Source organism: Metabacillus kandeliae (assembly GCF_021166585.1).
Lineage (GTDB): Bacteria > Bacillota > Bacilli > Bacillales > Bacillaceae > Metabacillus_B > Metabacillus_B kandeliae.
Genome location: NZ_JAJOZE010000006.1, coordinates 1 through 57,671, shown reverse-complemented (window position 1 = coordinate 57,671; position 57,671 = coordinate 1). Strand labels below are relative to the sequence as shown.

The window sequence follows — 57,671 nt, the reverse complement described above, 5'->3', positions numbered from 1 at the left end:
ACTCATATATAAAGGAATTTAGATTTTGAATATTCTTTCGCAGTAAAGTCCTAATTGTTCTTTTCTTTCCATCAGTACTTGCTTCTTGTAAATCTATCTGTAATTTATTAATATCAATTGCGAATTTCTCTAGCTTTTCTCTTGTTTCATTTTCACTTTTTATTTTATCATAAGGAATTGGAACAGGAAGAACAAATTGCTTGTTCATCTTTCTATATCCATTAGCCTGTGGGTTTGAGTAATAAATGGCAATAACGCTAAATAATTTTGAGTTTAGCAACGAAGTAAGAGCTAAATGAAACTCTCTATCCTCTTCAGTGAATTTTAATCCCCACATATTAGCATTATCAGGATAAACTGGCACATCAGTATATGCAGCAATAATTTCTTTTGCTGTCATTGGGAATAATATTTTCCTTCCTGAAAAAAGGTGCAAGTTCGTAGTTCTTGAAAAATGATGCCAGTTATCACCTTCATAAACCTCTTTATTCTTTTCCCTAATATAAGATTCCTGGGTTGATAAATACTCGGCACACATTGGGTATTTCTCTTTTAAATCTTGAAAACCTATGGGTGTTGTTTCTTCCAATGTATAAGGTACAATTGCATAATAGGTAGGAGTTATAGATTTAAACTTATAGAAGTTTTTATTGGCAATTATCGGGCGACAAGCTTCTAGCTCTACTTTAACTTCCTTAATAGCTCCTTTATCTTTTCTGCGATTTACACCTGATACAGTACCCTCTTTTTCATCTATTTTTGCTTCATTAATATAATAGACGTCATTCCTTAAAACCTGGATACCACCATGGATGTCACATATTCCATGCTTCTTTAGTTCTCCTAAGGTGGTAAATTTGCTGGATAATGACGTTATTAAATTTTGCAAATCATCGTTATCAGTAAAATTCCAAGTATTTTGACTTAAAACACTGATATCCTTTTTCAGAAATTCACTATCTCCAATGTGCTTTAACCTATGCTTTAACAATAAGGCATCTTCAACGATTCTTAAATAGCTAAAATCTTCCTTCTCTGCTATTAGCTTATTAATAATCATCATCGCTATATAAGTAGTTCTATCTTTAAAGATATCAATTGCTTCGAACTCGACTATACTTTCAATAGCTGTGTTTTTTGACAAATATTTTCTAGTTTTTTCACCATAATGAGTTTTAAAGAATCTTCTTTGACAAAGGAATCCTAACTTTCCTTTTTCATTTAGAAGGTCTAAGCATTTCTCTATAAAATAGATAGACATATCAGCTTTCTCATCGTCTAAGTTATAGGTGATTTTAAAGTACTCTCTACAGTATGGTAAACCATCTATATACCTTTTAGTTTCCACATACGGAGGGTTACCAACTACGAAATCAAACCCCTTTAATTCACCTCTTGCTTCCCCAAACACATCTACAATTTCATCTTTAATATCAAAAGGAACTATCTTTCCTAAAACTTCTATATTCTCTTCAATTTCCTCAAACTTTTCTAAAATGTCAAAGCCAACCAAGGTGTTGCCATGATAAATATTTTGACCAATATTTTTTAGAAGCAATTCCTTATTAAGTCCAAACTCGTTATTGTAATTAGGCAATGAAAAATTTTCAATTAACTTAAGTGCTAAAGACATTTTTGCAACTTGTACAGCGGGGTAATCCATATCAATTGCATAGATGCAGTTATTAATTAATGACCTTCGCAATTCAACTGTTGGGAAGACATTGCCTTCCAATGTTATGAATAGCTTCTCTTGCTTGGAATTTATTGACCCTTGGTTGTAAAGCTCGATTGCTTTCTTTTCTAAAGTTTCTAAAATTCCGAGTAAAAAAGTTCCACTTCCACATGCTGGTTCTAAAATCTTTAATTTAAATAACTCGTCTAAGTTTTTGATTTCCTTTAGTCCGTTAAAGGTTTTGTTAAGTAGGTAGTCAACCATATATTTAGGACTACTAATAGCACCTTGTTGCTTCACATAAAACTCTTTATCTTGTTCAATAACCTCATCGCCTTGTAACGCGATTTCTACACTTAAGAATCGTTCATACATTTCTGCAATTAGTTCCACCGGAATTACATCAAACTTATAAGGTGATGGTTCATACATGTTTTGAATAAAATTATCAAATGTATCATTATTAAAATTCAACATCTTTAACTCATCTATGTCGCTAAATATCGGACCATCATAACCTGTTTCATAATCCTTTATTGCTTTTTCAATAAAACTATCCCAGAAATCACCTTCTAAAAAACTCAGTAGTAAGCCTTCTTCTTCAAGAGACCTTCCTTCACAAATTCTAATAAAAAGGATTTTATTTGTGATACTTTGTACAATTGAGTTTAATCTATCTGTACTATCCTTAATAATTTCAGGATTTGCTTTATATAAGTCTCTAGCTAGAGTAAGCCTAAAATCGGATAACAATTGAGCAAAGGAAAGGTCTAAATCTTTCTTGTCAGCTTTTCTTATTGAAAATTTCTCAGCTAGAACAAGGGATTGTGTACCATTTAGTACATTGTCTCTTGCTAACAAATCAAAAATAACATCAAAATTATCAAGATATTCATCAAACTTAAAATAAAGCCTTTCATTTTCTACATAGTCATCTTGTTTTGGTTCTTGGGAGCAGCCATAAAAAACTAATTCTTCAATATTAGTTACAATTGAACATTCCATCCCCGCAGACCAGCCGTAAGACCTTGCCTGGAATGCAATATCCTGACTGTCCTTTAAGTTATCTTGAAGGTCCTTAGCATCTAAAAAGTTCACTCTAACTCTTCCGTTTTTTAATGTATAGTCTGGTTTAGAATGTGTTGACCCGATTTTCCTTAATTTTTCTCTTTCTTCTTTAGACACCATTTTTTCTTGTTGTACTTGATTAATATCTTGGCAGTTCCAATCAAAAATCGATAAAAATCTATCTATCCATGTCCTCATAGTTTGTTCAGAGGCGGTTTTTAACGCATCTTTATGGTTTTCATATTCTTCAATAAATACCCTTAGTAAATCTTTTGCTTCTGTATTCATAAAAAATCCCCCTATGATACAATCTCTTATAAGATAATTGTACCATAGAGGAAATATATAGAAGTTAAACTTTTAACAAATCTTAGTGCAAAAAACCTCATTTACTTATGGTACGGTTCCCCCCGATTAATCCGAAAACTCCGATAAACCTGCTCAACCAGTATCAGCCTCATCAACTGATGCGGAAACGTCATCCTACTAAACGAAAGCGTATCATTCGCCCGCTTCATAACCGCCTCACTCAACCCAAGCGATCCTCCAATAACAAACGCCACCTTGCTCTTCCCATAAGTCGCCAATCTATCCAAATCCGCTGCAAGCTGCTCCGATGATTTCATTTTCCCTTCAATCGCCAGGGCAATCACATGCATATCATCAGAAATCTTCGCCAAGATCCGTTCGCCTTCTTTATCCTTCACGATCAGCATGTCCTGCTCGCTTAAATTCTCCGGTGCTTTTTCGTCTGCCAGTTCGATTATTTCCACTTTGGCATATGGGGTCAGCCGCTTCAAGTATTCATCTATTCCTTGCTTTAAATATTTCTCTTTTAGTTTGCCTACTGTGCAAATGGTGATATTCACAGGTACTCCCCACCTTTAAAACAAATTATTAGCATTTATTATCCACAGCTGTGGATAGTTTTCTGTATGTTGGGGGCGAATATTAGTTCCCAACTATATATACAGCAGGGTTTTCGCAGTATTCACAGGTTGTGGGTAACTCTGCATTTTGGTCAATTTTTATTATTTCCGGAGCCAGTTCGTTTTCATCTACATAGATGTCAATTGCCAGTTCCACGTGTTCATCACAGCATTTCATGGTGTTGTCCTCCTTTATCCACATGGGGATATCTTTATCTTTTCTACTTCTATCGTATCCACATTTAAGAAAAGCGCAAGCGCGTTATTAGATATTCTTATTTCCTTTCTGAAGTTGGGAAAGAATCTTTATTTCTTCACTCCTGTTGATTGGAGCAGCAGGCGGGAGACTCCTGCGGGAGTGCAAGTGACGGGAGACCCCGCAGGAGCAAAGCGACGAGGAGGCTCCCGCACTGCCCGCGGAAAGCGGACGACTGCAGCGGAAATCAACAGCCTTTTTATAAAGAGCGATACTCACAAGAAAAAGAGAGCTATTCCTAGCTCCCTTGTGTTCTCTGCTCCACCAGCTTCACAGACGCCGATTGCTTTTTCCCATTCCGGTAATAATCAATCTTCGCCGTATCACCTGGCCGCTTCGTATAAAGAACTTTTCTCAAACCGAAAATGTCTTCTATCTTCTTACCGTCCATGCCCACGATCACATCAAATTGCTGAAAGCCTGCTCTTGCCGCTGGGGAAGAAGGGCTGACATCATATACCACAACACCATTCTTAATGCTGTCAGGCAGTTTAAGGGTTTCCTGCTGGTGATAAGCAGATACGTCGCTGAGCGATCTCATGCTTAATCCCAGGAATGGCCGGCGCACTTCGCCGAAGCGCTCCAAGTCGCTGACAACGGGCTTAACAAGGTTGGCCGGAATGGAAAGACCAATGCCTTCTACCTCTGATTGGGCAATTTTCATGGAGTTGATGCCGATGACATTTCCGTCAATGTCCATTAGGGCACCGCCGGAGTTGCCGGGGTTGATAGCAGCATCCGTCTGCAGCACTTCTGCGTTCCAGTCTGGCTGACCGTCTCCGTCTGAGTCAACTGGGATGGCGCGCTCTGTACCAGAGATGATGCCTTGTGTGACAGATCCGGCAAATTGTTCGCCGAGCGGATTGCCGATAGCAATGACCGGTTCGCCTGGTTTGACTTCATCAGAATTGCCGAATGTGGCTGCTTCCTTGATCTTGTCGCCTTTTACCTTTAACACAGCAAGGTCTGTCAGGTTATCGCTGCCGAGAATTTCAGCCTGCAGCCTGGTGCCGTCGTGGAGGCTGATTTCGACTTGGTTGGCGCCTTGAATGACGTGGTGATTGGTGACGATAAAGGCATTGCCGCCGTCTTTTTTATAAATGACGCCGGAACCGGAACCCGCTTCCTGGCCATTTCCTTTGCCGCTGTCCCAAAATCCGCCGGAGTCCTGGATATTGATGACCCCCACAACAGAAGAGGATACTTTATTAACGATGTTTGTGACATTCGTGTTCACGTTGACGTTGACATTTTTTTCAGGGCCTGCAGGCTTTGTTTCGCCTAAGTAGGGCTGAACGTCAGTTTGTCCCGGTATAAGGCCGAGGCCGCTGAGAAAGGGTAGGGCAATAATGACAATAAGAGCACCTAGCAAAGCACCTGTTAATCCTGCCAGAAACCAGCCGCCGCGATTGCCTCTTGGCCGGCGGCTCTGGTCATAATCCTGATCATAGTATCCCATCTGCTACCTGTCCTTTCGCTATAGCTTCGCATTTTAGAATATGGTTTATTTTATCCATAATTATACGGAAGCAAACGCTAAAAGACGAATTGCACGCTTACACTGTGAAGAGAGGGGTTGGTGTTTTCGGATCGGTATCATACAGGTCAAACTGCTCGCCCGTGACAAAGCCTTTGCCTTCAAGCGTCTGCTGCACGGCCATTCTGGCAAGGTCTTTCATATTGTTATCAAGACTTAAATGGGCGAGGTAAATGCGCTTTGTGTCATCGCCGATCACATCTGTCATCGCAAGGGCTGCATCTTCATTTGACACGTGGCCGACATCGCTCAGTATTCTTCGTTTAATGTTCCATGGATACCGCCCCATGCGGAGCATGTCGACATCATGGTTGCTTTCAAACACAAAGGCATTGGAATTGCGGATGATTCCTTTCATCCGGTCGCTTACATAGCCGGTGTCTGTGATCAGGGTCAGCTTTTTGCCCTCATGGTGAAACACGTAGAACATCGGCTCTGCGGCATCATGGGAAACGCCGAATGATTCGACATCAAGCGAACCGAATGTTTTTACCTGTTCCATCGGAAAGACAAATTTCTGCTCTGTCGGCACTTCGCCGATCAGGTTCTCCATGGCTTTCCACGTTTTTTCGTTTGCATATACCGGCAGCTGGTGCTTCCTGGCCATGACGCCGAGCCCTTTAATATGGTCGCTGTGCTCGTGTGTTACAAGGATCCCGCTCAGCTGCTTCGGTGTCCGGCTGATTTCCTTCAGCAGCCCTTCCAGCTGCTTGCCGCTCAAGCCGGCATCCACTAACAGTGATTCATTTTCCGTCTCGACAAAAATGGCATTTCCCGTACTTCCGCTGGCAAGTACGCTAAATTGCATGCTCATTGCTTTCACTCCAAGGTTTGTTTCGGTTGGTTTGCCTTAATGACTTCGCCTCTGAATGCATTGACAAAGTAATCGTCTTTTTCGTTTACAACAAGGTGCCAGGCAGGGGCAAGCGCTTGTTTGCCTTTAAAGGGATATTGTGTGTAATACCCTAATTCGGCTTTTGTTACTTTATTTTTTTTCGACAAATCAAAGGAATTGTTGTAGAGAAGATCCTCGACCGCTTTCAAGGCAGAAACGAGTGTATCCCCGTCGCCTTCATTTTTTTGCAGATTTTCAAGCATGGACTGCTGATAGGCGTAAATTTGATTATCATCGTTTATTTTGAGGACAAGCATGCCGAGGCTGTTCGCTGACAAGTCATCCTGGAAGATGGTTTTGCCGTTGTACTGCTGAAAATAAATGAGGCGTTTTCCTGCTTTGTCATAGCGCCAGAACGTATATTGGCTGCCTGACAGGATATTGCTTTCAATAAACGGCTTCATTTTTTCCTGCAGATTGTCATCAGGCAAAGGAATCGGCTTATCAAATTTCATTGATAAAAGCGTTTCGCTTTTGTCCGCTTCAGGCTTCTGGCCAGTCAGCTTTCTTATATCTCTGTCCGTAAATTTTTTGCTGTTTCCTGTAATATAGGAGCCTTTATCATCGCCTTCAGGCAAATCAACGTAGGAAATGTCGTTCGTTGACAGGTTCTGCTCTGTGGTCGCCATTTGCAGCACATCATACTTGCTGTTGTTCCGCTTGTCCAGATACGCAAAAATAAGGAAAATATCCAAAATCAGAAAAGCGATGATAAAGATCGTTTTCGTTCTACTCCAATCCATTGGCTTTCCCCCTTATGACACGATTATCGAAGTGGATAGCCTTGATGCGGCCGTCTTTGGTTTCGATAAACCAGGCGGGATCAATATTCACCATTTGAGAGCGGTCGCTCGCACTCATTTCATAGCCAGGAAAGATATTTTTCACCGTCTTTGGATTGTAGAGATCAGGCCGTTTTTTCAAATTCTTCATCAGTTCACTGCCGGACATAATGCTTTGGTCAGAATTGTTGACCTCTGACTTCAGGCGGTATGTCGGTCTGACATATCTCGCAATATCGCTGCTGCCCCATTCTTCTACAATATCTGTAGGCCCAAAAGGATTTTCATCGCTTGGAAAAACCGGGACACCGTTTTTCAGCTTCAGCCGGAACGATACAGCTGAATTTGCTGCATTGTTCATTCGGAAAAACATGTAGTTATCTGTCCAGCCGCGGTGATTGTTTAAAAAATCGATACTTTGCTGAATAAGCTGCGGCGCATCAGGAGAAAGGGCAGGAGCGGCCGTTCTGCGAAATGTCATTTTCTTTTCATTAGGAGAGACTTCAAGGAAATGGGATGTATCTGTGTATTCAATCATCCCAGATTCCTTCTGCTGGCTGATGACAGGGGTGTTTGGGCTGTTAGGGTTGTCAAACATCACCTGCTTGAATGTGTCAGGCTGATACGATGCTGTATCATACGTGTAATGCTTTAAGTTCAGGCTTTGCTTCGGAAGCATCAGCATAAGGGAGGGAGAAATCTCCTCCGCCTCGTAAGGCTCAAAGCTGAAAAGCGGCCCGAAAACCTGCTTGTCGAGCTGCTGAATCTCTGACTCGCTGACCTCTGCTTCCACTACTAGCTGGTTTTGATAGGAGACGAAATAGATCGGACTTTGCCGCTTTGAATTGTAGCTGTCTTTCAGCGGAATCATAATCCGGTCAAACGATGAGGGATATTTCTGCTGCTTCCACTTGGAGAAAATCGCCTGAAGCGTATCTGTATGGATTTCATCCGGCAGAACAAATTCGGCTTTCTTTTCCCCGTCTTCGCCCTGCAGCCAGTTAAGAAAATTCCCCTTGTGCTCATCTGTCACCACTCTGGAGCCTTCAATGTTCCAGCCCATCATTAAAGACCATGCTTTATTGATGGTGATCGGATTGAAGGTTCCAAGATGCTTTTTGTCATTATGGTAAAAAATCTGCTGCGGCCTGATGACATCAGAAATCAGCTTCGTTTTGCCAGGTTCAGAGAGTCCCTGTGTTTCAAGGTATTCACTGCGCTGAATATAATCATAGTTTGGCTGAAACGTCCAAATGTTCCATGTCAGAATAATGCTGATCACGGTTAATAGAGTCAGCGTTATTGTTTTAGCCTGTTCACGCTTCATCCCACTCATCCTCTTGATCTGGACTGAACGGCAGCGTGAAGGAGACAACAGTCCCTTTTCCTTCTTTGCTTTCAGCCCAAATTTCCCCGTCATGCGCATTGACGACTTCTTTGGCTATCGCAAGGCCAAGTCCTGTACCTCCGAGCCTTCTCGTTCGGGCTTTATCCACACGGTAAAAGCGCTCAAAGATTTTCTTCAGACTGTCCTTCGGTATGCCGACACCTTCATCTTTAATGCTGATGACGATTTCTTCCTCTTCTTCAATGACCCTGAAGGTGATGAGGCCTCCCTCAGGAGAATATTTCATAGCATTTGAAATAATATTGTCGAGCACCTGTGTAATTTTATCTGTATCAATGTCTACAAAGAGTTCTTTATCAGGAAGCAGGCGTCTGAAAGAGACGTGCTGTGATTTGGTCATTTCAAACCGGTCAATGATTTTATTGAAAAAGTCCGTGAAATTCACCCAGTCTTTGGACAGGCGGTAATCCTTGCTGTCGAGCTTTGAGAGATTCAGAAGGTCATTAACAAGACGGATCATCCGCTCTGTTTCATTTTGAGTCACCTGCAGAAAATGAGGGGCAATTTCTTTATCTTCCCAAGCTCCTTCGGCAAGCGCCTCAAGATAGCTTCTCATCGTTGTCAGAGGAGTGCGCAGTTCATGTGAGACGTTTGCGACAAACTCCCGTCTTTCCTGGTCGATTTTCTCCTGCTCGGTAATGTCGTAGATAACCGCGATGAGGCCGTCAATCCTGCTCTCCTGCTGAATAATGGAGAAGTTAACTCGCAGGATGTAGGGCTTGTCCTCTGAGCTCACATCAAGGATCATCGAATCAGGATTTTCAATCAGCTGATCAAACGTGACCTCTTCTTCAATTTCAAGAAGCTTTGTGATCGGAGTATGAATAGCTGTTCCACGTGAAACATTCAGCATTTGCAGCGCAATTTCATTGATGAGGATAATCTCGCCAAGCCTGTTTGTGGCAAGGACGCCGTCTGTCATATTGGTAATCACAGAGTCGAGTTTTTTCCGTTCGCCTTCTGTCTGGGCGTGCGCCTCATCGAGCTCCTCAGTCAAATGGTTAAAGGTAGAGGCAAGCTGGCCGATTTCGTCGTGGCCGTATACCCGAACCTTCCGCTTAAAATTCCCTTTCGCCAGCTCCATCGCATGCTTCCGCATATCAGAGAGCGGCCTTGTGATCGTTCTCGCCAGGATAATACCAAGGATCGCTGTAATGAACAGGGAAATAACCGTGCCTGTTGCCAAAATGTTGTTGATGACTTTCATTTGATCAAAAACAGCCTTCATGGATGCTTCTACATAAATAGCGCCGGTAGTTCCTTTTCGAAGAACAATCGGCGTTGCGGAGACCATGAGGCGGTTATTTGTGGCCGGGTCCACTTTTATTTCTTCATCTGCTGTATTAAACTCAAGCGCATTCCTGACCGTCGGCTTATTGGCTGTTTTTTTGCCAACATCCACCTGGTCATTTGGCTCAGATGTCGCAAGCACCCGGTAATTGCTGTCGATAATCTGCACCTGCCTGATTTCATCACTTTTAAAATCAAGCAGGATCGAGGTAAGATCCTCTCTTGTTTGTTCCGAATCCAGCTTTTTGTTTGCCGTGTCTTTATCAAGCTCCTGCTGTACATTGGAGGATAATAGCGTGATTCTTTGAACCAGCGAGCTTTTAAAGTTTTGGCTCAGAGAGGTTTCAAGCTGCCTGACAAAATAAACACCGATAATCTGCATGGCGATAATAATCAGCAGCACATAGATCATCGTGAATTTAAAGTGGATGGAACGAAAAAAGCTTACTTTTCCCATTCTGTCTTACTCCTGTTCCGGATTTCGCAAATAGTAGCCGACTCCTCTTCGTGTCACAATCCATGTCGGATGGCTTGGATTGTCTTCAATCTTTTCGCGAAGCCTGCGGACCGTCACGTCCACAGTCCGGACGTCGCCGAAGTAGTCATAGCCCCAAACTGTCTGAAGCAAATGCTCCCTTGTCATGACCTGGCCGATATGCTTTGCCAGATAATGAAGCAATTCAAATTCCCTGTGCGTCAATTCAATCGTCTCGCCGCGCTTTGTCACAACATAGGCATCAGGATGAATAACAAGCGAGCCGATATTAATCTCATTTGATTCTCCCTGCTGTTCTTCCGCCGTTCCAATCGCATGCTGCCTTCTCAGGTTGGCTTTAACCCGCGCCAAAAGCTCTCTTGTGCTGAATGGCTTTGTGACATAATCATCAGCACCAAGCTCAAGCCCAAGGACCTTATCGATCTCTGAATCCTTCGCTGTCAGCATGATAATCGGCATCTCATATTTCTTGCGGACCTCGCGGCACACTTCCATGCCGTCGCGGTTCGGGAGCATGATATCAAGCATTAAAAGATCCGGCTGCAGCTCTTCCACCTTTTCAAGGGCTTCATTCCCGTCATAGGCGCAATGAACATCATAGCCTTCTTTTTTTAAATTAAATTCCAATATATCTGCAATCGGTTTTTCGTCATCCACAACTAAAATACGTTTCTTTTCCATGTATTTCGCCCCTTTAGCAAAAGGTTTCAGACCTATTATTAATGTAACAAATTCCTTTCAAACAAGCACTCGTTTATTACAGGTAAATGATAATATCTTGAAGATGTAAAGCAGTACCTTTTAGTATACCCCTCTTTGGCAAATAGGTCATCTTGCAGGCTGTATTAAAATGGGGGAAAACGCAAGAATTTTACTTAATGGCTCTATTAAATTTGGCTGTTGATTTCCGTTTCAGGCGTCCGCTTTCCGCGGGGCGGGCGGTGAGCCTCCTCTGCGCTTTAGCGCATGCGGGGTCTCACCTGTCCCGCTGCTCCCGTAGGAGTCTCCCGCCTGGAACGTAGATCAACAGGTGTGGAAAAATCAACATTCTTCTTTAACATAGTCTAATTAATAAGAAAAACCTCTAGCAGTGCTAGAGGCTATTTATTCACATAGTTTAACGGATTTTTAAGTTTTCCATTTTTATAAACTTCAAAGTGCAGATGAAGTCCTGTTGAATGGCCTGTGGAACCCATTACACCAATCTTCTCGCCTTTTTCCACTGTCTCACCCTCTGAGACAGAAATGGAATTCAAGTGGCCATAAAGAGTTTTAAACCCGTTGCCATGATCAATTTCGACTTTATTGCCGTAGCCGTTTGATTTGCCGGCAAAAATCACTTTGCCGCCGTCAGCCGCTTTAATGGTCTTGTTGCTGACACCGGAAATATCAATGCCTTTATGCAATTTCCCCCAGCGCGTGCCGAGCTTGCTTGTAATCACGCCGCCCATTGCCGGCCACTCCAGTGAGCCGTCTCCGACAGAGGACACTTTCTTCGTTCCTTTCATTACAATCTCTTTCACAGGTTCTTTTACCTGATGATCAGAAACTATTTCCCGAGAAATTAAGCGGCCGTTTTCAATTTTGAAAACATAGCTGCGCTGAGCCTGCCCGTCTTCTCCTTTTTGCTTCACGATCGTTTTGCCTTTTTCCATAGAAGCATCTTTCACCGTTTCTGTCTGGAAGGGAAGAGCCTCCTGCTTGGAAACATCCTCTTGAATCACCACATCAAAGTATGGCTGATTTACTAAGACCTTCACTTTTGAACCCGCTTCAAGGCTGCCGTCCTCCTTGAGGCCTGGATTAAGCTTTTTCAGCTCATCCGTACTCATAGAATAGGAGGAAGCAATGCCGCTCTTTGTATCATCTTCCTGCACCTTGTAAAGAGACTCTCTCACTGTGCCCTTCTCAAGTTTCTTTAAGCCATCTTTGACGTTTGTTATCGCGTTTGGAGCTGCCTTGACCTCGCCGATGTGAACACCGTTAGTCAGCTCAAGCTTTGTAATCCTGGATTGTCCTTCTTTAAGAGGAGGAAGCTTTTCTCCATCCTGCAATTTTTTATATTCCCTGAGTTTCCGTTCAGAAGTATATTTCAGCTGATACTGCTTCAGCGCCTCTTCCGCCTCTTTCTTTGATTTAAAGAAAGCAGCCGGCTTGCCATCCGCAAAAATAGCCGTTGACTCAATCGCCACAGTCATTTCCTTTTTCATCCGTTCAGCAGTTTTCTCATTGTCGGCAGCAGGTCTGAATACCTGCTCAGGGACCACTTTAAGATTGCTGATCATTAAAGGCATGTCCTTAAATTTCGGCTGTTCCTTTTGAATAGCTTCCTCAGAAACCTTTTCTATGATGGATTTATCATCAACAGTCCCTGCATTTTTCCCATTTATATAAATGTGATAAACCTCTGGCAGCTCAGAATCGGCTGATGCACCGCTTGTACCAAACAGCAATGCAGCTGCGCAAACGCTTCCAGTCAGGCTTCTTTTCCAAAAAGAAGAACGGCTCTTATAGCCATTGTGCTTACTTCCATAATCCAAAAATATTCCTCCTCTATCCTTCTAGTGCTCTATGTATTTGCTGTACCAAGCAGCCTAATCATTAAGTACGAAAAACAGACCTTACTAGAGTACCATATTCCTAAAAAGGAACCAGGAAGTTTGAAGAAATGTAATCTTTTTGTATTTCGCATGTCATATTGCACGGATTGTTGTAATAAGATGGGTAATTCATGCCAGTATTGCCCTAATTTGCGAAGGGAATGGAGGAAGAATGTGGGTCATTTTCTTTAAAAAAAGAAAAAGGCCTGGAAAATTCCAGACCTTTTTCTTGGGCAACCCCGGACAATCTTTGGATGGCTCGGGACGGAATCGAACCGCCGACACACGGATTTTCAGTCCGTTGCTCTACCGACTGAGCTACCGAGCCACGTAGTTACGGCTTCCACTAAGCTTCGAATCTCTTCGTCAGCTCCTTCGATCGCATCCTCACGTATAATCCATACGCTCCGGTACTCACTCAGTCGCTTCCTCGACCTTCTCGCTTATTGAAACCCTTATTCATTGAACATAAATTCAAAAACACTAGGTAAGTAAAATGGCGGTCCGGACGGGACTCGAACCCGCGACCTCCTGCGTGACAGGCAGGCATTCTAACCAACTGAACTACCGGACCAATTATGTATGTAATGGTGACCCCTACGGGATTCGAACCCGTGTTACCGCCGTGAAAGGGCGGTGTCTTAACCGCTTGACCAAGGGGCCATGAGAAGTGAGCCATGAAGGACTCGAACCTTCGACCCTCTGATTAAAAGTCAGATGCTCTACCGACTGAGCTAATGGCTCATGATTTCTGTTTTGTTCAATATGTCGAACAGAACTTTTTAATAGTATCATAGAATAAAAAGGCAAGACAAGCATTTTTTTCACATATTTTGAAAAAAGATTTTTCAGGATAAAAAAATGCAGCCGTATTTTTAAGAAATTGCAGTGCCTTGAGTAATAGGAAATGGAGTATAATTCTATTAATTAAGCTATTGGGAGCAAAATATGAAACTCATCAAAAGGAAAAAGAGACGGACGAATTACTTTAAAGAATTCCTATCTGAAGTTCGTGATTCAATTCTTTCAGAAATTATATGGAACGTGTTGATGTTCATACCCAAAATGCTGTTTCGGTTAATCAGGAGCAGCTGGTGAAAAAAAAGCAGAGGATTTCACACACGAAATCCTCTGCTTTTTATTTTTCTAAAAAGAAATCAAATCGTACTGTATACACTCCGCACCACATTTGTCTGTGAACGGTCAGGCCCAACAGAGAAAATAGAGAGAGGGATCCCTGTGAGCTGAGAGATGCGCTCTAAATAGTGGCGGGCATTGGCAGGCAGCTCGCTGAGATTTTTGACGCCTGTAATGTCTTCTGTCCAGCCTGGAAGCTCTTCATAGACAGGCTCACACTTTGCAAGATCTTTAAGGCTTGCCGGGAACTCTTCAATGATTGCGCCTTTGTATTTGTAGGCAACGCAAATTTTCAGCGTTTCAATGCCTGTCAGAACGTCAATGGAGTTGAGGGAAAGATCCGTCAATCCGCTCACACGGCGGGCATGGCGGACAACGACGCTGTCGAACCAGCCGACGCGTCTCGGGCGTCCGGTTGTTGTACCGTACTCGCGGCCGACCTCGCGGATTGTGTCCCCAGTCTCATCCATCAGTTCTGTAGGGAATGGGCCGTCACCGACACGGGTAGTATAGGCCTTGGACACACCGACAACATGGTTGATTTTCGTTGGGCCGACGCCTGAACCGATCGTTACGCCTCCTGCGACTGGATTGGAAGAGGTGACAAACGGATAGGTTCCCTGGTCGATATCAAGCATAACACCTTGTGCACCTTCGAAAAGAACGCGGCGGCCTTCATCAAGGGCATCATTCAGTACGACGGATGTGTCGCACACATAGTGCTTGATCTGCTGGCCGTACTCATAGTATTCATCAAGAATGTCGCTGATCTCAAAGCCTTCTGTTTCATACATTTTTTCAAACAGGCGGTTCTTTTCTTCCAGGTTGCGCTCCAGTTTTTCCTGGAAGGCTTCTCGGTCAAGAAGGTCTGCCATGCGGATGCCGATCCGGGCTGCTTTATCCATGTAAGCAGGGCCGATGCCTTTTTTTGTTGTACCGATTTTGTTGGCACCTTTGCGTTCTTCCTCAACCGCATCCAATTTCAAGTGGTATGGAAGAATCACATGAGCTCTGTTAGAGATTCTCAGGTTGTCTGTGCTTACGCCTCTTTCATGAAGATAAGCAAGCTCCTGAACGATCGCTTTTGGGTCAACAACCATACCGTTACCGATTACGCATATTTTATCTTTGTAGAAAATTCCTGATGGAATTAAATGCAGCTTGTACGTTACTCCGTCAAATTTAATCGTGTGGCCGGCATTATTTCCGCCTTGGTAGCGTGCAATCACCTCGGCGTTTTCAGAAAGAAAGTCAGTAATCTTGCCTTTCCCTTCATCGCCCCATTGTGTACCTACTACGACAACTGAAGACATTGTTCCTGCACCTCCGTATGTAATTAAGCTTTGTATTTCAACTTATCTTATTTTAACCAAATCCATCCAACATTTTATCAATCGAAAAAAGAATTGTCAATCCATTTTCCGAACATTAAAAGGATCCATTGTGGTTTTTATTCGTAATTTACTGTTAAATAGTAACATGCAGCACTAGATTTATAGGTATTTAATCAGATTAAATGCTTATTTTTAAAAATAAAGGCCAAAATTTCCTTTTTTATTTGCCTGTTATTAAACCGAAAGAATTTCTTTTTTCAGAAAATTCTTCTTGCTAATTTAGTCATCAGCCACTTATAATACAACTTAACGAAAGCGCTTTCGATGCAAGGAGAATAGGAATGACCACGATCTATGATGTAGCAAAAAAGGCTGGAGTATCCAGCACCACTGTTTCCAAAGCTTTGAATAATTATCCGGATGTCAGCGAGAAAACGAAGAATATTATTTTAACAGTTGCGGCTGAAATGGGTTATCTGCCGAATTCGCATGCCCAGTCTCTTACTACCAAGAAAACTTGGTCCATTGGTGTCATGTTTACCGAAGGAAATGGGGTGGGAATGAAGCATCCCTTCTTCAATGCTGTCATTGAGAGTTTTCGCAAGCATGCAGAAAATGAAGGCTATGATCTCATTTTCCCTTCAAAAAACCTGCGAAATCGAAATACCAGCTACCTAGAGCATTTTCAATACAGAGGAGTCGATGGAATTATCATCATCTGCTCAGCACAAGATGATCCTCAGGTTGTTGAAATTCTTGATAGCGACATACCAATCGTTGTGATTGATATGAGTGAGGTAAACAGCAGTGTAGTTTATTCTGATAATATAGCAGGCGGAGAAGCAGCCGTTGATTATCTGGTCTCCTTAGGCCACCAAAAAATTGCTCATATATCCGGTGCCGCCGAATCATTTACAGGAGCAGAAAGAATTAAAGGGTATAAAAGAGCGATGAAGAAAAACAAGCTTCCCATACCTGAGGGTTACTTGATAGATGGAGGATTGTTCTCTATTGAAGATGGACGGTTGGCTGTGAAAAAGCTGTTAACCCATCCCGATCGCCCAACGGCAATCTTTATTGCAGGAGACCAGATGGCCATTGGCGCCATGGAAGAATTGAAAAAATCAGGATTAAGCATCCCTGAAGACATTTCAATTATCGGCTTTGATGATATTGAAATGGCAAGCTACATATGCCCTAAACTGACAACAATTAAACAGGATACCGAAGCGCTTGGAAAACAGGCTTCCCAGCTGCTGGTAAGTCAAATCCTCCAAAAGAAAAAGTCGCTAAAAAACGAAATGATCCCCATTAAATTAATTGAGCGGGAATCTTGCAAGGCAATCACCTGACTTTGTTAGCGGCTTTAAAAAGTCGCTTTCACTTCCCATTTTATTTTTTTATTTAAAATCGAAACCGCTTTCGATTGGATTATTTTTTTTAGATAAAATCGAAACCGCTTTCGTAACGCCATAATCCAAATATTAATCCAATGGAAAAGGAGCATTATGATGAAAAAAGCAGGTAGCATACTTTTATCACTCGTTTTATTAATTGGAGTCCTTGCCGGCTGTTCAGATTCTAAGAGTGCGAGTGGCGCAAAAGGCGGTAAAACTGCCGACTTGCGAATATGGTCTTTTACGGATGAATTGAAGAAACCAATTACAAAGTTTGAGGAAAAGAACGGCGTAAAGGTGGAGCTGACAATCGTTCCGATCGCTGACTATCCTACAAAGCTGAAGCCTGTCCTTGAAAGCGGAGTAGGTGCTCCAGATGTTTTTACAGGCGAGCTTGCCTTCATTAAACAATGGGTAGATGCCGGATATTGGGAAAATCTCTCTGCAAAGCCGTACAATGCTGAGAAGCTGTCTAAAGATTACATTCCTTATGTATTTGACATGGGCAAGGACAAAGACGGCAATGTAAGAGCTCTGTCATGGCAGACAACGCCGGGTGGAATTTACTACAAACGCAGCATAGCCAAAGAAGTTCTTGGAACAGATGATCCTGCAAAAATAGGCAGCATGATGTCCTCTATGGACGGACTTTTTAGCACAGCTGAAAAAATGAAAGCAAAAGGATACCGCATGTTTCCTGACGAGGGAGCTATCCGCTGGTTTGCACAAGGGGACTCCCCAGAGCCATGGGTAAACGATAAAAAAGAATTGAATCTTACTGATCGAAAAATTGAGTTTATGGATTATGCAAAGAAATTGAAAGAAAAGGGCTACACAGCAAATGCGCCGGAATGGTCCCCATCCTGGTTTGGCTCCATGGATAAACCGGTACAGGTAAAAGAAAATGGAAAAACCGTTGAAACAAAGGTCTTCTCCTATGTTCTCCCTACTTGGGGCTTACATAGTGTGCTGAAAGCAAATGTTAAAAAATCAGCTGGCGATTGGGCAGTAACAAGCGGTCCAAGTCCATACTTCTGGGGCGGTACATGGCTTGGTGTATACAGCAAATCTAAGAACAAAGAGCTTGCGTACAAGTTCGTTAAGATGATGACACAAGATAAAGACTTTCTTAAGGGATGGGCCAAGGATACCGGAGATGTTCTCTCCTTCCTTCCTGTAACAAATGAAATCAAAGGTGATTTCAAAGAAAAGTTCCTGGACGGCCAAAACAACTATACATTCTTCCTCGATCAGGCTCAAAGCATTAAACCGGGCATTGTAACAAAATATGATCAGCAGCTTGATACCCTTTATGGAAATGCAGTGAAGGAGTATACAGATGGCAAAAAATCCAAAGAGGATGCGATTAAAGAGTTTTATCTTAAGGCAAAAAATGCGTATCCGGATTTAGTTGTACCAAATTAAAGGAACTAGGCAAGCGGCGTAACAGATTATGCCGCTTGCTATTTGAAAGAGAGGGAATAAGGTGAAAAAACTGCACCGTTACGGATATTTTTTTATCGCACCTTTTTGGCTGGTTTTCTTGATTTTCAGTATCTACCCGGTTGCTTTAACGTTCTATTACAGCTTCACCAATTATACAGGCAGCGGTATAGCAGAGACAGTCGGTTTTTCAAATTACACACGCCTTTTAACAGACTCTTTCTTCGTTCAAGCCTTTGTTAATACACTGAAGATTTGGGGAGTCAACTTTGCTTTGCAGCTCGGCCTTGCACTGATTCTTGCGGCGATCTTTTCTGATATGAGGTTGAAAATGAAAGGGCAATCGTTTTTCAGAGCCATTTTTTATCTTCCAAACCTCATAACAGTCAGCTCTGTTGCCTTATTGTTTGGCATATTGCTCGATTGGCAGCATGGTTCACTGAATATCGTGCTGATGAATCTTGGATTGATCAAAGATCCGATTAACTGGCTGAATGAACCTGCCACTGCACAAATCTCTGTGTCCCTCATCTTAACGTGGATGTGGTTTGGGCATTCTTTTATCGTCATCATGGCCGGCATTTCCGGAATTTCTAAGGATTATTTCGAAGCTGCCCTGATTGATGGCGCCAACAGATGGCAAACACTTGTCAGCATTACTCTTCCCCTTTTAAAGCCGATTCTTTTGTATATTATGATCACTTCCCTTATTGGCGGACTTCAATTATTTGATTTGCCAATGCTGATCACCGATGGAATAGGATCGCCTGATGGGTCGCTGAACACGATGGTTTTATACCTGTACAACCAGGCATTCAAATATAACAATTATGGATACGCTTCTGCTGTTGCCTATGGGCTATTCCTTATCACTGTCATCTTCTCTGCCATCGTCTTTAAATCGATGTACAGCAGCGGACGAAAACAAGCAAGGCAGGTGTGAAAAAGATGATTGAAACAGAGAAAACATTAAGTGCTAATTTTAAACCTGAGAAAACCGCCATTGAGCCAAAAAAAGGAAATGACCAGCTTGTGAAAGGATTGCTGTACACTGGTATGGCCGTGCTGGCCATTGTTTGTCTTGTTCCTTTTTTAATGATGCTCGTCAACGCGACACGGTCTAACGATGATATTTTAACAGGATTCACCCTCGTCCCCGGTGCTTCTCTGATCGAGAATTACAAAACGATGATGGATTATGTCAATGTGTGGACCGGCTTTAAAAACAGTCTATTCATATCAGTCACCGTAACCATTCTAAGCGGATATTTTTCTGCCCTCACTGCTTACGGATTCGCCTTCTATACGTTTAAAGGGAAAAATTTCCTGTTTGTAATTATGCTCGTTATGATGATGGTTCCTGGGCAGCTTGGACTGATCGGCTTTTACGAGTTATCTAAAACACTTGGTATCCTGGATACTTATATTCCCCTTATTGTGCCGGCAGTCGCCAGTCCCTTTGTTGTTTTTTTCCTGAGGCAGTATATTCTTACCACTCTTCACCCAAGTCTCATTGAGGCAGCAAGAATTGACGGGGCAAGTGAATTTAAAATTTTTCACATCGTTGCTTTGCCGATCATGATGCCCGCTGTTGCTACCATGTCGATCTTTACCTTCATTGGGTCCTGGAACAACTACATTATGCCTTTAGTTCTGATTTTTTCACCTGAAAAGTATACACTGCCTGTTTTGATGGGCTTTTTAAAAGGATCTCAGGTCGCTCAGAATCTTGGTTCCATGTATCTGGGCATTGCCATCTCGGTCGTCCCTATTATGGTTGCATTCTTTTTCTTATCTAAATACATCATCAATAGCATCTCTGCTGGAGCAATCAAAGAGTAAAGGAGCAAAAAAGAATGAACTTTTCTAAAGACTTTGTATTCGGTACGGCAACATCTTCCTATCAGATTGAGGGAGCACATAATGAAGGAGGAAGGTCACCTTCCATCTGGGATGTATTTTGTAATACTCCCGGAAAGGTTCATGAGCAGCATAACGGCAATATTGCTTGTGATCACTATCATCGATTTGAAGAAGATATCCAGATATTAAAAAGCCTGGGAGTGGACGCTTATCGATTTTCTATTTCCTGGAGCAGGATCTTCCCTTATAAAGGACAATACAATCCGGAAGGGATGGCCTTTTATAAAAACATTGCCAAACGTCTCCGGGAGGAAGGAATCATGCCTGCTGTTACCCTTTACCATTGGGATTTGCCAGTTTGGGCTTACGAAGAAGGCGGCTGGATTAACCGGGATATTGTTCAATGGTTTCTTGACTATGCAGAAGTGTGTTTTACAGAGCTTGATGGACTTGTTGATTCTTGGATTACCCATAACGAACCATGGTGTGCAGGATTCCTTGGGTATCATCAGGGGGTTCATGCGCCAGGGCATACGAATTTAGAAGAAGCTGTGAAAGCGGTTCATCACATCCTTCTTTCACATGGGGAAGCCGTGAAAATGCTTAAAAACATGTTTTCAAGCAGCACTCCAATAGGAATTACACTAAATTTATCCCCTATTTATGCGAAAACGGATTCCGCAAATGATCAGCTTGCTGCAAATAATGCAGACGGATACTCCAACCGCTGGTTCCTTGATCCTATATTCAAAGGGCATTATCCGGCAGATATGATGAATCTATTCTCTAAATATGTTCATTCATACGACTTTATTAAACAAGGAGACTTAGAAACCATTTCTGTTCCTTGCGACTTTTTCGGGATTAATTATTACAGCCGAGGAATTGTCGAATTCAGTGCAGCAAATGACTTTTTGCATAAAGCAGCCTACTCCGATTATGAAAAAACGGGAATGGGCTGGGACATCGCTCCTGAAGAATTTAAAGAACTTATCATCAGACTGCGAAAGGAGTATACAGATCTTCCAATCTACATTACAGAGAATGGCGCATCTTATGACGACAAGGTTGAAGAAGGAAAAGTGCACGATACACTTAGAATCTCTTATCTTGAAAAGCATCTTCAGGCAGTATCAGATTTAAATCACCTCGGTATGAATATTCAAGGCTATTTTTTATGGTCTCTGCTCGATAACTTTGAATGGAGCTTTGGCTATGATAAGCGCTTCGGAATCATTTATGTTGATTTTGAAACACAGGACCGCATTTGGAAGGACAGCGCGCACAGATATAAATCCATCATTAAGCAGAGAGAAACGGCGGTGCCATTAGGGTCATAATTGCAGCAGGAAGCGGCTAAAATCAATTTTTCAAAACAAAATCAGGGAGGTAAGAAGAGAATGCTCAAATTCTCCAGTATAGTCTTTTCCTTTATCCTGGCAATAGGATTAGCAGCCCCTGCACAAGCTGCATTCAGCAAACAGAAAATTATATTTCATCCCGCTGCAATGAAAGGAAAGTTTCATGGGTCAACGAAACTGATTGCTCCTGTTCCAGCTTCTTATCATCTTGCTGTAAAGGTATCAAGCGAACCTTTCAATAAAGTCAGCGCCGGTGACCCCGTTCCTGCTGACAGAACCGTTACCAATCCTTATCAATCTGGCTCTGATCTGACAGGTGTTGATTCAAAGATTAATAAATATGCGGGTGTATACCTTCTTGATTCAGCTAATCGGGTAGTAGACTTTGAACAAATGATCCTAAAGGAACACCAGATTCAAAAGGAAGACTGGAGACTTCTTTGGCAAGACGAATTTGATGGGTCTTCTATCAATGAGAACAAGTGGAACTTTGTTCAGGGTGGGGGCGGCTATGGGAATAATGAGCTCCAAAACTATACAAACCGTGCCAAGAATGCCCGCGTTGAAGATGGTTCGCTTGTCATTGAAGCGCATAAAGAAACCTTTGAAGGAAACGATTATACTTCTGCCAAATTAACCACACAAAATAAAGGAGACTGGACATACGGACGCTATGAAATTCGGGCAAAGCTTCCTAAAGGGCAAGGGATGTGGCCGGCGATCTGGATGATGCCGACTGACTATCAGCTATACTCCGGATGGCCTGCCTGCGGTGAGCTGGACATAATGGAGATGCTTGGCCATCAGCCAAATGAAGTGCATGGAACTCTTCATTATGGAATGCCATGGAAATATACAGGGGAAGCCTATCAGCTTCCGAAAGGGACACAAGACTTCTCTGAAGATTTCCATACCTTCTCAATTGACTGGGAGCCTGGAGAAATTAGATGGTATGTAGACGGCGTTCTCTATTCAAAGCAAAATGATTGGTACAGCAAAAATGAAAACGAGGCAGCCCCTTATACTTATCCTGCTCCATTTGACCGTGATTTTTACTTGCAGCTGAATCTTGCTGTTGGAGGGAACTGGCCGGGCAACCCTGACCAAACGACTGTTTTTCCAAGTGAAATGCTTGTAGATTATGTACGGGTATATGAGTTGAACGGCAAATACCGAGAGGCTGGAGAAAGGCCTGTTACGAAAGAAACCCCTGCCGATTTGAGGCCCCCGCTTAATGATGGCAACTATATTTACAATGGTGAATTCACTTCAGACCTCAGCAATTGGGGCTTTCAGCCTTTTGAACCTGCCAATCTGTTTGGCGGTGAAGGAACAGCTGCTGCTGTAAATGGAGAAGCGAAAATCAGTATCACGAAACCAGGTGATGCCGTCCACGCCATCCAATTTGTTCAGCCGAATCTCCCAATTGAAAAAGATGAAAAATACCGTTTGACGTTTGCTGCCAGATCAGAAGGACCACGATCTGCTGTTATCAATATCTCAGGGCCTGAACGGAACTTTTCAAGGTATTTATCAGATAAAAGCCTTTCTTTAACGAATACTATGCAGACGTTCCGTTATGAATTTACAATGGAAGGCGAAACCGATCCTCATGCCAGATTGGAGTTTAATCTGGGGCAAGCATCTACCCTTCCTGTTTGGATCGATCATGTAAAACTCGAAAAACTCCCTAAGGACCCAAACGAGCCAAAAAAGGTTCTTCCTAACGGAAATTATATTTACAACGGAACCTTTGATCAGGGTCCAAATAGAATGGAGTTTTGGGATCTCACTGCCGAAAAGCACTCTAAAACTGCTGCTGCAGTTGGGGAGGCCATTCAGGATAGGCAGCTTTATGTAAAAATTATAAGAGCCGCCAACGAAACGGAGGCCATTCGTTTAAGCCAAAATAATCTGAACCTGGATAAAGAATCAGCCTATCTCCTGTCTTTTAACGCAAAAGCAAATTCGAAGCGCACTATTGGATTTGATGTAACAAATGAGGATCGCTCTAAGCAGTATTTTAAAAAAGAGCAAATCCCTCTTACAGAGGAAATGAAAACATATCAGCTGCTGATCCATCCATCTGAAAGTGATACTCATAGTAAGATTGAATTTCTCCTTGGAGGGAACCGCAATGGCATTATACTGGACAATGTACAAATGAGACGCATTGCCAAGCCTGTTCTGCTTGATCAAACCAATACTCGGATTGAAGCAGAAAATTACCAGGATATGTACGGTGTGCAAAGCGGCGGAAGCAGTGTCGGATGGATCGATGAAGGCGATTGGATGCAGTATGCTGCTGACGTAAAAGAAGCAGGAGAATATACTGTCACTTACCTTGCAGCCTCAGGGAGGGACGGAGGAAAAATCACGCTTCTCAGCAAAGCAGGAAATCAGTATACAGGAGATCTCCCAAAGGGAGAAATTAATCTCAAAGAAGCAGACCATCTATCAACAATTGCCGTACCGCAAACTGGCGGGTGGGATACATGGAAAATCTTTCAGAATAAAATCCATCTCGAAAAAGGAATTCAAACGCTTCAAGTCTATGCTCCGAATGCCAACCTTGATTGGATGGAATTTATAATGGATGAAAAATAAAGAAGAGGAAACCTCTATTTCTAAAAAGAAATAGGGGTTTTTTCAACATTCCAGCAGATGAAAGAAACTACAGGTGAGGGATCCTGAAGGAATAGTTATTTCTTGCAACGAATCATTAAGTTAAGAAAATAATCTCCGTTTAGGAAGATTTAATGACTAAAACTATTCTTAAATTGACACCGTTTGTTTTCCCTCTATTAGCCGTTATCTGCTTATTAAAAGGACTTGCAGGTAAATACACCATTCAAGCGGGTTTATGCTTGCTGTTCATCGGATTCATTCTATCAATGTATGGAATTATAACAAATAAATCCATCCTATTTGGTTTGCTGAACATGGCGCTTACTGTCCTGCTGCTGATTATGGGAATTTTTATGTATTTTGTTTTAGTTTCTTCTTGAGTCTAAAAGATTCAATTCATAAGGTTTATCCTCTTTTCGTAAAACCCTCCAGCAGAAAAAACGGCTGCACTTATTAAGTGCAGCCGTTTAGGCACCAGGAGGCATGCCGGCGTCATCCAACCGCCGTTCCAAGTTCACAAACTTATTATATTCTTTTACAAATGCAAGGGAAACGGTGCCTACAGGTCCGTTACGCTGCTTGGCGATGATGATTTCAATAATGTTTTTGTTTTCGGATTCTTTGTCATAATAGTCATCACGGTACAGGAAGGCGACGATGTCGGCGTCCTGCTCAATGCTTCCAGATTCCCTTATATCTGACATCATCGGGCGCTTGTCCTGGCGCTGCTCCACACCGCGTGAAAGCTGGGAGAGCGCGATAACCGGCACCTGAAGTTCCCTTGCAAGGGATTTGAGTGTCCGGGAAATTTCGGAAACTTCCTGCTGGCGGTTGTCTTTTGAGCGGCCGCTTCCCTGGATGAGCTGCAGGTAGTCAATCAGGATCATGCCGAGGCCTGTTTCCTGCTTCAACCGGCGGCATTTGGCCCTGATTTCACTGACCCTGATGCCTGGGGTGTCATCAATGTAGATTCCTGCATTGGACAGGCTTCCCATGGCCATCGTCAGCTTGCTCCAGTCATCGCTTGTGAGATTCCCCGTCCTTAGTGCCTGTGCATTAATGTTTCCTTCTGCACACAGCATCCTCATGACAAGCTGGTCGGCACCCATCTCTAGACTGAAGATCGCCACGTTTTCCTCTGTTTTTGTTGCGACGTTCTGGGCAATGTTCAGAGCGAACGCCGTTTTACCGACAGATGGACGTGCTGCAACGATAATCAGGTCATTCCGCTGAAAGCCTGCGGTCATTCGGTCAAGCTCTGTAAAGCCAGTCGGAATGCCTGTGATATCGCCTTTCCTTGTATGCAGCAGTTCAATATTGTCATAGGTTTGAACCAATACGTCTTTAATGTTTTGGAAAGCGCCTGCGTTTTTCCGCTGGGCAACTTCCATAATATTCTTCTCTGCTTCACTTAGCAGATCTTCAACCTCATCCTCGCGAGTATACCCGTCCTGGGCGATGGAGCTTGCCGTCCTTATGAGCCTCCGCAGAATCGACTTTTCCTCGACAATTCGTGCATAATACTCAATGTTGGCGGCTGTCGGAACAGAGTCGGCAAGATCGGTCAAATACGAAACGCCGCCGATCTCCTCCAGCAGATTAGCATCTGCTAGCTCTGATGTAACAGTCACCAGATCCACCGGCTCGCCCTTATCAGCAAGCTGGAGCATCGCATTAAAAATCTTCTGGTGAGCAGCCCTGTACAAATCTTCGGGTATTAATACTTCTGTAGCTAAAGTAAGTGCCTGGGGCTCTAAGAAAATCGCACCAAGCACGGCCTGTTCAGCTTCAATATTCTGAGGGGGTATCCGATCACCGAAAAGTTCATTCATGATCAACACCGTCCTTCTATTCATAATCCATAGACTAACTCTATTTTACTCTTTTTATGGGCAAATGAAATAAGAGTTTACAATAAAAAAAGAGATCGTGCGCTAAATGAATTTTATCATTCCCGCACGATCTCTTTCATTGGTAGTTATTTCTCTTCTGTTACATGAACCTTCAGAACCGCGCTCACTTCTGTATGAAGCTTTACTGGTACGTTTGTGTAGCCGAGTGCCCGAATCGCATCCGGAAGGTCGATTTTCCGCTTATCAAGCTTAATGCCGTGGTTCTTTTTCAGCTCATCGGCAATCTGCTTGCTCGTAATGGAACCGAAAAGGCGTCCGCCTTCGCCTGATTTTGCTTTTAATTCAACAGTCAGGTTTTCAAGCGTGCCTTTCAGATCCTGGGCCTGCTTCAGGTCTTCCGCTGCATTTTTTTCTTCTTTTTTCTTTTGGCCCTGCAGTGTTGCCACATTGGCATTTGTCGCTTCAATCGCAAGGTTCTGCTTCAGCAGAAAGTTTTGCGCATAGCCGTCAGCTACATTTTTAACTTCGCCTTTTTTGCCTTTTCCTTTAACGTCCTGTAAAAAGATTACTTTCATATTAACTTCCTCCTTCTAAGTACTCCGAAATGGCCTGTTTCAGCTTTTCTTCCGCTTCTTCAAGCGTAACTCCTGAAAGCTGGGTAGCCGCATTCGTCAAATGCCCGCCGCCTTCAAGCTCTTCCATAATGAGCTGAACATTCACTTCACCGAGAGATCTGGCACTGATGCCGATGGAGCCGTCATCACGCCTTCCCATGGCAAAGGAAGCAGAAACTCCGCTCATCGTAAGAAGCGCATCAGCTGCCTGTGCCAGAATAACCTGATCATAGGCATCCGGATCGGATTCGCTCTGCTTTGCAATCGCCATGCCGTTTGGAAGCAGCTGGGTGTTTTGCACAAGCCTTGAGCGCTGAATCATGCTGTCATAGTTTTCACGCAGAAATTTTTGGACAAGAACGGTGTCAGCCCCTTTAGAGCGCAAGTAAGAGGCAGCATCAAAGGTTCTGGATCCGGTTCTTAATGTAAAGCTTTTTGTATCCACGATAATGCCTGCAAGAAGGGCGGTTGCTTCCACCATTGTCATTTTCAAAAGCTTTGGCTGGTATTCCAAAAGCTCTGTAACGAGTTCAGCGGTGGAAGAGGCATAAGGCTCCATGTAAACAAGAAGCGGATCGCGGATAAATTCTTCTCCTCTTCGGTGATGGTCGATCACAACGACATCGTCCACTTTATCAAGCAGCTTTTCCACCATCACAAGGGAAGGCTTATGGGTATCAACCACAACGAGAAGGGTGTTGCTCGTAGCGGCCTCAAGTGCTGTTTCTGGCGAAATAAAATGCTCCCAAAGATCTGCATTCAGCTTAACCTCTTGAATGAGACGCTGCAGGCTTGCATTCGCTTCACTCTCATCAAGAACGATATATCCTTCTTTGCCATTTACCTGGGCAACCTTCAGAATGCCGATGGCTGCCCCGATGGCGTCCATATCAGGGTTTTTATGGCCCATTATGATAACTTTATCGCTTGCCGCCACAATATCCTTCAGCGCATGGGAAATCACCCTTGCCCTGACTCGCGTCCGTTTCTCCATCGGATTTGTACGGCCGCCGTAGAATTTGATTTTTCCATTTTGCTGCTTGATGGCCACCTGGTCACCGCCGCGGCCAAGGGCAAGATCAAGACTCGACTGAGCGAGATCGCCAAGCTCCTGCAGGCTTTGAACCCCGGCGCCTATACCGATGCTGAGAGTAAGGGAAACGCTCTGAACAGCTGTTTTTTCCCTGACCTCATCCAGAATGGAAAATTTCGATCGTTCAATTCGTGTCAATATATCTTCATTTAATACAGCCAAAAACCGTTCGGAGGATACCCGTTTTAAAAAGAGACCGTAATCATTGGCCCATTTATTCAAAAGAGACGTTACCCCGCTGTTGATGCTGCTTCTTGTCTGGTCATCCAATCCCTGTGTTACTTCATCATAATTATCCAAATAAATAAGGGCAAGTACTGTGCGTTCATTTTCATACTGCTTTTCAATTTCGCTTTGTGCAGTGACATCAAAGAAGTAGAGAAGACGTTCTTCTCTTTTAATAATGACTCTAAAATTGCGGCCGTTAAGCGCAATCGTTTCAAACTCTGCTTCTTCCTTAATCATGGGAACGAGCTCTTCCGCCACATCATAAAGCGTGCGTCCGATCAGGGTTCCTTCTTTAAAGCAGGAAGCGAGATAAGGATTTGTCCACTCAATATAGTATTGCTCGTTAATCAGCATGATCCCGATCGGCATTTCCATCAATGCTTCTTCCCCGACCTTCTTCAAACGGTAGGAAAGGGTTGAAATATACTCTTCCATTTCTGATTTAATCTTCAGATCAGCCTGCTTTAAAAAATACAAAACAAGCCCAAGCAGCAGAGTACAAGCAATGCCAAGCATCCAGCTGTAAAAGAAAACAACAAGTATTGCAGCTGCAGCCACACCAATTAACGCATAAATCGGATAGCGGAATAAAGGTTTTTCATAAAAGCTTGGCAAGATGTTTCAGCTCCTTGTAACAATAAAACCTATAAATTTCCAGGGCAATAATCACTTTGAGCTGTTTTGAATCCTTGCTCTCAGGTTGAAGCCTAAATCAATTATACCCAAGATTCTAACGAGTTGGAGCAAAATTGGCACAAACAGGGAAAAAACAGTCAAAGCAACCGGAAACCCGATTGACAAGCCTTTTTTATGAAAATAGTAATAAATGAAGGAAAGCCCCTGGATTGTCAGCAGCAGCTGAAGAATGACGGTCAGATTCATCACCGCAAGATAAGGAAAACCGCCTTTTTCTAGCTGAAGCATGCCAAGAACAATCACAATAAAGTAATACCAAACGATGCTTTGCGGCAATTTCCATTCCCTGAACGGAAGGAGAGGGCTAGGTCCCATTTTCAGCCTTTTTAATACTGCCGATCCGATCAGGTGAGTGATCAGTGTAAAAAAGGCACTGGACAAAGCAAGAGATGCAGGCAGAGTATACACCATGGTCATAACCATGTCTTTAAACTGGCTTATTTGCTTATCGCTTAGTTCAAGGCCGAATTGCTCCCATGTCATTTTCGCCTGCTGTATGGCCTGGTCTGCCCACGTTCCTGGATCGCCGGACGGCAAAAGGCCAAGAACAAAAGCATAAATCAGGTAAGTAATGACCGTACCAATCAGGAAAACGACGCCTCCTGATGCGATGGCAGAGCCTGTTTTTTTCTTACCATAAAAATATCCCATTACAAAACCGCTCAAACTGAAAGTGATCGTTACAGGGAGCAGGGCAAACTGTCCAATCACCACTGTCAATAGAATGGACGCAAAGAAAAACAGCAAAGCCTGCTTTAGCGGATGTCTCAATATGTATACCATGAAAATAATTGGAACAATAAAAAGGGCAATCCCCCCGATAAGAGGAATGTATGCCATCATGAGTGCAAGAACTGCAAATAGGGCGAGCAGCATGGCTCCCTCAACTGTAGAATTGGCGCGCTTCAATTTTCCACCTCTTTAAATAGGCTGTGTGATTTCATCTGGCTGCTTCATGGCCGAAGCCCATTTGGCAGAAGGCCTGTTAGGCTTATTGTATGATACTTTCCGCATGATAAGCAAATAACCTGAAGCATCGGATGATTTTTTTCCATGAAAAAAAGACAGCAAGGATCCCTCACTGCCTTTTTGATTCATGAATTATTCACCTGTTACGTAAGGAAGCAATGCCATTTGGCGTGAGCGTTTAATAGCAACAGTCAATTTGCGTTGGTATTTAGCGCTAGTTCCAGTTACGCGACGAGGTAAGATTTTTCCGCGCTCGGAAACGAATTTCTTAAGAAGATCTACATCTTTGTAGTCGATATGAGTGATTCCGTTCGCTGTGAAGTAACACACTTTACGGCGCTTTGCGCGTCCGCCTCTGCGTCCACCTGCCATCGTAAAATCCCCCTTTCATTATTAATTTTAACGTTTAATCAGAATGGCAAATCATCATCTGAAATATCAATCGGTTGTCCATCATTAGCAAACGGGTCATCATTAAAGCTTGTACGTCCCTGATTTCCACGCTGCTGATCTGAACCATAAGGGTTTTGATCTTGACCGCCGGATCCGCTGCCATATTGATTATTGTTGTTATTACCGCCGCCGGAGCTGCCCTTCGGCTCAAGGAATTGCACACTGTCTGCCACAATCTCTGTCACATACACGCGCTTTCCTGTTTGATCCTCATAGCTTCTTGATTGCAGGCGTCCTTCGACACCGGTCAGGCTGCCCTTCTTAAGGAAGTTGGCAACATTCTCGGCTTGACGGCGCCACACGACGCAATTCAAAAAGTCCGCTTCTCTTTCTCCTGACTGGTTGGTAAACGTACGGTTTACCGCAAGAGTAAAAGTAGCAACTGCAGCACCACTTGGTGTATAACGAAGCTCAGGATCTTTTGTAAGTCTTCCGACAAGAACGACACGATTGATCATGAAGACCATCCTTTATTTATAATTTATGGTTTCTGCTTATTCTTCTTCTTTAATGACCATATGACGGATAATATCTTCGTTGATTTTAGCAAGACGGTCAAATTCTTGAACCGCAGCTGCATCAGAAGAAATTTTAAGAAGCATGTAGTATCCATCGCGGAAATCGTTGATTTCATAAGCAAGGCGGCGTTTGCCCCACTCTTTCGCTTCGGATAGCTCTGCACCATTATCAGTAAGGATTGTGTTGAAACGTTCAACAACTGCTTTCTTCGCATCTTCCTCAATGTTTGGGCGAACGATGTACATGATTTCATAATTTTTCATACTTTACACCTCCTTTTGGACTAGCGGCCCTAATAAAAGGGCAAGGAGCAATATTCATTACTCACAAGGTAAAAGTATACCAGTTTAATAAGAAAAGCGCAAGCGGCTGTTCAGCCCCGACAAGCATAAGACGATCAGCCGGGGAAAGGCGATTTTCCTTTCCCTGGATGAGCGGCTTATGACCTCGAGGGGCTAGCCGCTGGAGCTGGACAATGAGAAAAGCGCAAGCGGCTCGTTCAGCCCCGACAAGCGCTGGAGGAAAATCCCGAAAAGTCCGGTCTTAGACTTTTTGGGATTTTTCGAAGCGACTCGAGGGGCTAGCCGCTGGAGCTGGACAATTTAGAAAAGCGCAAGCGGCTGTTCAGCCCCGACAAGCGCTGGAGGAAAAAAAATATTGAGCGCTAACGTCACTCATTGCAGCAAACAAAAAAGCACGCAGCGCGAAACTGCATGCTTTTCATCTTATACGTTAAAACGGAAGTGGATAACGTCTCCGTCTTTTACTTCATATTCTTTACCTTCAAGCCTTACTCTTCCGGCTTCGCGGGCGCCGCCCATGGAGCCTGCGTTCATCAAGTCATCATAGGAAACTGTTTCTGCACGGATAAATCCGCGTTCGAAATCAGTGTGGATGATGCCTGCGCATTGAGGAGCCTTCATGCCTTTCCGGAATGTCCAGGCGCGCACTTCCTGCTCGCCGGCAGTAAAGTAAGTAGCAAGTCCAAGCAGGCTGTATGAAGCTTTAATAAGCTGATCCAGTCCTGATTCTTCGATGCCGAGTTCTTCCAGGAACATCGCTTTTTCTTCGCCGTCAAGCTCGGCAATTTCAGATTCGATTTTGGCACAGATGACGATAACTTCTGCATCTTCGCCTGATGCAAACTCTCTTACCTTTTGAACGTAAGGATTGCCGTCAGCGTCAGCCACTTCGTCCTCTGAAACGTTGGCTACATAAAGCACAGGCTTGCTTGTTAAGAGGTGAAGCTGTTTCACCGTTTTTAGCTGCTCTTCTGAAAATTCAACAGAGCGGGCAGGCTTTTCATTTTCAAACGCTTCTTTAAGAGCGACCAGAATTTCGTGCTCTGCTGCTGCGTCCTTGTCCTTTTGCTTGGCAAGCTTTTCAACGCGGCTGATGCGCTTGTCGACTGATTCAAGGTCAGCGAGAATCAGTTCAAGGTTGATGGTCTCAATGTCAGAAATCGGGTCTACCTTTCCAGCAACATGTGTAATGTTATCATCTGCAAAGCAGCGGACAACGTGGCAGATCGCGTCTACCTGGCGGATATGGGATAGAAATTTATTTCCAAGACCCTCACCTTTGCTTGCCCCTTTAACGATACCGGCAATATCGGTAAATTCAAATGCAGTGGGTACTGTCTTTTTCGGCTTCACAAGCTCAGTGAGAGCCTGAAGGCGCTGATCTGGCACCTCTACAATTCCGACGTTCGGATCGATTGTGCAGAACGGGTAGTTGGCTGACTCAGCGCCAGCCTGGGTAATCGCGTTAAACAGGGTGGACTTTCCAACGTTCGGAAGGCCTACAATTCCAGCAGTTAATGCCATTTTGTTCTTCCACTCCTCTATAGCAAAGCAATCAGTCTGATTGCAGCAAATTTCAATTCAATCTTCACCAATTATAGTTAGGAACCGTTGAAAACACAAGATTTATTGCAACACAGAAAAAAGCATGAAGCCCTGTGTTCCATGCTTTTACTCTGCCGTCTCTTCGTGTTTGACTAAAACCTTTTTCATTTTTTTGGAAAAATCTTTTCTTGGAATGAGCACGCTGTGGGCGCATCCTTCACATTTAATCCGGATATCCATCCCTAAGCGAATGATTTTCCAGCGATTGGTTCCGCACGGATGGGCCTTCTTCATTTCCACTACATCGTTCAGCCCGAATTCCTTATCCGCCACTTCTTTCACCCTCCCCAGACTCCTCTGGCTGCTCTTTACTTTTATCATACATGACAACCCTCGGGAAGGGAATTTCGATGCCATGGCCATCCAGCATCAGTTTGATTTCCTTCCGGATCATTCTCCCGACATACCAATGCCTCATCGGAGCTGTCTCGCACACTACTCTCATCACGATTTCCGAAGCGCCGAAATTCTGAACGCCGAGCAGCTCCGGCATGCTTACCATGTCTTCGTATTTTGCGGGAAGGACCCTTAAAAGGTCTTCAACGAGCCTCTCTACCTCTGTGACATCAGATTCATAGGAAACATTGAAATCAACGACTGCCGTGCTGTTATGAAGGGAGAAATTCGTTACTTCTGATATGCTTCCGTTCGGCAGAATATGCAGCTCGCCTGTCCAGCTTTTGATTTTCGTTGTTCTGAGACCAATTTCTTCCACTGTTCCCTCGAAAGCATTTACTTTTATGTAATCTCCGACAGAGAACTGGTCCTCAAATATAATAAAAAACCCTGTAATGATATCACGCACAAGGTTCTGTGCCCCAAACCCGATGGCAAGACCGACAATACCAGCTCCTGCAACCAAGGAGGTGACATTAATTGTAAGTGTTTCAAGAATCATCATTAAAGCGACAAAATACACAACATATGTCAAAATATTCTCCAAGAGCTTCACCATCGTCAGCTCTCTTCTTTCCGAAACCCGAAGCGGTGACTTATCCCTGAATACGAAGAATTTTTGGACAGCGAGCTTGCCGATCCTGATAAAAAGACTGGAGATGACGAGAATGAGGAAGATTTTTAACAGGCCCTCTCCCATTCCGATCCAAAAGGCTTCCTCTGTCAGCTTGTCTAAAATATTGCCTTTCATGTTTCTCACACTCCCATCTGCTGAGAAATCTCGTTTAGCTCTAGCTTTTATATTAACAATTTTTTTCATAGCGGTGAAGCATTTGACCCATCGGCCCTTTTCTCTTAGTTTATGGAAAATGCCCAATCTTCAAGTATAGAAACAGTTGGAAATCCGTATACTGTTACTACCATGCTGAAGGAGTTGGAAACTATGAATCTGAAAACCGGCCTTTTTTCACCTTTTAATAATGAACCTGAAAAAATTTCTTATGAAGATGAGAATGCGCTTGAGCTGCTTTCAGCCGGTATTCACCAGCTTCTTCCGAAAATCCTCCACCGGCCGATTGTGATTCTTTGCATCGGAACAGACCGGTCAACAGGCGACAGCCTGGGCCCGCTTGTCGGCTCAAAGCTGCTTGAACTGATGCCTGAAACCTTTCATATTTACGGAACCTTAAAAAATCCGGTGCACGCAGTCAATCTTGAGGCAAGCATTGAGGAAATCCACCGCACCCATAGACACCCTTTTATTATCGCAATCGACGCATGCCTCGGCAGGCTGAAAAGCGTCGGCACCTTTCAGCTCGCAGCAGGGCCCGTTAAGCCGGGGGCAGGGGTCAATAAAGAGCTACCGGCTGTAGGAGACATGCACATTACAGGCATTGTCAACGTGAGCGGGTTTATGGAATTTTTCGTCCTGCAGAATACCCGTCTGCACCTCGTGTTTTCCATGGCCAACCTGATTGCGGCAGGCTTGATGGAGGCAGAAAAGAAGTACCTGGAAACAAGCACACCTCAAATGAAAAGCTGGATGAACAGAAGCATCAGGCCGAGCGAATCAAATATTTAATTTGTTGCTATTTAAAAAACAAGAGATTTTAAGCTTATTAAGATAATGATGATCAGGAGGCTTGGCAGCATATTCGCCACCCGGATCGCCTTCAGGTTCAGCATATTAATGCCGATTGCAAAAATCAGCACACCGCCCGTCGCCGTAATTTCCGAAATCAGCATCTTCAGCAGGCTTTCATCGACATATTGATGTATCAAGTTGGCAAACAGAGCGATGCAGCCTTCATAAAGAAACACAGGAATGGCTGAAATCATCACACCGACACCGAGGGTGCTCGCCAGGATAATGCTTGTGAACCCGTCAATCATCGACTTTGTCATCAGAACAGCATGATCTCCCCTGAGACCGCTGTCGAGCGCCCCGACAATGGACATGGCTCCAATAACAAAAATAAGGGTAGCTGTCACGAATCCTTCTGCTACATTGCCTGTCTTAAAACGGCGAAGCTTTCTCTCAAGATAATGTCCGACACCAAGCAGCTTTCCTTCAAGGTTCATCCATTCACCGAGAATAGATCCCAGGACAAGACTCACAATGACATAAAAAATATCAGCTGTTTTCAGCGCCATGCTGATCCCAAGAATCATCACGGCAAGACCGATGCCCATCATAACGGTTTCTTTCATCCGTTCCGGGATTTTTGTCAGCAAAAGGCCGGTCAGCGTTCCTGCGATGATGGCTGCACCATTTACAATACTCCCAAGTAAAACCATTGCCTTCCTCTTTTCTGTCAAAACCATTGGAGCTAACAGTCAAACTGCTTCAAGAAAAAAACCACCTCATAAAAGATGGCGTCAAGAAGGCTGTTTTACCTCTAAAAGATTTAGAATCCGGTCTAAATCATCTTTGCTGAAAAACTCTATTTCAATGGTTCCCTTATCTTTTTTCTGATTAATGCTGACAGGTGTTCCGAAGTAATGAGCAAAGTAATTTTCCCGCTCTTTCAGAAAAACATCCTTTTCAGGCACTTGTTTTTTCTTCTCCTTTGCCTGCCCTTCATTCAGCTCATGCACAAGCTGCTCAACCTGGCGGACATTCAGTGATTCTTTTAAAATTTTATCAACAAGCGGCTGTAGCTTGTCCTTTTTTTTCAACCCAAGCAGTGTTCTGCCATGTCCCATTGACAGGTTCCCATCCATCATTAAATTCTGAATAAAAGAGGGCAGGGAAAGCAGCCTGACATGGTTGGCAATGTGCGAACGGCTTTTTCCAAGCCTTTTCGCCAGCTCTTCCTGTGTTAAACTCAGCTTCTCCATTAACGAGTGATAGGCTCTCGCTTCTTCAATCGTCGTTAAATCCTCCCGCTGCAGGTTCTCAAGAAGGGCAATTTCCATCATCTGCTGTTCAGTCAGCTCTCTGATCACAGCCGGCACTGTCTCTAAACCAGCTGCCTTCGCCGCCCTGAATCTTCTTTCACCTGCTACGATGTCATAGCCTTTAATGGTTTTTCGGATAATCAGCGGCTGCAGGATGCCATGCTGAAGAATGGATTCCTTTAATTCTTCGATGGCGCTCTCCTGGAAAGCTTTCCGCGGCTGATAGGGATTCGGCTTCAAATCATTTACCTTTACATCAATTATCGCTTCGCCCTTGCCGGCTTCTATTTCCCGAAACAGGGCATTAATCCCTTTTCCAAGACCTTTAGCCATTGACAACCACTTCCTTTGCCAAGTCTAGATACACTTCTGCGCCCCTTGAGCGGGCATCATACTTAATAATCGGCTGTCCATGACTCGGTGCTTCACTGAGACGCACATTTCTCGGAATAATGGTTTTGTAGACTCTTTCCCGGAAATACTTCTTCACCTCTTCAATAACCTGAATGCCTAAATTGGTTCTGGCATCAAGCATTGTCAGCAGCACTCCTTCAATCATCAAATCAGTATTCAGATGTTTCTGAACAAGCCTTACTGTATTCAAGAGCTGGCTCAGCCCTTCAAGTGCGTAATACTCGCACTGAACAGGTATAATCACAGAATCCGAGGCAGTAAGTGCATTTATCGTCAGCAGCCCAAGTGACGGCGGGCAATCAATAATAATATAGTCATAATTCTGCTTAACTTTCTCCAGCGCCCGCTTGAGGCGGACCTCCCGCGAGATCGTCGGAACAAGCTCAATCTCAGCTCCTGCCAGCTGTATGGTGGCCGGAATGGCATCAAGGTATTCAACGGTTGTCGGCCTGATCACTTCAGTTACATGAATATCGTCTACCAAAATATCATAAATACAATGTTCTACATCAGCTTTCTCAATTCCAACCCCGCTCGTGGCATTGCCCTGCGGATCTGTATCGACAAGCAAAACCCGCTTTCCGATATGGGCAAGACATGCTCCAAGATTAACGGAAGTCGTCGTCTTTCCGACCCCGCCTTTTTGATTGGCAACTGCAATAATTTTACCCAAGAAGCCACCTGCTTTCGACATTCAATAAAACCATTCTGTCATCTTTCTATTTTAACAAAAAAGCGCAGGAAATTTGTGGTTTACGTCTACAAAATTTTCGTTGAAATGGCAGATTTTCTGTCGGTCGGTGGGTGGAGGAGATTTAGGAGGGATTGGTATAAAAGAGCCTAGGCTCTCACTCCATACAGAGAGCGGCAAAATCCACTTTTGCAGAGGGAAAAGACATTTTATGAACTCTTCACCACGCCATATTCCCGAAACCAAGCTTCATATTCCCGAATAGAGCGCACAATTTCACGAAACCGGCTCTTATATTCTCAAAAAAGGCTTCTATTTTCCCGAATAGCCGGTTACAAAGAGCCAGCCACAGTTTTGAGCCATACTGAGAATCTTCCGCACTATATAAATCCGTAAAATTCACTTTCACAAAGGGAAAAGGTATTTTCCGAACTCTGCACCGCGCCATATTCCCGAAACCAAGCTTCATATTCCCGAATAGAGCGCACAATTTCACGAAACCGGCTCTTATATTCTCAAAAAAAGCTTCTATTTTCCCGAATGGCCGGTTACAAAGAGCCAGCTACAGTTTTGGGCCATACTGAGAATCTTCCGCAGTAAATAATTCCGTAAAATTCACTTTCACAAAGGGAAAAGGTATTTTCCGAACTCTGCACCGCGCCATATTCCCGAAACCAAGCTTCATATTCCCGAATAGAGCGCACAATTTCACGAAACCGGCTCTTATATTCTCAAAAAAGGAAGCACGAGAACCGTCCCCATGCTTCCAAAAAGAAAAACTCTCCGCAAAAAGGGGAGAGTTACTTCGGAATGCGGATCGTGAATTGAATAAATTCTTCAAATTCTTCTTCTTCCGCGTTTATTTTGACGCCGGTGTCCGCAACCATTGTGAGGGATTGACGGATGGTGTTCATGGCTATGCGGGTATCACGGGAAAAGGCTTTTCGCTTTGGCTTGGGCTTAGGCTGGTCCTTTTCGAGCATTTTTACGACACGGTCTTCTGTTTGCTTCACGTTGAGCTGCTTTTCAACTATTTCTTCCAATAGCTTGATCTGGAGATCAGGCAGCTTTAATGGAATAAGCGCTCTTGCATGCCGTTCTGTCAATTTTTTCTGAAGAAGCGCATCCTGCACCTCCTGAGGCAGCTTCAGCAAGCGAAGCTTGTTGGCTACAGTGGACTGTCCTTTTCCAAGGCGCTGCGCCAGTGCTTCCTGTGTTAGCTGATGAAGCTCAAGCAGCTTTGCATAAGCAAGGGCTTCTTCTATGGCAGAAAGCTCCTCCCGCTGAAGGTTTTCAATCAGGGCCACGGACGCTGTTTCTGTATCACTGAAATCCTTTACAAGGGCAGGAATGGTTTCCCATTCTAATTTTTGGACGGCGCGCCAGCGGCGTTCGCCGGCAATCAGTTCGAATTGGCCGTCAGCTTCTCTGACAACGATTGGCTGGATGATGCCGTGTGTTCTGATTGTCATGGCCAGCTCTTCTATTTTTTCATCCGCAAAAATAGTCCGCGGCTGGAAACGGTTTGGGATTATGTCATGAACGGGTATTTGCTTCACTTCGTCTCTATCTGATACAGCTTCTGCAACTTCTTCGAGTTCGTTTTCTTCCTGAAATTGTTCTGTTTCCTTTTCTCCTGATCCGAAGAAACGAGAAAACGGATGCTTCATGTCCCTACACCACCTTTTGAAACTACCAATTTATAATTCTATCTGCCTGCTTTTGATTCCTGCATAGCCGGCTCCCAAAACCAATTTTTGTTATGTCCCGAACTATTCGATCGGCGTTTTGTTCGGAGTTCCTGGCTTGCGGGGATATTTCGCAGGCGTTGATTTAGACTTATGAATAATGATGATGCTCCGGTCGCTTTTTTCAATCGGCAGTTCAAAGGAGTGGCTTTTTTCAACCTTTCCTCCCAGGACTGCGATCGCTTTTTCAGCAGCCTTCAGCTCTTCATTGGCAGAAGCAGCTTTCATCGCGATGAAAGAACCGCCCTTTTTCACTAGTGGCAGGCAGAGTTCGCTTAAAACGGACATTCTCGCTACCGCCCGCGCCGTGACAACATCAAATTTTTCCCGATAGGCTTTGTTCTGCCCGAATGTTTCTGCCCTGTCATGGCGGAAGGAGACATTCGACAATCCGAGTTCATTCGCCAGATTCTCTAAAAAGGTAATTCTTTTGTTTAGAGAATCGACAATGGTCACAGAGAGCTCCGGGAAACAGATTTTTATCGGAATGCTTGGAAAACCGGCTCCAGCTCCTACGTCGCAGAGAGACAGCGGCTTTTTGAAATCAAAGTAAAACGCAGCAGAAACAGAGTCGTAAAAATGCTTGAGGATGACTTCTTCCCGATCGGTAATAGAAGTCAGATTCATTTTTTCGTTCCATTCAACCAGCAGTTCATAGTACTTATCAAATTGGGAAAGCTGCTGCTGAGAAAGGGAAATCCCTTTCTCCTGCAGCATTTCTTGTAAGTTTGACAGCTCCATAACCAAAACCTTTCCTGACAATGTTATTCGTTAGATACCCGTGCAATTTTGCCCTGCTCCAAATACACAAGCAATATGGAGACGTCTGCAGGGTTAACGCCTGAAATTCTGGAAGCCTGAGCAACAGACAGCGGGCGAACCTGCTTCAGTTTTTGTCTTGCTTCAGATGCTAAACTTGAAATTGCATCGTAGTCAATGTTTTCAGGGATTTTTTTGTTTTCCATTTTCTTCAGCTTCTCAACCTGCTGCAGGGATTTTTCAATGTATCCCTCATATTTAATCTGTATTTCAACCTGCTCGGCAACCTCTGCACTGATTTCTTCATCTGCAGGAGCAAGGAGCCTGATGTGGCTGTAATTCATTTCAGGACGCTTCATAAGATCGGAAGCCCTGATGCCGTCCTTCAATTCACTGCCGCCTGAAGACACAATCACTTCCTGCACTTCTTTTGACGGTTTTAAAATAGTAGAAAGAAGACGTGCTTTTTCATTTTCAACGGCTTCTTTTTTAACAAGGAACCTGTTATAGCGATCTTCTTTAATCATGCCGATTTTATGGCCGATTTCCGTTAAACGAAGATCAGCATTGTCATGGCGGAGAAGAAGACGGTATTCGGCTCTGGAAGTCAGCAAGCGATAAGGCTCGCTCGTTCCTTTTGTAACAAGATCATCAATCAGAACGCCGATGTAGGCATCAGAACGGGCAAGGATCAGTTCTTCTTTTCCTAAAGCTTTCAGGCCTGCGTTAATGCCTGCCATAATACCTTGTCCTGCTGCTTCTTCGTAGCCTGATGTTCCGTTAATTTGTCCAGCTGTGAACAGACCAGGCACCCGCTTCGTCTCAAGCGTCGGCCATAATTGTGTAGGAACGATCGCATCATATTCAATCGCATAGCCCGGACGCATCATTTGAACATTTTCAAGGCCGGGGATTGTGCTTAAAATGTCTTTCTGCACATCCTCCGGAAGACTTGTAGAGAGTCCCTGCACATATACTTCCTCAGTATTCCGGCCTTCTGGCTCAAGGAAAATCTGATGGCGGGGTTTGTCATTAAAACGCACCACTTTATCTTCAATAGAAGGACAGTAGCGCGGCCCTGTTCCTTTGATCATGCCTGAATACATAGGTGAACGGTGAAGGTTTGCATCAATGATTTTGTGGGTATCTTCACTCGTATAGGTCAGCCAGCATGGAAGCTGGTCTGTAATATATTTTGTTGTTTCATAGGAAAAAGCTCTTGGCTCTTCATCGCCAGGCTGAATTTCCGTTTTGCTGTAATCAATCGTTTTGCTGTCAACACGCGGAGGCGTTCCGGTTTTAAAGCGGACAAGGTCAAAGCCAAGCTCTTCCAAGTGTTCTGAAAGCGTAATGGATGGCTGCTGGTTGTTCGGACCGCTTGAATAAGAAAGCTCGCCAAGGATAATGCGGCCTCTTAAGAACGTACCTGTTGTCAGAACAACTGTATTGGACCGATATTCTGCACCAGTCAGTGTTGTAACACCTTTGCATACGCCGTCTTCCACGATCAAACGCTCTACCATTCCCTGCATTAAGGTCAGGTTCGGCTCGTTCTCCATCGTTTTTTTCATTTCATTCTGATAAAGGAATTTATCTGCCTGTGCCCTTAAGGCACGCACAGCAGGACCCTTCCCTGTATTCAGCATTCTCATTTGTATATGGGTTTTATCAATGTTTCTGCCCATTTCTCCGCCGAGCGCATCAATTTCGCGGACGACGATTCCTTTTGCAGGACCGCCGACTGACGGATTGCAAGGCATAAAAGCGACCATATCCAAGTTGATGGTCAGTACCAGTGTTTTCGCGCCAAGCCTTGCGGATGCAAGACCGGCCTCAACACCTGCATGGCCAGCACCTACCACTATCACATCATAACTTCCTGCGTGGTATGCCACTGCTGTTCCCTCCTAAATATATGTTATTTCCCAAGGCAAAACTGTGAAAATAATTGATCAATTAAACTCTCGTGCACAGAATCTCCAATAATCTCACCGAGAATTTCCCATGCGCGCGTCATATCTATTTGAACCATATCAATCGGAATATCCATTTCAATGCCGTTCAAAGCATCATCAATTGCTTTTTTCGCTTGCCGAATCAAGGCAATGTGCCGTGAATTTGAAACAAACGTTGCATCATCTGCCTGGATGCTTCCTGAAAAGAAAAGCGACTGAATCGCTTCCTCAAGCTTATCAATGCCTTCTTCCTCTTTAAGAGAAGTAGCCACAATCGGATTTCCGGCTGCAAGCATCTCTACTTTGCTCATCTCGAGCTTTTGCGGCAAGTCGGTCTTATTCGCAATCACGATAACATCCATGTCCTTCACAGCTTCAAAAAGATGCTCATCTTCTTTTGAGAGCTCTTCGCTTGAATTCAGCACAAGCAGAATGAGATCCGCCTCTTTCAGGACCTGACGGGATCTTTCAACACCGATCCGCTCTACAATGTCCTCTGTCTCGCGGATTCCTGCTGTATCAACAAGACGGAGAGGCACGCCTCTCACACTGACGTATTCTTCAATCACATCCCGTGTTGTACCAGGGATATCTGTCACAATCGCTTTCGCCTCATGCACAAGACTGTTTAAAAGTGATGACTTTCCAACGTTTGGTCTTCCAATAATAACAGTGGAAAGGCCTTCTCTTAATATTTTTCCCTGTTCAGCCGTTTGTAAAAGCTTTTCAAGCTCGTTTTTTACTTTAGAAGCCTTTTCAACCAGCATATGATGCGTCATTTCTTCCACATCATCATACTCAGGGTAATCTATATTTACTTCTACGTGAGCCAGCGTTTCAAGGATTTCCTGGCGAAGCGAGCGCACCAGCTTGGAAAGACGGCCTTCCATCTGGCCAAGAGCAACATTCATCGCTTTATCCGTTTTCGCCCTGATTAAATCCATGACACCTTCAGCCTGGGACAAATCAATTCGCCCATTCAAAAAGGCCCGCTTTGTAAACTCTCCAGGCTCTGCAAGGCGCGCGCCAGCATCCAGCGCAAGCTGCAGCACTTTATTCACTGAAACAATGCCGCCGTGGCAATTAATCTCCACCACATCTTCTCTCGTAAACGTCCGGGGGCCCTTCATCACAGAAACCATCACTTCCTCCACCGCACGGCCCGTGATCTCTTCCATGATATTTCCATAATGAATGGTATGGGATGGCACCTCTGAAAGCCTTTTGCCGCCAGGTCCTTTAAAAAGCCTGTCTGCAATCTGAAGTGCCTGATCCCCGCTCAAACGGACAATCGCAATGGCTCCCTCTCCCATCGGAGTGGAAATCGCCGCAATTGTATCAAATTCCATTCTGTTCACCTCACATCTTTAAAAAATTCTATCTATAGGAAAAGGATAATTAATTGAGGAGTCATCAAATTTTAAAGATACCATAACTAGTAGACAAAAGGAAGTTATTAAGAAGCAGAATTCTTATCCACAAACCAAGACAACAATTCGTCCCTATTTTATCTTATCCACATGTGAATAACAATATAATTACTAAAGCGCAGGCGGCTCGTTCAGCCCCGACAAGCGCTGGAGGAAAAACCAGAAAAGTCCGGGTTTGACTTTTTTGGTTTTTCTGAAGCGACTCGAGGGGCTAGCCGCCGGAGCTGGATGAGTAGAAAAGCGGAGCCGACTGGTTAGCCCCGACAAGCATAAGAGGATCAGCCGGGAGAAGGCGGTTTTCCCTTCTCCTGGATGAGCAGCTTATGACCTCGAGGGGCTAGGAGGCGGAGCTGGACAATTCGAAAAGCGCAGGCCCAAAAATCCGAAAAGTCTGTTCTTTGACTTTTTGGACTTTTGTGAAGTGACTCGAGGGGCTAGCGGCCGGAGCTGGACAATTCGAAAGCGCAAGGGGCTCGTTCAGACCCGACAAGCGCTGGAGGAAAAACCAGAAAAGTCCGGGTTTGACTTTTTGGTTTTTCTGAAGCGACTCGAGGGGCTAGCCGCCGGAGCTGGATGACTAGAAAAACGGAGCACGCTCAAATTACAAACAACATAATTAAGAGCGTTTCGAACCAGATCCACTCAGAACCAGCACATAAACCCTCCAACCCGCATCTGCTTCCTTAATCCCGCATATCAAAAGCAAAACCCGCAAGATCCAGAAAAAAGCTGCACTTAAATTTTCCAAACCCGCATATAAAAATCCAAAAGCCGCATATAAAACTTCAAAACCTGCAAATAAATGTTAAAAACCCGCATGTATCAGGCAAATTTTCCGCTTAAAACCTGGTCATTTTGCTTCCTGCCTAAAAAAAATGGCTGTTTTTAGGCGAAATTAACGCTAAACTGTCTTCTTTTCGTTAAATTTCTCCCTAAAAGCTCTCCAGCACGGCTCTTTATTATCTATAGGTCTTGAAGGTCCCGCCTCCCAGCACGGTTCTTCATTCACTATAGCTCTGCTGCTTTTCCCAATAAAAAAACCGCCGCTATAGCGTTCAGCGGCGGTTTACCGGGGAGATGACAAGGTGCCGTTTAGGCTCTTCTCCGACCGAGTAGGTTTTGATTTTTTTGTTTTTGACCAATGCGGCGTGGATGACTTTTCTTTCGTTGCTTGGCATTGGTTCGAGCTTGACGTCGTTTGCTGTTTTGATGGCTTGTTCTGCGAGGCGGTTGGCCAGCTGGATAAGGGTTTCTTCCCTGCGGGAGCGATAGCCCTCAGCATCGACTGTAACGTGCAGATAGTGATCTGAGCACTTGTTGGCAGCGAGCTGTGTCAAATACTGCAGGGCATTCAGCGTCTGGCCTCTTTTTCCGATCAGCGTGGCGATGCTGCTTCCTTCAATAGTGAAGGTGACTTCTCTGCCATCCTTCTTAACGGAAATGTCTGCTTCAACACCCATTTTCGCAATAACATCCTTCAGAAAAACGACAGTGTCTTTGACAGGATCTTTTTTCAATTTTACATGGACGATGGCGGGCTTTTGGCCGAATATGCCTAAAAAGCCCTTTTTGCCTTCGTCTATAATACGGATTTCTACATCGCTTTTTTCAGCGTTCAGATCTTTCAGTGCGGATTGTACTGCTTCATCGACGGTTAGTCCGGTAGCAGTTATCTCTTTCACTTTTTCTTTCCTCCTGCTTTTTGCAGTTTGGCATTCGGTGCTGGATCTGGGCTGGTTCTTAGCTTTGGTTTATTAATAATCAGCGTTTGAAGAATCATAAAGATGTTTCCGACTACCCAGTACAATGAAAGTGCCGCTGGGAAGTTAAGGGCAAAAATGATAATCATGATCGGCATGAGCCAAAGCATCATCGCCATTTGCGGATTTTGCTGGGCTGATCCGGCCATCATTAATTTTTGCTGAATAAAAGTGGCTACACCGGCTACTATCGGCAGGATGTAATATGGATCCTTATGGCCAAGGTCGAACCAGAGGAAGCTGTGTTCCGCAATCGCTCTTGTTCTCATAATTGCGTGGTAGAAGCCGATGAGGACCGGCATTTGGACAATTAATGGAAAGCATCCTGCAAGCGGGTTAACGCCGTGCTTTTGGAAAAGTTCCATCGTTTCTTTTTGCAGCTTCTGCTGAGTCTGCTGGTCTTTTGAGCTGTATTTCTCACGCAGCAATTTCATTTCCGGCTGAAGATCCTGCATTGCTTTTGAGCTTTTCAGCTGTTTAATCATTAATGGCAGGATGACGAGACGGACGAGGATGGTCACGATGATAATCGAGAGCCCATAGTCCCCTGTGAGATTCGCTACATAGATAATCAGCTGGGAAAGCGGATATACGATGTATTGATTCCAAAAACCAGTGCTTTTATCCGTTATCGGCTGGTTTACTTCCGTACAACCGGCAAGCAGGGACACTAGTCCGACAAGCATGATAAGCAAAAGAATTCGCTTTTTCAAACCTTATTTCCTCCTAACACATCAGTTTCATATAGTAAAAATTCATTTTCCATATGTATGGGCCTGGCATGCCGGGCCTTCTTTATTCTGTCTTCTATTCCGGCTAATAATTTATGGATAGACCAATTTAATGAACGGGTCTAAGAACCCGGATTTTTCTTTTTTTTGTGCATGCTTGTTTTTCTAAAAAGATGAAACAAGCTGCTTTTTACTTCTTCGTAACTCATTTCGGCCGCTGGTTTCCTAGCGATGACAATATAATCCCTGCCTGTTTGCAAGGATTCCTTTTCCTCCTGGAAAATCTGGCGGATCAGGCGTTTTACTCTGTTTCGGGTGACGGCATTTCCAATTTTTTTGCTGACTGAAAGCCCGAGGCGGAATTCCTTTTCCTCATGGTTGTCCAGCATATAAATGACAAATTGGCGGTTGGCCATCGATTTCCCTTTTTTAAACACTGCTTGAAAATCATCATTTTTTTTAATTCGATTTCTTTTTTTCATCTTCTCATCTCCGGTATCCCTGTTTCGCCTCGGCAAACAGGCTACTGGTTTACCCGCTGTTTCCAGGATGTCCATTCCAACTGTGATCCAGCTACAGTATTTCTTATTCCTCTTCCTTGTAAACGGGCATCCTGGCCTTAGCAGGACATGTAAAAAAAAGACCACTGACAGTTTTCAGTGGACTATGCGGATAATACTTTTCTTCCTTTACGGCGACGGCGAGCCAATACTTTGCGGCCGTTCGCTGAACTCATACGGCTGCGGAAACCGTGAACTTTGCTATGCTTGCGTTTATTTGGTTGATAAGTTCTTTTCATTATATGCACCTCCCTGAGGAATAGCTGTTTAAGACAGTCTTTTTGATTATAGAGAACAGTCATGCAAATTGTCAACTCTATAAAAATATTTCTTTTGGTAAAAATTTATTTCCCAGCGTGTTTTTCTGGCCTGTGGATATTTTTTCGCGCCGAAAAGTGTTATCCACACCCTTTATCGACAGGATTTTCACAAAATCTTCCCCTGTGGACAAGTTTTTTCGACAGGGTGTTCCTGGTGTGGATAAGTCAGAAGGATGTCTTGCAAGCCTTCAGTAAGTTTGATATTATATTTGTGTTTTCACTCTGAAAAAACCATGCTCTCCATTTGCTTATCCACAGATTGTGGATAAGGTGTGGAAAGATTGATAACACCCTGTGCTTTTAGTTGTCCACAGCCCGTGGATGTTGTCGAAAAGACGTTTTTCTACTATATTATATATTTTTCAACAATCAGCTGTAAACGTATATTTATACATAAGGGCATTTTGACTGTTATACAAACATTGTACAGCCCTCGGCAGCTGCTCTTTTCGTTCATTGAAACAACCGGGGAGAGACAGATAGAGAAAGAAATACTTGGATAAAGGAGGGGAAAAGACTGAATGGAAAACATCTCCGAGCTTTGGAGCAGAGCCCTTGGCCTAATTGAGAAAAAACTCAGCAAGCCAAGCTTCGACACATGGCTGAAATCTACCAAGGCACATGGACTGCAAGGCGATACACTAACAATCACGGCACCGAATGAATTTGCCCGAGACTGGCTTGAATCACGATACCTGCATTTAATCGCTCAGACAATCTATGATTTAACAGGGGAAGAGCTTGCAATTAAATTTGTTATCCCCGCCAATCAAAATGAGGATGAGATTCTCCCAAAAACACCAATCCGGCAGATGGAAAAAGAGGATGAGCAAATTGAGCTTCCTCAAAACATGCTCAACCCAAAGTACACATTTGACACGTTTGTCATTGGATCAGGCAACCGTTTTGCACATGCTGCATCGCTCGCTGTTGCGGAAGCACCGGCAAAAGCGTATAATCCGCTGTTTATCTACGGGGGAGTAGGGCTCGGAAAAACTCACCTTATGCATGCCATCGGGCATTATGTATTGGATCACAAACCATCAGCAAAGGTTGTCTATTTATCTTCCGAAAAGTTCACCAATGAATTTATCAATTCAATTCGTGACAATAAGGCCGTCGATTTTCGCAATAAATATCGAAGTGTCGACGTTCTGCTAATAGATGATATTCAGTTTCTTGCGGGGAAAGAACAGACCCAGGAGGAGTTTTTCCATACATTCAATACGCTGCATGAGGAAAGCAAGCAGATTGTAATTTCAAGCGACAGGCCGCCAAAGGAAATTCCTACACTTGAGGACAGGCTAAGATCCCGCTTTGAATGGGGACTTATTACAGACATAACACCGCCGGACCTGGAAACAAGAATTGCCATTCTGCGAAAAAAAGCAAAGGCTGAAGGACTTGATATCCCGAACGAAGTCATGCTTTACATCGCCAATCAAATCGACAGCAATATTAGAGAACTTGAGGGTGCACTTATTCGCGTTGTTGCTTATTCATCTCTTATTAATAAAGACATTAACGCCGATTTGGCTGCTGAAGCGCTGAAGGATATTATTCCAAGCTCTAAGCCGCGAATCGTTACCATACATGATATTCAAAAAACCGTAGGACAGCATTATCAGATTAAGCTTGAGGATTTCAAAGCGAAGAAGCGGACTAAGTCTGTTGCCTTTCCCCGTCAGATCGCCATGTATCTTTCACGGGAGCTGACAGATTCCTCCTTGCCGAAAATCGGGGAAGAATTCGGGGGCAGAGACCATACGACAGTCATTCATGCTCATGAAAAAATCAGCAAATTGCTGCAGTCGGATGATCTATTAAAAAGACAAATTAAAGAAATTCAGGAAATGCTAAAAAGCTAGCACCCTGAATTCTGTGTATAAACCAGTTAAAGCTGTGCACAGTCTATCCACATGTTGATAGACTGTGTTTCCTTTCTTTTTTAGAGTTATCCACATAATCACAGGCCCTACTATTACTACTACTATTTTTCTTTAAAAAAATAATAAATAAGCGTGATAGAAAATGCCCTTCGCATTACAAGGAGGTACCAAGATGAAATTTGTCATTCAAAGAGATAAACTTGCTGGAAGTGTACAGGATGTAATGAAAGCTGTTTCTTCCAGAACTACGATTCCGATTTTAACAGGCATCAAAATGGTTGCTTCGGAAGAAGGCGTTACATTAACAGGAAGTGATTCTGATATTTCGATCGAATCCTTTATCCCTGCTGAGGAAGACGGAAAAGAAAACGTTGAGGTCATCACACCTGGCAGCATTGTTCTTCAAGCAAGATTTTTCAGTGAAATTGTGAAAAAGCTGCCGATGGACGCTGTCGAAATAACGGTGGAAAATCACCTGAATGCTGTGATCCGTTCCGGTAAAGCAGAATTCAATTTGAACGGGCTGGATGCTGAAGAATATCCGCAATTGCCTCAAATTGAAGAAAATAATGTTTTCAGGATTCCGACGGATCTATTAAAAACAATGATCAGACAAACGGTCTTTGCAGTATCGGCATCTGAAACAAGACCAATTCTGACAGGGGTAAACTGGAGACTGGAAAACGGCGAGCTGATATGCGTAGCCACTGACAGCCACCGCCTCGGTATGAGAAAAGCACCTGTTGAATCTGACGCTGCTTCTGCTCACAATGTTGTTATTCCGGGCAAAAGCCTGAATGAACTGAACAAGCTTCTTGATGACAGCAATGAACTGGTCGATATTGTTGTGACAGAAAACCAAGTATTATTTAAAACGCGAAATCTTCTCTTTTTCTCAAGGCTGCTTGATGGAAATTATCCTGATACATCAAGACTGATCCCGAATGAAAGCAAAACGGTCATCAACATTGCCACAAGGGATTTCCTTCAGGCAATTGACAGGGCTTCTCTCCTTGCAAGAGAAGGAAGAAACAACGTCGTGAAATTCTCAACTCTTCCTGGAGGCATGGTAGAAATTTCTTCTAACTCTCCTGAGATCGGAAAAGTACTTGAGGAAGTTCAGACACAAAGCACAGAAGGCGAAGAATTGAAAATCTCCTTCAGTGCAAAATATGTGATGGATGCTTTAAAGGCAGTGGAAGGCACTGAAATCACAGTTAGCTTTACAGGTGCGATGCGCCCGTTCGTCATCACAATTCCGGAGGATGATTCCATCCTTCAGCTGATCCTGCCTGTAAGAACGTATTAATAGCATGAAATAATCTGATACAATGAAAGCTACTAGACTGAATGCTAGTAGCTTTCTTCACTATCCACATGTGGATAACTTTTTTAGTGGACAAAAGGAGGCAAATTCAGATGGCAAACGGCCAGAAAGTCAAAATCGATACGGAATTTATTACATTAGGACAATTTTTAAAACATGCCGATATCATTCAATCAGGCGGTATGGCAAAATGGTTCTTAGCCGAGCATGAAATTTATGTAAATGATGAAGCAGAAAACCGGAGAGGAAAAAAACTCCGCGAAAATGATGTCATTGAGATAAAAGAGATCGGCAAATTTACAATAGCCAGATAAAAGGCCAAAAGAAGTTGGTGTCATTTTGCATATTACAGATCTGGAATTAAAAAATTATAGAAATTATACAGAACTGGCTGTTTCTTTTGACAATAAAGTCAATGTGATCCTCGGTGAGAATGCACAGGGAAAGACCAACCTGATGGAAGCCATTTACGTGCTGGCCATGGCGAAATCACACCGCACCTCAAATGATAAAGATCTTATCCGCTGGGATGAAGAGTATGCTAAAATAGAGGGAAGGGTGGTAAAACACAACGGTTCGATCCCCATTCAGCTTGTTCTTTCCAAAAAGGGCAAAAAAGCAAAAGTTAATCATATTGAACAGAAAAAACTCAGCCAGTACATCGGTGCGGTAAATGTCATCATGTTTGCGCCTGAAGACCTGAATCTTGTCAAAGGAAACCCTCAGGTCCGCAGACGCTTTATTGACATGGAAATTGGACAGGTATCGGCTGTCTATTTGCATGAGCTCAGCCAGTATCAAAAAATGCTCCAGCAGCGCAACCATTATTTAAAACAGCTTCAAACAAAGCGCCAAAGCGACAGGACCATGCTGGAAGTGCTGACAGTGCAGCTCAGCGATATGGCGTCAAGACTGGTGCTGAGGAGGAAGGCTTTCATCACACAGCTTGAAAAATGGGCGCAGCCGATCCATTCCGGAATATCCAGAGGGCTGGAAGAGCTGAAAATAGAATATAAAACTGGCATAGAGGTATCAGAAGAACCGGTTTTGTCGAAAATGAATGAAGAATATCTTGAAAAGTTTGATAAACTCAAAGAGAGGGAAATCGAACGCGGCGTTACCCTCGCCGGACCCCACCGCGATGATCTGGTTTTTTATGTGAATGGCAGGGATGTTCAGACATTCGGTTCACAGGGGCAGCAGCGGACCACCGCACTGTCTTTGAAGCTCGCAGAGATTGAACTGATCAAAGAAGAGATCGGGGAATACCCCATACTGCTTCTTGATGATGTGTTATCAGAGCTTGACGATTACCGGCAGTCCCACCTTCTAAACACCATTCAGGGAAAGGTTCAAACCTTTGTGACCACAACAAGCGTGGAAGGCATTGACCATGAAACCCTGAAGCAGGCTGCAACGTACCATATTGCGGCAGGTGCCCTTGAAGCTTAAAAAATGAGGTGAAGCTGTGTACATACATTTAGGGGATAATTTCGTTGTTCCATCAAAGGAAGTCGTGATGATTCTGGATTATTCGACATCTAAATCCTCACCGATCATTACGGAGTTTCTAGAAAAACAAGATGCCGAAATGAATGGGATTTCAGGAATGGATACGAAATCCATCGTTGTAACAGTCGATAAAATCTATTTTTCTTCACTGGCATCAGGGACTTTGAAAAAAAGAGCGCAAACAGCTTTTGATATAGATTTTCAAACCGGTAAATAGCACCCGGTTTATAGCTGCTTTAGAAAAGTGTAGGTGAAAATATTGGCTATGGAACCAAATAAAGTAGAACAGCAAGCATACGACGAGAATCAGATACAGGTGCTGGAAGGCCTTGAAGCCGTCCGCAAAAGACCTGGTATGTATATCGGTTCAACAAGCGGAAGAGGTTTGCATCATCTTGTCTGGGAGATTGTTGATAACAGTATAGATGAGGCTCTTGCAGGCTTTGCTGATGAGATCAATGTGACGATTGAAGAAGATAACAGCATCACAGTAAAAGATAATGGCCGGGGTATTCCAACCGGTATTCATAAGAAAATGGGAAGGCCGACAGTTGAGGTCATTATGACCGTTCTCCATGCAGGAGGAAAATTTGGCGGCGGCGGATACAAGGTTTCCGGCGGTCTTCACGGGGTAGGGGCTTCTGTTGTTAATGCCCTTTCCAAAGTACTTGAAGTATGGGTTCACAGAGATGGGAAAATCCATCATCAGAAATTTGAGCGCGGTGTTCCAGCAGGTGATCTGGAAGTTATCGGAGATACCGAAGTAACAGGAACGATTACGCACTTTAAGCCAGACTCTGAAATTTTCACAGAAACCACAGAGTACGACTACGAGACCCTTTCCACGAGAATCAGAGAGCTTGCCTTCCTGAACCGCAATATTAAAATTACGATTGAGGACAAAAGGGAGCATAAGCGGAAGAACGAATATCACTACGAAGGCGGAATCAAATCCTATGTGGAATATTTGAACCGCACGCGTGAAGTGATTCATGAAGAGCCTGTCTTTATTGAGGCGGAAAGAGACGGCATTACCGTTGAAATTGCCCTGCAATATAATGACAGCTATACAAGCAGCATTTATTCCTTTGCGAATAACATCCATACGTATGAAGGCGGTACGCATGAACAGGGCTTTAAAACGGCTCTCACCCGCGTCATCAATGATTATGCCCGCAAAAATAATATTTTCAAAGATGCTGATGCCAACCTGTCAGGGGACGATGTGCGCGAAGGCTTAACAGCCATTGTTTCCATTAAGCATCCTGATCCGCAATTTGAAGGCCAGACGAAAACGAAGCTTGGAAACTCAGAAGCGAGAACGATCACAGATAATCTGTTTGACGAGGCATTTGAGAAATTCCTTTACGAAAATCCGCCTGTAGCCAAGAAAATTGTAGAAAAAGGTTTAATGGCAGCACGGGCCAGGATGGCCGCGAAAAAGGCAAGAGAGTTAACCCGCCGCAAAAGTGCTCTTGAAGTTTCCAACCTGCCGGGTAAACTTGCGGACTGTTCTTCCAAAGATCCGTCCATCAGCGAACTGTATGTCGTTGAGGGAGATTCAGCGGGAGGATCTGCCAAGCAGGGACGCGACCGACATTTCCAGGCGATCTTGCCTCTTAGAGGAAAAATCATCAACGTGGAAAAAGCGCGCCTTGATAAAATTCTTTCCAACAATGAGGTAAGAGCGATTATCACCGCGCTCGGTACAGGGGTTGCAGAGGATTTCGATATTGCTAAAGCCCGCTACCATAAAATTGTGATTATGACAGATGCGGATGTAGACGGCGCCCACATTCGGACACTGCTTCTCACCTTCTTCTACAGATACATGAGAGGGATCATCGAAAAAGGCTATGTCTATATTGCCCAGCCGCCTCTTTATAAAGTGCAGCAAGGCAAGCGCATTGAATATGCCTACAATGACAGAGAGATGGAGAAGCTGATGGCTGAACTTCCTGAGCAGCCGAAGCCAGGCATTCAGCGGTACAAGGGTCTCGGAGAAATGAACCCTGAACAGCTGTGGGAAACAACAATGGATCCTGAAACAAGAACCCTTTTGCAGGTAAACTTGGAGGATGCCATTGAAGCCGATGAAACATTTGATATTCTAATGGGCGATAAAGTAGAACCAAGAAGAAACTTCATTGAAGAAAATGCCCGCTATGTAAAAAACCTGGATATTTAAATATTGAAAAGTCTGAAGCAGAAAGCTGTTTCAGGCTTTTTTGTTTTTTCTTCAAAGCATTTGCTTTAATTATTTCATGACGGGACATCTGCCTATACCTTGAAAAAGCCCCCAAGCATATCTATACAAGTGTAGAGATATCAGGTATGAGGAGGGGAAAAAATGCAAAATCAATCTATAGAGACAGAAGAGCGCTTTGGACGAATTGGACGGTTCGGCCGTCCGGGGTTTGGATTTGGAAGACCAGGATTTGGCTTTGGCAGACCGGGGTTTGGTTTCGGAAGACCAGGATTTGGATTTGGCCGCCCGGGATTCGGTTTTGGTCCAGGATTCGGCTATGGCTTCGGCAGACCGTTCGGATTTGGATATGGGTTCGGATTTCCGTTTCTTGGAGGACTGGCAGCAGGGGCGCTTTTGTCTGCACCATTTTACGGCTATCCGTATTATGGTTATGGTTATGGCTATCCCTACTATGGCTACCCATATTATTACTGAAAAAACAGCTCAGAGCTGCACGCACCCGTCCTTTTCGGGTGTTTTTTATTTTTTCCCGTGCGTACAGCGTGCTTTTGCAGGAATTTAGGGAATAGGCGTGTATTAAGCCCTGATTATTGCTATAATGGAGAATATGGCCTAATCCATACATAATCCAATCTTTTGATTGTTCAATAAACGGAGATAGTGACAAAATTCTAACTCCCATCCTAACTTAGGGGAGGTTAAACCCATGGATGAAAATAAAAAGCCTCAAGTAAAAGAAGTAAATATAAGCCAGGAAATGCGTTCTTCTTTCTTGGATTATGCGATGAGCGTTATCGTATCCCGTGCACTTCCGGATGTCCGTGACGGCTTAAAGCCTGTTCACCGCCGTGTGCTCTACGCAATGAATGACCTTGGCATGACAAGTGACAAGGCACATAAAAAATCAGCCCGTATCGTCGGGGAAGTTATCGGTAAATATCACCCGCATGGTGATTCATCCGTTTACGAAACAATGGTGCGCATGGCACAGGACTTTAACTATCGCCACATGCTTGTAGACGGCCACGGAAACTTCGGATCCATCGATGGCGATGCTGCTGCTGCGATGCGTTACACTGAAGCAAGAATGTCCAAAATTGCGATGGAGCTTCTCCGCGATATTAATAAAGATACGATCGACTATCAGGATAACTATGACGGTTCAGAAAAAGAACCAATTGTTCTTCCTTCCCGCTTTCCCAATCTGCTTGTAAACGGTGCTACAGGCATTGCGGTTGGGATGGCTACAAACATTCCTCCTCATTCTCTTGGTGAAATTATTGACGGTGTTCTTGCGGTCAGCAAGGATGAAGAAATTTCAACAGCAGAATTAATGGAAATTGTTCATGGCCCGGATTTCCCGACAGGCGGACAAATTATCGGAAGAAGCGGCATCAGGAAGGCATATGAAACCGGCAGAGGCTCTATTACAGTCAGAGCGAAAGTAGAGATTGAAGAAACCTCTACAGGAAAGCAGGTTATCATTGTTTCGGAATTGCCTTACCAGGTAAACAAAGCAAGACTGATTGAAAAAATTGCCGAGCTTGTCCGCGATAAGCGGATTGAAGGCATTACAGACCTCAGGGATGAATCAGACCGTAACGGGATGAGAATCTACATTGAGGTTCGAAAAGACGCCAATGCAAATGTTCTTTTAAATAATCTCTATAAACAGACGGCTCTTCAAACAAGCTTCGGCATCAATATGCTGGCGCTCGTTGACGGCCACCCGCGGGTTCTGTCGCTGAAGCAGGCACTTGTTCATTACCTTGACCACCAAAAGGTTGTCATACGCCGCCGGACAGCTTTCGAGCTCAGAAAAGCCGAAGCAAGAGCACATATTTTAGAAGGGTTAAGAATTGCACTTGATCACCTTGATGAAGTCATTGCCTTGATCCGCAGCTCTCAAACAACTGAGATTGCCAGGACAGGCTTGATGGAGCAGTTCTCCCTGTCTGATAAGCAGGCTCAGGCCATTCTGGACATGCGCCTTCAGCGTTTAACAGGATTGGAAAGAGAAAAAATTGAAGAAGAATTCCAAAACCTTGTTAAGCTGATTGCAGAGTTAAAAGCGATTTTGGCTAACGAGGAAAAAGTACTGGAAATCATCAGAGAAGAGCTCAATGAAATTAAAGAGCGCTTTGATGATGGACGCCGCACGGAAATTATCGCGGGCGGAGCGGAGATTATCGAAGATGAAGACCTGATTCCACAGGAAAACATCATATTGACGCTGACCCATAACGGATACATTAAGCGTCTGCCGCTTTCCACATACAGAAGCCAAAAGCGGGGCGGCCGCGGAATTCAGGGAATGGGAACAAATGAAGACGACTTTGTTGAGCATCTCCTTACAACGTCCACTCATGATACAATTCTTTACTTCTCCAACAAAGGAAAAGTATACCGGACAAAAGGATATGAAATCCCTGAATACGGCAGAACAGCTAAGGGCCTTCCGATCGTTAACCTTCTGGAAGTGGAAAAAGGCGAATGGATCAATGCTATTATTCCAGTATCTGAATTTGCGGATGACTGGTACCTGTTCTTTACTACTAAAACAGGGATATCAAAACGGACGCGCTTGTCTCAATTTGCCAACATCCGCAACAGCGGACTAATTGCCGTTAATCTGAGGGAAGAAGATGAGCTCATTTCTGTTAAAATGACAGACGGATCCAAAGAGATCATCATCGGAACAAAGAATGGCATGCTGATCCGTTTCCCTGAAAAGGATGTAAGGCCGATGGGCCGGACTGCAACAGGCGTAAAAGGCATTACGCTTGATTCAGAGGATGAAGTTGTGGGGATGGAAATACTCGAAGAAAACACCGAGATTCTGACTGTAACGAAAAACGGCTTCGGAAAAAGAACGCCTTCTGACGAATACCGCATTCAAAGCCGCGGAGGAAAAGGAATCAAAACCTGCAACATCACGGAGAAAAACGGTACAGTTGTATCAGTCAAAGCGACAGCCGGCGAGGAAGATCTTATGCTGATCACCGCCTCAGGCGTACTGATCCGGATGGGTATTGAAGGAATTTCTTCCCTTGGCAGAAATACGCAGGGTGTTAAGCTTATCAAACTAGGTGATAGCGAACACGTTGCGACAATAGCTGTAGTAGAAAAAGAAGAAGTGATCGAAGAAGAAATAGAAGAGGCTGCTGAGGCTAACATCGAGAATGCTCCAGAGCCGCCAATTATAGAAGCAGACGAAGAATAATAAGAGGTGCAGCATTTGCTGCACCTTTTTTTATGGCCTCATCTTGAAAATTTTTACTGAAATCTATCTTGAAAGAATGACAAAATTCTCCTTATTCCATGTATAATATAGGTAAAATGACACGAACATGGGGAAGAGGTACAAGAATGAAAGTTGCTGTACATGAGCTTGAAAGCGGATATGTGCTAACGGAAGACGTTATGCTGCACTCGAAATATCCGCTGATGGGAAAAAATACAGTTCTCACAAAAGAGCTGATCGAAGTCCTGAAAGCCTTTCTGATCAGCGAAGTGCACGCTGAAGGGATTCAGAACGGCAAATGGGAAGCATCTGATAATACCAAAGCAAATAGACTTGAAAACAATACAAATAACCAATTTGCTGAAAAATACCAGCAAGCTGTAAACAGCTTCAAGAAACTGTATACAGGCTGGCAGTCAGGTGCCATTGTTGATATCGCGAAGGTAAGGAATTTAATTCTTCCGCTTGTTGAAGAAGGCCTCCAGCATCCGGAAGAGATTTTTAAAACGCCTTACTATGCTAACGTAAAAGAGTATATTTATCATCACTGCGTTTCCGTTGCCCTCCTAAGTGCCTTCCTTGCATCAAGGCTGAACATGCCCCAAGGAGAAATCAACCAAATTTCCATTACAGGTCTGCTATTGGATTCAGGCATGGCAAAAATGGAACCAACGATTCTATGGAAGAAGCTTGCGCTGACGGATAAGGAATTTGCGGAAATCAAACAGCACTCTGTGATGAGCTATAAGATGATCAAAGACTTGACGGCTATTAAAGAAGGCGTAAAGCTCGGAGTGCTGCAGCATCATGAGCGGCTGGACGGGAGCGGCTATCCTCTTGGAGCGAAAGGAGAACAGCTGCATCCATACGGGAAAATTGCCGCAGTAGCTGATACCTACCAGGCAATGGTATGCGACAGGCCATACCGTCCTAAAATGTCGCCGTTTAAAGTGCTGGAACATATCAGACAGGACTACTTCGGCAAATTTGATCTTAGTATTACAAGCGTTCTGACTAAAGCTATTGTGAAAACTTCCAACGGCGCAAAAGTAAGACTGTCAGACGGCCGCTATGCAGAAGTCGTCTTCGTGGAGCAGAATTACCCTACCAGGCCGATGGTCAAGCTGATTGATACAAATGAAATCATAGCTTTAACAGCTAGAAAAGACATGCATATAGAAGAAATTATATAGATATAAACATTTTTTTAAAAAGAGAGGAAAACCTCTCTTTTTTCTATTGTCAGATTAAATAAAGCCTGCTATAATCATTTAAGTCAGCTTTTGAGAAACCAAAACAGCGAAAAAACAAACTAAAAAAAGTGTTGACTTTCGCTAGGCTGATGATATATAATAAAATAGTTACTCCTAAGAGAGTGACAGAATTTTAAAAGT

The 57,671-nt window shown here is 43.8% G+C and carries 49 protein-coding genes and 4 tRNA genes (1 of these 53 running past the window's edge); 17 read left to right on the top strand and 36 right to left on the bottom strand.

Annotated elements, in window-relative coordinates; all coding sequences use genetic code 11:
* From LRR81_RS13835 to LRR81_RS13765, 15 genes are all read right to left on the bottom strand, one after another.
* Positions 1–3,031 carry the 5' portion of an Eco57I restriction-modification methylase domain-containing protein gene (locus tag LRR81_RS13835; protein WP_231789968.1) on the bottom strand. The gene continues 74 nt to the left of window position 1, outside the view, so 3,031 of the gene's 3,105 nt are visible here — the first part of the coding sequence; it begins with the start codon at positions 3,029–3,031; the stop codon falls past the left edge of the window.
* Between the two features lie 101 nt (positions 3,032–3,132).
* A complete protein-coding gene (rlmH, locus tag LRR81_RS13830; protein WP_231789967.1) occupies positions 3,133–3,612 on the bottom strand; it encodes a 23S rRNA (pseudouridine(1915)-N(3))-methyltransferase RlmH in 480 nt (159 codons plus the stop codon).
* An 82-nt stretch (positions 3,613–3,694) separates the two neighbouring features.
* Positions 3,695–3,850, bottom strand: a complete 156-nt coding sequence (locus LRR81_RS13825; RefSeq protein WP_231789966.1) for a CxxH/CxxC protein — start codon at positions 3,848–3,850, stop codon at positions 3,695–3,697.
* A gap of 316 nt (positions 3,851–4,166) precedes the next feature.
* Positions 4,167–5,387: a S1C family serine protease gene (locus LRR81_RS13820; protein ID WP_231789965.1), complete on the bottom strand. Its 1,221-nt coding sequence runs from the start codon at positions 5,385–5,387 to the stop codon at positions 4,167–4,169.
* Positions 5,388–5,484: 97 nt separating this feature from the next.
* Positions 5,485–6,279 carry an MBL fold metallo-hydrolase gene (locus LRR81_RS13815; protein WP_231789964.1) on the bottom strand — a complete coding sequence of 265 codons (795 nt, stop codon included), beginning with the start codon at positions 6,277–6,279 and terminating at the stop codon, positions 5,485–5,487.
* A 5-nt stretch (positions 6,280–6,284) separates the two neighbouring features.
* The gene (locus LRR81_RS13810; protein WP_231789963.1) at positions 6,285–7,103 is read right to left on the bottom strand and encodes a two-component system regulatory protein YycI; all 819 of its coding nucleotides are present in this window, start codon (positions 7,101–7,103) and stop codon (positions 6,285–6,287) included.
* Positions 7,090–8,469 (bottom strand): YycH family regulatory protein, encoded by a 1,380-nt coding sequence (locus LRR81_RS13805; RefSeq protein ID WP_231789962.1) that lies wholly within the window; start codon positions 8,467–8,469, stop codon positions 7,090–7,092. The genes LRR81_RS13810 and LRR81_RS13805 overlap by 14 nt, the downstream gene beginning before the upstream one ends.
* Positions 8,459–10,297: a cell wall metabolism sensor histidine kinase WalK gene (gene walK / locus LRR81_RS13800; RefSeq protein WP_231789961.1), complete on the bottom strand. Its 1,839-nt coding sequence runs from the start codon at positions 10,295–10,297 to the stop codon at positions 8,459–8,461. Before walK ends, LRR81_RS13805 begins: the two co-directional genes overlap by 11 nt.
* A 6-nt stretch (positions 10,298–10,303) precedes the next feature.
* A complete protein-coding gene (gene yycF, locus LRR81_RS13795) occupies positions 10,304–11,017 on the bottom strand; it encodes a response regulator YycF (protein ID WP_231789960.1) in 714 nt (237 codons plus the stop codon).
* A gap of 419 nt (positions 11,018–11,436) precedes the next feature.
* Positions 11,437–12,876 (bottom strand): M23 family metallopeptidase, encoded by a 1,440-nt coding sequence (locus LRR81_RS13790; protein WP_231789959.1) that lies wholly within the window; start codon positions 12,874–12,876, stop codon positions 11,437–11,439.
* A gap of 315 nt (positions 12,877–13,191) precedes the next feature.
* A tRNA-Phe gene (locus tag LRR81_RS13785) sits at positions 13,192–13,264 on the bottom strand.
* A 169-nt stretch (positions 13,265–13,433) separates the two neighbouring features.
* Positions 13,434–13,510 (bottom strand) — tRNA-Asp (locus tag LRR81_RS13780).
* A gap of 14 nt (positions 13,511–13,524) precedes the next feature.
* Positions 13,525–13,599, bottom strand: a tRNA-Glu gene (locus LRR81_RS13775).
* Between the two features lie 8 nt (positions 13,600–13,607).
* Positions 13,608–13,680: transfer RNA gene (locus tag LRR81_RS13770), tRNA-Lys, on the bottom strand.
* Positions 13,681–14,093: 413 nt separating this feature from the next.
* On the bottom strand, positions 14,094–15,386 hold the full coding sequence (locus LRR81_RS13765; RefSeq protein WP_231789958.1) for an adenylosuccinate synthase: 1,293 nt from the start codon (positions 15,384–15,386) through the stop codon (positions 14,094–14,096).
* Between the two features lie 362 nt (positions 15,387–15,748).
* Here LRR81_RS13765 and LRR81_RS13760 point away from each other — a divergent pair, with 362 nt between their 5' ends.
* The 7 genes from LRR81_RS13760 (at position 15,749) to LRR81_RS13730 (ending at position 24,479) form a co-directional block, all read left to right on the top strand.
* Positions 15,749–16,759: a LacI family DNA-binding transcriptional regulator gene (locus LRR81_RS13760; protein ID WP_231789957.1), complete on the top strand. Its 1,011-nt coding sequence runs from the start codon at positions 15,749–15,751 to the stop codon at positions 16,757–16,759.
* 159 nt (positions 16,760–16,918) lie between these two features.
* Positions 16,919–18,229 (top strand): ABC transporter substrate-binding protein, encoded by a 1,311-nt coding sequence (locus LRR81_RS13755; protein ID WP_231789956.1) that lies wholly within the window; start codon positions 16,919–16,921, stop codon positions 18,227–18,229.
* A 61-nt stretch (positions 18,230–18,290) separates the two neighbouring features.
* Positions 18,291–19,190 (top strand): carbohydrate ABC transporter permease, encoded by a 900-nt coding sequence (locus LRR81_RS13750; RefSeq protein WP_231789955.1) that lies wholly within the window; start codon positions 18,291–18,293, stop codon positions 19,188–19,190.
* A 113-nt stretch (positions 19,191–19,303) separates the two neighbouring features.
* Positions 19,304–20,089: a carbohydrate ABC transporter permease gene (locus LRR81_RS13745; RefSeq protein ID WP_231790086.1), complete on the top strand. Its 786-nt coding sequence runs from the start codon at positions 19,304–19,306 to the stop codon at positions 20,087–20,089.
* 14 nt (positions 20,090–20,103) lie between these two features.
* Positions 20,104–21,450: a GH1 family beta-glucosidase gene (locus tag LRR81_RS13740; RefSeq protein ID WP_231789954.1), complete on the top strand. Its 1,347-nt coding sequence runs from the start codon at positions 20,104–20,106 to the stop codon at positions 21,448–21,450.
* Positions 21,451–21,510: 60 nt separating this feature from the next.
* Positions 21,511–24,078, top strand: a complete 2,568-nt coding sequence (locus tag LRR81_RS13735; protein ID WP_231789953.1) for a family 16 glycosylhydrolase — start codon at positions 21,511–21,513, stop codon at positions 24,076–24,078.
* A 152-nt stretch (positions 24,079–24,230) separates the two neighbouring features.
* Complete coding sequence (locus LRR81_RS13730; RefSeq protein WP_231789952.1) at positions 24,231–24,479, top strand: hypothetical protein; 249 nt, start codon at positions 24,231–24,233, stop codon at positions 24,477–24,479.
* A gap of 87 nt (positions 24,480–24,566) precedes the next feature.
* On the opposite strand, the gene dnaB is transcribed toward LRR81_RS13730, so the two are convergent.
* From dnaB to LRR81_RS13680, 10 genes are all read right to left on the bottom strand, one after another.
* On the bottom strand, positions 24,567–25,931 hold the full coding sequence (dnaB, locus tag LRR81_RS13725) for a replicative DNA helicase (protein ID WP_231789951.1): 1,365 nt from the start codon (positions 25,929–25,931) through the stop codon (positions 24,567–24,569).
* A gap of 146 nt (positions 25,932–26,077) precedes the next feature.
* Positions 26,078–26,527, bottom strand: coding sequence for a 50S ribosomal protein L9 (gene rplI, locus LRR81_RS13720; RefSeq protein ID WP_231789950.1), 450 nt, complete (start codon positions 26,525–26,527; stop codon positions 26,078–26,080).
* Between the two features lies 1 nt (position 26,528).
* Positions 26,529–28,502, bottom strand: a complete 1,974-nt coding sequence (locus LRR81_RS13715; protein ID WP_231789949.1) for a DHH family phosphoesterase — start codon at positions 28,500–28,502, stop codon at positions 26,529–26,531.
* A gap of 51 nt (positions 28,503–28,553) precedes the next feature.
* Complete coding sequence (locus LRR81_RS13710; protein ID WP_231789948.1) at positions 28,554–29,492, bottom strand: YybS family protein; 939 nt, start codon at positions 29,490–29,492, stop codon at positions 28,554–28,556.
* 192 nt (positions 29,493–29,684) lie between these two features.
* Entirely contained in the window at positions 29,685–29,924 is a 240-nt protein-coding gene (gene rpsR, locus LRR81_RS13705) for a 30S ribosomal protein S18 (protein ID WP_231789947.1), read from the bottom strand.
* 38 nt (positions 29,925–29,962) lie between these two features.
* Entirely contained in the window at positions 29,963–30,463 is a 501-nt protein-coding gene (gene ssb / locus LRR81_RS13700; RefSeq protein ID WP_231789946.1) for a single-stranded DNA-binding protein, read from the bottom strand.
* Between the two features lie 36 nt (positions 30,464–30,499).
* The gene (gene rpsF / locus LRR81_RS13695) at positions 30,500–30,787 is read right to left on the bottom strand and encodes a 30S ribosomal protein S6 (protein WP_231789945.1); all 288 of its coding nucleotides are present in this window, start codon (positions 30,785–30,787) and stop codon (positions 30,500–30,502) included.
* A gap of 462 nt (positions 30,788–31,249) precedes the next feature.
* The gene (gene ychF / locus LRR81_RS13690; RefSeq protein ID WP_231789944.1) at positions 31,250–32,350 is read right to left on the bottom strand and encodes a redox-regulated ATPase YchF; all 1,101 of its coding nucleotides are present in this window, start codon (positions 32,348–32,350) and stop codon (positions 31,250–31,252) included.
* Positions 32,351–32,497: 147 nt separating this feature from the next.
* Positions 32,498–32,704, bottom strand: coding sequence for a DUF951 domain-containing protein (locus tag LRR81_RS13685; RefSeq protein ID WP_231790085.1), 207 nt, complete (start codon positions 32,702–32,704; stop codon positions 32,498–32,500).
* Positions 32,694–33,578, bottom strand: a complete 885-nt coding sequence (locus LRR81_RS13680) for a mechanosensitive ion channel family protein (protein WP_231789943.1) — start codon at positions 33,576–33,578, stop codon at positions 32,694–32,696. The genes LRR81_RS13685 and LRR81_RS13680 overlap by 11 nt, the downstream gene beginning before the upstream one ends.
* A 192-nt stretch (positions 33,579–33,770) precedes the next feature.
* Between LRR81_RS13680 and yyaC the strand changes: the two genes are divergently transcribed.
* Positions 33,771–34,409 carry a spore protease YyaC gene (yyaC, locus tag LRR81_RS13675; protein ID WP_231789942.1) on the top strand — a complete coding sequence of 213 codons (639 nt, stop codon included), beginning with the start codon at positions 33,771–33,773 and terminating at the stop codon, positions 34,407–34,409.
* Between the two features lie 11 nt (positions 34,410–34,420).
* Here the strand turns inward: yyaC and LRR81_RS13670 are convergent, their stop codons facing one another.
* The 11 genes from LRR81_RS13670 to rpmH form a co-directional block, all read right to left on the bottom strand.
* Positions 34,421–35,125: a DUF554 domain-containing protein gene (locus LRR81_RS13670; RefSeq protein WP_231789941.1), complete on the bottom strand. Its 705-nt coding sequence runs from the start codon at positions 35,123–35,125 to the stop codon at positions 34,421–34,423.
* A gap of 81 nt (positions 35,126–35,206) precedes the next feature.
* Positions 35,207–36,061: a ParB/RepB/Spo0J family partition protein gene (locus LRR81_RS13665; RefSeq protein WP_231789940.1), complete on the bottom strand. Its 855-nt coding sequence runs from the start codon at positions 36,059–36,061 to the stop codon at positions 35,207–35,209.
* Positions 36,054–36,815, bottom strand: coding sequence for a ParA family protein (locus tag LRR81_RS13660; protein ID WP_231789939.1), 762 nt, complete (start codon positions 36,813–36,815; stop codon positions 36,054–36,056). The genes LRR81_RS13665 and LRR81_RS13660 overlap by 8 nt, the downstream gene beginning before the upstream one ends.
* Positions 36,816–37,633: 818 nt before the next feature.
* Positions 37,634–38,503, bottom strand: coding sequence for a nucleoid occlusion protein (gene noc / locus LRR81_RS13655; protein ID WP_231789938.1), 870 nt, complete (start codon positions 38,501–38,503; stop codon positions 37,634–37,636).
* Between the two features lie 102 nt (positions 38,504–38,605).
* Positions 38,606–39,322, bottom strand: coding sequence for a 16S rRNA (guanine(527)-N(7))-methyltransferase RsmG (gene rsmG, locus LRR81_RS13650; RefSeq protein ID WP_231789937.1), 717 nt, complete (start codon positions 39,320–39,322; stop codon positions 38,606–38,608).
* Positions 39,323–39,345: 23 nt separating this feature from the next.
* The gene (gene mnmG / locus LRR81_RS13645) at positions 39,346–41,235 is read right to left on the bottom strand and encodes a tRNA uridine-5-carboxymethylaminomethyl(34) synthesis enzyme MnmG (protein ID WP_231789936.1); all 1,890 of its coding nucleotides are present in this window, start codon (positions 41,233–41,235) and stop codon (positions 39,346–39,348) included.
* A 23-nt stretch (positions 41,236–41,258) separates the two neighbouring features.
* Positions 41,259–42,644 (bottom strand): tRNA uridine-5-carboxymethylaminomethyl(34) synthesis GTPase MnmE, encoded by a 1,386-nt coding sequence (mnmE, locus tag LRR81_RS13640; RefSeq protein WP_231789935.1) that lies wholly within the window; start codon positions 42,642–42,644, stop codon positions 41,259–41,261.
* 1,136 nt (positions 42,645–43,780) lie between these two features.
* The gene (gene jag, locus LRR81_RS13635; RefSeq protein ID WP_231789934.1) at positions 43,781–44,407 is read right to left on the bottom strand and encodes an RNA-binding cell elongation regulator Jag/EloR; all 627 of its coding nucleotides are present in this window, start codon (positions 44,405–44,407) and stop codon (positions 43,781–43,783) included.
* A complete protein-coding gene (spoIIIJ, locus tag LRR81_RS13630; protein ID WP_231790084.1) occupies positions 44,404–45,171 on the bottom strand; it encodes a YidC family membrane integrase SpoIIIJ in 768 nt (255 codons plus the stop codon). The genes jag and spoIIIJ overlap by 4 nt, the downstream gene beginning before the upstream one ends.
* A gap of 167 nt (positions 45,172–45,338) precedes the next feature.
* Positions 45,339–45,698 (bottom strand): ribonuclease P protein component, encoded by a 360-nt coding sequence (rnpA, locus tag LRR81_RS13625; protein WP_231789933.1) that lies wholly within the window; start codon positions 45,696–45,698, stop codon positions 45,339–45,341.
* Between the two features lie 182 nt (positions 45,699–45,880).
* On the bottom strand, positions 45,881–46,015 hold the full coding sequence (gene rpmH, locus LRR81_RS13620; RefSeq protein ID WP_066059809.1) for a 50S ribosomal protein L34: 135 nt from the start codon (positions 46,013–46,015) through the stop codon (positions 45,881–45,883).
* A 602-nt stretch (positions 46,016–46,617) separates the two neighbouring features.
* Between rpmH and dnaA the strand changes: the two genes are divergently transcribed.
* The 9 genes from dnaA to LRR81_RS13575 all read left to right on the top strand — a co-directional run bounded on the left by dnaA (position 46,618) and on the right by LRR81_RS13575 (position 57,470).
* Positions 46,618–47,964 (top strand): chromosomal replication initiator protein DnaA, encoded by a 1,347-nt coding sequence (gene dnaA, locus LRR81_RS13615; protein ID WP_231789932.1) that lies wholly within the window; start codon positions 46,618–46,620, stop codon positions 47,962–47,964.
* A gap of 193 nt (positions 47,965–48,157) precedes the next feature.
* A complete protein-coding gene (gene dnaN, locus LRR81_RS13610) occupies positions 48,158–49,294 on the top strand; it encodes a DNA polymerase III subunit beta (RefSeq protein WP_231789931.1) in 1,137 nt (378 codons plus the stop codon).
* Between the two features lie 110 nt (positions 49,295–49,404).
* Positions 49,405–49,626: a S4 domain-containing protein YaaA gene (gene yaaA / locus LRR81_RS13605; RefSeq protein ID WP_231789930.1), complete on the top strand. Its 222-nt coding sequence runs from the start codon at positions 49,405–49,407 to the stop codon at positions 49,624–49,626.
* A 25-nt stretch (positions 49,627–49,651) separates the two neighbouring features.
* Positions 49,652–50,764 carry a DNA replication/repair protein RecF gene (gene recF, locus LRR81_RS13600; RefSeq protein WP_231789929.1) on the top strand — a complete coding sequence of 371 codons (1,113 nt, stop codon included), beginning with the start codon at positions 49,652–49,654 and terminating at the stop codon, positions 50,762–50,764.
* A 16-nt stretch (positions 50,765–50,780) separates the two neighbouring features.
* Entirely contained in the window at positions 50,781–51,041 is a 261-nt protein-coding gene (gene remB / locus LRR81_RS13595) for an extracellular matrix regulator RemB (protein ID WP_231789928.1), read from the top strand.
* A 48-nt stretch (positions 51,042–51,089) separates the two neighbouring features.
* A complete protein-coding gene (gyrB, locus tag LRR81_RS13590; protein WP_231789927.1) occupies positions 51,090–53,012 on the top strand; it encodes a DNA topoisomerase (ATP-hydrolyzing) subunit B in 1,923 nt (640 codons plus the stop codon).
* A gap of 162 nt (positions 53,013–53,174) precedes the next feature.
* Positions 53,175–53,507, top strand: a complete 333-nt coding sequence (locus LRR81_RS13585) for a hypothetical protein (protein ID WP_231789926.1) — start codon at positions 53,175–53,177, stop codon at positions 53,505–53,507.
* A gap of 232 nt (positions 53,508–53,739) precedes the next feature.
* On the top strand, positions 53,740–56,256 hold the full coding sequence (gene gyrA / locus LRR81_RS13580) for a DNA gyrase subunit A (protein WP_231789925.1): 2,517 nt from the start codon (positions 53,740–53,742) through the stop codon (positions 56,254–56,256).
* Positions 56,257–56,402: 146 nt separating this feature from the next.
* Positions 56,403–57,470 carry an HD-GYP domain-containing protein gene (locus LRR81_RS13575; RefSeq protein WP_231789924.1) on the top strand — a complete coding sequence of 356 codons (1,068 nt, stop codon included), beginning with the start codon at positions 56,403–56,405 and terminating at the stop codon, positions 57,468–57,470.
* Positions 57,471–57,671 lie beyond the last annotated feature (201 nt).

What these genes read in the sequence shown, in the direction of transcription:
- spoIIIJ (WP_231790084.1), bottom strand. Translation starts at nt 45,171, where the DNA reads ATGCTTGTCGGACTAGTGTCCCTGCTTGCCGGTTGTACGGAAGTAAAC.
- dnaN (WP_231789931.1), top strand. Translation starts at nt 48,158, where the DNA reads ATGAAATTTGTCATTCAAAGAGATAAACTTGCTGGAAGTGTACAGGAT.
- gyrA (WP_231789925.1), top strand. Translation starts at nt 53,740, where the DNA reads ATGGATGAAAATAAAAAGCCTCAAGTAAAAGAAGTAAATATAAGCCAG.
- LRR81_RS13745 (WP_231790086.1), top strand. Translation starts at nt 19,304, where the DNA reads ATGGCCGTGCTGGCCATTGTTTGTCTTGTTCCTTTTTTAATGATGCTC.
- mnmE (WP_231789935.1), bottom strand. Translation starts at nt 42,644, where the DNA reads ATGGAATTTGATACAATTGCGGCGATTTCCACTCCGATGGGAGAGGGA.
- LRR81_RS13810 (WP_231789963.1), bottom strand. Translation starts at nt 7,103, where the DNA reads ATGGATTGGAGTAGAACGAAAACGATCTTTATCATCGCTTTTCTGATT.
- LRR81_RS13755 (WP_231789956.1), top strand. Translation starts at nt 16,919, where the DNA reads ATGAAAAAAGCAGGTAGCATACTTTTATCACTCGTTTTATTAATTGGA.
- LRR81_RS13735 (WP_231789953.1), top strand. Translation starts at nt 21,511, where the DNA reads ATGCTCAAATTCTCCAGTATAGTCTTTTCCTTTATCCTGGCAATAGGA.
- walK (WP_231789961.1), bottom strand. Translation starts at nt 10,297, where the DNA reads ATGGGAAAAGTAAGCTTTTTTCGTTCCATCCACTTTAAATTCACGATG.
- yaaA (WP_231789930.1), top strand. Translation starts at nt 49,405, where the DNA reads ATGGCAAACGGCCAGAAAGTCAAAATCGATACGGAATTTATTACATTA.
- LRR81_RS13820 (WP_231789965.1), bottom strand. Translation starts at nt 5,387, where the DNA reads ATGGGATACTATGATCAGGATTATGACCAGAGCCGCCGGCCAAGAGGC.
- dnaA (WP_231789932.1), top strand. Translation starts at nt 46,618, where the DNA reads ATGGAAAACATCTCCGAGCTTTGGAGCAGAGCCCTTGGCCTAATTGAG.
- yyaC (WP_231789942.1), top strand. Translation starts at nt 33,771, where the DNA reads ATGAATCTGAAAACCGGCCTTTTTTCACCTTTTAATAATGAACCTGAA.
- ychF (WP_231789944.1), bottom strand. Translation starts at nt 32,350, where the DNA reads ATGGCATTAACTGCTGGAATTGTAGGCCTTCCGAACGTTGGAAAGTCC.
- LRR81_RS13665 (WP_231789940.1), bottom strand. Translation starts at nt 36,061, where the DNA reads ATGGCTAAAGGTCTTGGAAAAGGGATTAATGCCCTGTTTCGGGAAATA.
- rnpA (WP_231789933.1), bottom strand. Translation starts at nt 45,698, where the DNA reads ATGAAAAAAAGAAATCGAATTAAAAAAAATGATGATTTTCAAGCAGTG.
- LRR81_RS13760 (WP_231789957.1), top strand. Translation starts at nt 15,749, where the DNA reads ATGACCACGATCTATGATGTAGCAAAAAAGGCTGGAGTATCCAGCACC.
- ssb (WP_231789946.1), bottom strand. Translation starts at nt 30,463, where the DNA reads ATGATCAATCGTGTCGTTCTTGTCGGAAGACTTACAAAAGATCCTGAG.
- LRR81_RS13730 (WP_231789952.1), top strand. Translation starts at nt 24,231, where the DNA reads ATGACTAAAACTATTCTTAAATTGACACCGTTTGTTTTCCCTCTATTA.
- yycF (WP_231789960.1), bottom strand. Translation starts at nt 11,017, where the DNA reads ATGGAAAAGAAACGTATTTTAGTTGTGGATGACGAAAAACCGATTGCA.
- LRR81_RS13575 (WP_231789924.1), top strand. Translation starts at nt 56,403, where the DNA reads ATGAAAGTTGCTGTACATGAGCTTGAAAGCGGATATGTGCTAACGGAA.
- LRR81_RS13825 (WP_231789966.1), bottom strand. Translation starts at nt 3,850, where the DNA reads ATGAAATGCTGTGATGAACACGTGGAACTGGCAATTGACATCTATGTA.
- rpsF (WP_231789945.1), bottom strand. Translation starts at nt 30,787, where the DNA reads ATGAAAAATTATGAAATCATGTACATCGTTCGCCCAAACATTGAGGAA.
- LRR81_RS13815 (WP_231789964.1), bottom strand. Translation starts at nt 6,279, where the DNA reads ATGAGCATGCAATTTAGCGTACTTGCCAGCGGAAGTACGGGAAATGCC.
- LRR81_RS13765 (WP_231789958.1), bottom strand. Translation starts at nt 15,386, where the DNA reads ATGTCTTCAGTTGTCGTAGTAGGTACACAATGGGGCGATGAAGGGAAA.
- rpmH (WP_066059809.1), bottom strand. Translation starts at nt 46,015, where the DNA reads ATGAAAAGAACTTATCAACCAAATAAACGCAAGCATAGCAAAGTTCAC.
- LRR81_RS13805 (WP_231789962.1), bottom strand. Translation starts at nt 8,469, where the DNA reads ATGAAGCGTGAACAGGCTAAAACAATAACGCTGACTCTATTAACCGTG.
- gyrB (WP_231789927.1), top strand. Translation starts at nt 51,090, where the DNA reads ATGGAACCAAATAAAGTAGAACAGCAAGCATACGACGAGAATCAGATA.
- rplI (WP_231789950.1), bottom strand. Translation starts at nt 26,527, where the DNA reads ATGAAAGTAATCTTTTTACAGGACGTTAAAGGAAAAGGCAAAAAAGGC.
- LRR81_RS13740 (WP_231789954.1), top strand. Translation starts at nt 20,104, where the DNA reads ATGAACTTTTCTAAAGACTTTGTATTCGGTACGGCAACATCTTCCTAT.
- rpsR (WP_231789947.1), bottom strand. Translation starts at nt 29,924, where the DNA reads ATGGCAGGTGGACGCAGAGGCGGACGCGCAAAGCGCCGTAAAGTGTGT.
- LRR81_RS13680 (WP_231789943.1), bottom strand. Translation starts at nt 33,578, where the DNA reads ATGAAAGGCAATATTTTAGACAAGCTGACAGAGGAAGCCTTTTGGATC.
- rsmG (WP_231789937.1), bottom strand. Translation starts at nt 39,322, where the DNA reads ATGGAGCTGTCAAACTTACAAGAAATGCTGCAGGAGAAAGGGATTTCC.
- dnaB (WP_231789951.1), bottom strand. Translation starts at nt 25,931, where the DNA reads ATGAATGAACTTTTCGGTGATCGGATACCCCCTCAGAATATTGAAGCT.
- LRR81_RS13585 (WP_231789926.1), top strand. Translation starts at nt 53,175, where the DNA reads ATGCAAAATCAATCTATAGAGACAGAAGAGCGCTTTGGACGAATTGGA.
- noc (WP_231789938.1), bottom strand. Translation starts at nt 38,503, where the DNA reads ATGAAGCATCCGTTTTCTCGTTTCTTCGGATCAGGAGAAAAGGAAACA.
- LRR81_RS13670 (WP_231789941.1), bottom strand. Translation starts at nt 35,125, where the DNA reads ATGGTTTTACTTGGGAGTATTGTAAATGGTGCAGCCATCATCGCAGGA.